Source organism: Peribacillus sp. NPDC097224, assembly GCF_044761985.1.
Classification (GTDB): domain Bacteria; phylum Bacillota; class Bacilli; order Bacillales; family DSM-1321; genus Peribacillus.
Genome location: NZ_JBIWDK010000001.1, coordinates 402,347 through 460,017, shown reverse-complemented (window position 1 = coordinate 460,017; position 57,671 = coordinate 402,347). Strand labels below are relative to the sequence as shown.

General features: G+C 39.7%; 54 protein-coding genes, 1 other RNA gene, 1 riboswitch and 1 other annotated feature (2 of these 57 running past the window's edge). Of the genes, 10 read left to right on the top strand and 45 right to left on the bottom strand.

Translation table 11 applies throughout. The annotated features are described in order from the left end of the window. From ACIQXR_RS02355 to ACIQXR_RS02320, 8 genes are all read right to left on the bottom strand, one after another. Positions 1 to 11, bottom strand: the beginning of a protein-coding gene (locus ACIQXR_RS02355) for a BrxA/BrxB family bacilliredoxin (RefSeq protein WP_402956792.1). Its footprint begins 424 nt before the window's first position; the window shows 11 of its 435 coding nt (coding positions 1-11); the start codon lies at positions 9 to 11; the stop codon falls past the left edge of the window. A 195-nt stretch (positions 12 to 206) separates the two neighbouring features. Beyond that, positions 207 to 1,892, bottom strand: coding sequence for a dihydroxy-acid dehydratase (gene ilvD / locus ACIQXR_RS02350; protein ID WP_402869016.1), 1,686 nt, complete (start codon positions 1,890 to 1,892; stop codon positions 207 to 209). A gap of 289 nt (positions 1,893 to 2,181) precedes the next feature. Continuing rightward, positions 2,182 to 3,306, bottom strand: a complete 1,125-nt coding sequence (locus ACIQXR_RS02345) for a conserved virulence factor C family protein (protein ID WP_402869018.1) — start codon at positions 3,304 to 3,306, stop codon at positions 2,182 to 2,184. Between the two features lie 133 nt (positions 3,307 to 3,439). Continuing rightward, complete coding sequence (locus tag ACIQXR_RS02340; RefSeq protein ID WP_403079414.1) at positions 3,440 to 5,317, bottom strand: ABC-F family ATP-binding cassette domain-containing protein; 1,878 nt, start codon at positions 5,315 to 5,317, stop codon at positions 3,440 to 3,442. Beyond that, on the bottom strand, positions 5,314 to 5,958 hold the full coding sequence (locus ACIQXR_RS02335; protein ID WP_402869022.1) for an HD domain-containing protein: 645 nt from the start codon (positions 5,956 to 5,958) through the stop codon (positions 5,314 to 5,316). The genes ACIQXR_RS02340 and ACIQXR_RS02335 overlap by 4 nt, the downstream gene beginning before the upstream one ends. A gap of 61 nt (positions 5,959 to 6,019) precedes the next feature. Beyond that, positions 6,020 to 6,865 (bottom strand): DegV family protein, encoded by an 846-nt coding sequence (locus tag ACIQXR_RS02330; RefSeq protein WP_403079413.1) that lies wholly within the window; start codon positions 6,863 to 6,865, stop codon positions 6,020 to 6,022. 132 nt (positions 6,866 to 6,997) lie between these two features. Further along, entirely contained in the window at positions 6,998 to 7,477 is a 480-nt protein-coding gene (locus ACIQXR_RS02325) for a glutathione peroxidase (protein ID WP_402869026.1), read from the bottom strand. 78 nt (positions 7,478 to 7,555) lie between these two features. Then, a complete protein-coding gene (locus ACIQXR_RS02320; protein ID WP_402869028.1) occupies positions 7,556 to 8,098 on the bottom strand; it encodes a hypothetical protein in 543 nt (180 codons plus the stop codon). A gap of 182 nt (positions 8,099 to 8,280) precedes the next feature. Between ACIQXR_RS02320 and metA the strand changes: the two genes are divergently transcribed. Further along, positions 8,281 to 9,189 (top strand): homoserine O-acetyltransferase MetA, encoded by a 909-nt coding sequence (metA, locus tag ACIQXR_RS02315; protein ID WP_402869030.1) that lies wholly within the window; start codon positions 8,281 to 8,283, stop codon positions 9,187 to 9,189. A gap of 246 nt (positions 9,190 to 9,435) precedes the next feature. On the opposite strand, the gene ACIQXR_RS02310 is transcribed toward metA, so the two are convergent. From ACIQXR_RS02310 to ACIQXR_RS02285, 6 genes are all read right to left on the bottom strand, one after another. Then, the gene (locus ACIQXR_RS02310; RefSeq protein WP_403079412.1) at positions 9,436 to 10,131 is read right to left on the bottom strand and encodes an AIM24 family protein; all 696 of its coding nucleotides are present in this window, start codon (positions 10,129 to 10,131) and stop codon (positions 9,436 to 9,438) included. Further along, positions 10,131 to 10,826 (bottom strand): class I SAM-dependent methyltransferase, encoded by a 696-nt coding sequence (locus ACIQXR_RS02305; RefSeq protein WP_402869033.1) that lies wholly within the window; start codon positions 10,824 to 10,826, stop codon positions 10,131 to 10,133. The genes ACIQXR_RS02310 and ACIQXR_RS02305 overlap by 1 nt, the downstream gene beginning before the upstream one ends. A gap of 209 nt (positions 10,827 to 11,035) precedes the next feature. After that, on the bottom strand, positions 11,036 to 11,464 hold the full coding sequence (gene mntR / locus ACIQXR_RS02300) for a transcriptional regulator MntR (protein ID WP_402869035.1): 429 nt from the start codon (positions 11,462 to 11,464) through the stop codon (positions 11,036 to 11,038). 94 nt (positions 11,465 to 11,558) lie between these two features. Continuing rightward, on the bottom strand, positions 11,559 to 13,730 hold the full coding sequence (locus ACIQXR_RS02295) for a DNA topoisomerase III (protein ID WP_403079411.1): 2,172 nt from the start codon (positions 13,728 to 13,730) through the stop codon (positions 11,559 to 11,561). A gap of 233 nt (positions 13,731 to 13,963) precedes the next feature. After that, complete coding sequence (locus ACIQXR_RS02290) at positions 13,964 to 14,422, bottom strand: hypothetical protein (RefSeq protein WP_402869038.1); 459 nt, start codon at positions 14,420 to 14,422, stop codon at positions 13,964 to 13,966. After that, a complete protein-coding gene (locus tag ACIQXR_RS02285; RefSeq protein ID WP_402869039.1) occupies positions 14,412 to 14,792 on the bottom strand; it encodes a hypothetical protein in 381 nt (126 codons plus the stop codon). The genes ACIQXR_RS02290 and ACIQXR_RS02285 overlap by 11 nt, the downstream gene beginning before the upstream one ends. A 392-nt stretch (positions 14,793 to 15,184) precedes the next feature. Here ACIQXR_RS02285 and ACIQXR_RS02280 point away from each other — a divergent pair, with 392 nt between their 5' ends. After that, the gene (locus tag ACIQXR_RS02280; protein WP_402869040.1) at positions 15,185 to 15,628 is read left to right on the top strand and encodes a DUF5392 family protein; all 444 of its coding nucleotides are present in this window, start codon (positions 15,185 to 15,187) and stop codon (positions 15,626 to 15,628) included. Between the two features lie 60 nt (positions 15,629 to 15,688). On the opposite strand, the gene ACIQXR_RS02275 is transcribed toward ACIQXR_RS02280, so the two are convergent. After that, positions 15,689 to 17,104 carry an amino acid permease gene (locus ACIQXR_RS02275; RefSeq protein ID WP_402869042.1) on the bottom strand — a complete coding sequence of 472 codons (1,416 nt, stop codon included), beginning with the start codon at positions 17,102 to 17,104 and terminating at the stop codon, positions 15,689 to 15,691. A gap of 105 nt (positions 17,105 to 17,209) precedes the next feature. Beyond that, on the bottom strand, positions 17,210 to 17,842 hold the full coding sequence (locus ACIQXR_RS02270; RefSeq protein WP_402869043.1) for a LysE family transporter: 633 nt from the start codon (positions 17,840 to 17,842) through the stop codon (positions 17,210 to 17,212). Between the two features lie 210 nt (positions 17,843 to 18,052). On the opposite strand from ACIQXR_RS02270, the gene ACIQXR_RS02265 reads away from it, so the two are divergent. After that, positions 18,053 to 18,685 carry a LysE family translocator gene (locus ACIQXR_RS02265; RefSeq protein ID WP_402956776.1) on the top strand — a complete coding sequence of 211 codons (633 nt, stop codon included), beginning with the start codon at positions 18,053 to 18,055 and terminating at the stop codon, positions 18,683 to 18,685. A gap of 211 nt (positions 18,686 to 18,896) precedes the next feature. Here ACIQXR_RS02265 and ACIQXR_RS02260 read toward each other — a convergent pair whose 3' ends face one another. From ACIQXR_RS02260 to hmpA, 4 genes are all read right to left on the bottom strand, one after another. Then, complete coding sequence (locus tag ACIQXR_RS02260; RefSeq protein ID WP_402869047.1) at positions 18,897 to 19,340, bottom strand: general stress protein; 444 nt, start codon at positions 19,338 to 19,340, stop codon at positions 18,897 to 18,899. 81 nt (positions 19,341 to 19,421) lie between these two features. Further along, entirely contained in the window at positions 19,422 to 20,669 is a 1,248-nt protein-coding gene (locus tag ACIQXR_RS02255; RefSeq protein ID WP_402869049.1) for a glutamate-5-semialdehyde dehydrogenase, read from the bottom strand. A 28-nt stretch (positions 20,670 to 20,697) separates the two neighbouring features. Beyond that, a complete protein-coding gene (proB, locus tag ACIQXR_RS02250) occupies positions 20,698 to 21,786 on the bottom strand; it encodes a glutamate 5-kinase (RefSeq protein ID WP_402869051.1) in 1,089 nt (362 codons plus the stop codon). A gap of 57 nt (positions 21,787 to 21,843) precedes the next feature. Further along, positions 21,844 to 22,058 (bottom strand) — a binding site (T-box leader). A 64-nt stretch (positions 22,059 to 22,122) separates the two neighbouring features. Further along, entirely contained in the window at positions 22,123 to 23,331 is a 1,209-nt protein-coding gene (hmpA, locus tag ACIQXR_RS02245) for an NO-inducible flavohemoprotein (protein WP_403079410.1), read from the bottom strand. 170 nt (positions 23,332 to 23,501) lie between these two features. On the opposite strand from hmpA, the gene ACIQXR_RS02240 reads away from it, so the two are divergent. Continuing rightward, complete coding sequence (locus tag ACIQXR_RS02240) at positions 23,502 to 23,963, top strand: RrF2 family transcriptional regulator (RefSeq protein ID WP_402869867.1); 462 nt, start codon at positions 23,502 to 23,504, stop codon at positions 23,961 to 23,963. A gap of 18 nt (positions 23,964 to 23,981) precedes the next feature. On the opposite strand, the gene ACIQXR_RS02235 is transcribed toward ACIQXR_RS02240, so the two are convergent. The 3 genes from ACIQXR_RS02235 to ACIQXR_RS02225 form a co-directional block, all read right to left on the bottom strand. Further along, entirely contained in the window at positions 23,982 to 24,977 is a 996-nt protein-coding gene (locus ACIQXR_RS02235; RefSeq protein WP_402869054.1) for an HD-GYP domain-containing protein, read from the bottom strand. Positions 24,978 to 25,054: 77 nt separating this feature from the next. Beyond that, entirely contained in the window at positions 25,055 to 25,246 is a 192-nt protein-coding gene (locus ACIQXR_RS02230; protein WP_402869055.1) for a zinc-finger domain-containing protein, read from the bottom strand. After that, the gene (locus ACIQXR_RS02225) at positions 25,224 to 25,922 is read right to left on the bottom strand and encodes a ribonuclease H family protein (RefSeq protein ID WP_402869057.1); all 699 of its coding nucleotides are present in this window, start codon (positions 25,920 to 25,922) and stop codon (positions 25,224 to 25,226) included. The genes ACIQXR_RS02230 and ACIQXR_RS02225 overlap by 23 nt, the downstream gene beginning before the upstream one ends. A gap of 256 nt (positions 25,923 to 26,178) precedes the next feature. Here ACIQXR_RS02225 and ACIQXR_RS02220 point away from each other — a divergent pair, with 256 nt between their 5' ends. Then, positions 26,179 to 26,586 carry a reverse transcriptase-like protein gene (locus ACIQXR_RS02220; RefSeq protein WP_402869059.1) on the top strand — a complete coding sequence of 136 codons (408 nt, stop codon included), beginning with the start codon at positions 26,179 to 26,181 and terminating at the stop codon, positions 26,584 to 26,586. After that, positions 26,570 to 27,472, top strand: a complete 903-nt coding sequence (locus ACIQXR_RS02215; RefSeq protein WP_402869061.1) for a DMT family transporter — start codon at positions 26,570 to 26,572, stop codon at positions 27,470 to 27,472. The genes ACIQXR_RS02220 and ACIQXR_RS02215 overlap by 17 nt, the downstream gene beginning before the upstream one ends. A gap of 31 nt (positions 27,473 to 27,503) precedes the next feature. On the opposite strand, the gene ACIQXR_RS02210 is transcribed toward ACIQXR_RS02215, so the two are convergent. The 7 genes from ACIQXR_RS02210 to ACIQXR_RS02180 all read right to left on the bottom strand — a co-directional run bounded on the left by ACIQXR_RS02210 (position 27,504) and on the right by ACIQXR_RS02180 (position 36,317). Then, positions 27,504 to 27,797, bottom strand: a complete 294-nt coding sequence (locus ACIQXR_RS02210) for a DUF6123 family protein (protein ID WP_402869063.1) — start codon at positions 27,795 to 27,797, stop codon at positions 27,504 to 27,506. Between the two features lie 108 nt (positions 27,798 to 27,905). After that, positions 27,906 to 28,751 (bottom strand): 5'-3' exonuclease, encoded by an 846-nt coding sequence (locus ACIQXR_RS02205; RefSeq protein WP_402869869.1) that lies wholly within the window; start codon positions 28,749 to 28,751, stop codon positions 27,906 to 27,908. A 117-nt stretch (positions 28,752 to 28,868) separates the two neighbouring features. Then, positions 28,869 to 29,696: a sulfurtransferase gene (locus ACIQXR_RS02200; RefSeq protein WP_403079409.1), complete on the bottom strand. Its 828-nt coding sequence runs from the start codon at positions 29,694 to 29,696 to the stop codon at positions 28,869 to 28,871. Between the two features lie 4 nt (positions 29,697 to 29,700). After that, a complete protein-coding gene (locus ACIQXR_RS02195; RefSeq protein ID WP_403079407.1) occupies positions 29,701 to 30,468 on the bottom strand; it encodes a DNA polymerase beta superfamily protein in 768 nt (255 codons plus the stop codon). Between the two features lie 26 nt (positions 30,469 to 30,494). Then, complete coding sequence (locus ACIQXR_RS02190) at positions 30,495 to 34,205, bottom strand: dynamin family protein (protein WP_403079405.1); 3,711 nt, start codon at positions 34,203 to 34,205, stop codon at positions 30,495 to 30,497. Between the two features lie 493 nt (positions 34,206 to 34,698). Further along, positions 34,699 to 35,229, bottom strand: a complete 531-nt coding sequence (locus ACIQXR_RS02185; protein WP_402869069.1) for an isoprenylcysteine carboxyl methyltransferase family protein — start codon at positions 35,227 to 35,229, stop codon at positions 34,699 to 34,701. Further along, positions 35,229 to 36,317: a type III polyketide synthase gene (locus ACIQXR_RS02180; protein WP_403079404.1), complete on the bottom strand. Its 1,089-nt coding sequence runs from the start codon at positions 36,315 to 36,317 to the stop codon at positions 35,229 to 35,231. The genes ACIQXR_RS02185 and ACIQXR_RS02180 overlap by 1 nt, the downstream gene beginning before the upstream one ends. Before the next feature lie 174 nt (positions 36,318 to 36,491). Here ACIQXR_RS02180 and ACIQXR_RS02175 point away from each other — a divergent pair, with 174 nt between their 5' ends. Then, positions 36,492 to 36,944, top strand: coding sequence for a chemotaxis protein CheX (locus tag ACIQXR_RS02175; RefSeq protein WP_402869073.1), 453 nt, complete (start codon positions 36,492 to 36,494; stop codon positions 36,942 to 36,944). 362 nt (positions 36,945 to 37,306) lie between these two features. Here the strand turns inward: ACIQXR_RS02175 and ACIQXR_RS02170 are convergent, their stop codons facing one another. After that, a complete protein-coding gene (locus tag ACIQXR_RS02170; RefSeq protein WP_402869074.1) occupies positions 37,307 to 38,623 on the bottom strand; it encodes a nucleobase:cation symporter-2 family protein in 1,317 nt (438 codons plus the stop codon). Next, positions 38,616 to 39,215 (bottom strand): xanthine phosphoribosyltransferase, encoded by a 600-nt coding sequence (locus ACIQXR_RS02165; protein ID WP_402869076.1) that lies wholly within the window; start codon positions 39,213 to 39,215, stop codon positions 38,616 to 38,618. The genes ACIQXR_RS02170 and ACIQXR_RS02165 overlap by 8 nt, the downstream gene beginning before the upstream one ends. Positions 39,216 to 39,375: 160 nt before the next feature. Further along, a riboswitch (purine riboswitch) is annotated at positions 39,376 to 39,477 on the bottom strand. A 529-nt stretch (positions 39,478 to 40,006) separates the two neighbouring features. Between ACIQXR_RS02165 and ACIQXR_RS02160 the strand changes: the two genes are divergently transcribed. Further along, a complete protein-coding gene (locus tag ACIQXR_RS02160) occupies positions 40,007 to 40,486 on the top strand; it encodes a cytochrome c oxidase subunit II (protein WP_402869078.1) in 480 nt (159 codons plus the stop codon). Then, positions 40,483 to 42,135, top strand: coding sequence for a b(o/a)3-type cytochrome-c oxidase subunit 1 (locus tag ACIQXR_RS02155; protein WP_403079402.1), 1,653 nt, complete (start codon positions 40,483 to 40,485; stop codon positions 42,133 to 42,135). The genes ACIQXR_RS02160 and ACIQXR_RS02155 overlap by 4 nt, the downstream gene beginning before the upstream one ends. Positions 42,136 to 42,180: 45 nt before the next feature. Here the strand turns inward: ACIQXR_RS02155 and ACIQXR_RS02150 are convergent, their stop codons facing one another. The 12 genes from ACIQXR_RS02150 to ACIQXR_RS02095 all read right to left on the bottom strand — a co-directional run bounded on the left by ACIQXR_RS02150 (position 42,181) and on the right by ACIQXR_RS02095 (position 56,827). Then, positions 42,181 to 43,701 (bottom strand): carboxypeptidase M32, encoded by a 1,521-nt coding sequence (locus ACIQXR_RS02150; RefSeq protein WP_403079400.1) that lies wholly within the window; start codon positions 43,699 to 43,701, stop codon positions 42,181 to 42,183. A gap of 120 nt (positions 43,702 to 43,821) precedes the next feature. Beyond that, positions 43,822 to 45,735, bottom strand: a complete 1,914-nt coding sequence (locus ACIQXR_RS02145; protein WP_402956753.1) for an ATP-dependent DNA helicase — start codon at positions 45,733 to 45,735, stop codon at positions 43,822 to 43,824. Positions 45,736 to 45,954: 219 nt separating this feature from the next. Next, positions 45,955 to 46,155, bottom strand: a complete 201-nt coding sequence (locus tag ACIQXR_RS02140; protein WP_034307871.1) for a cold-shock protein — start codon at positions 46,153 to 46,155, stop codon at positions 45,955 to 45,957. 193 nt (positions 46,156 to 46,348) lie between these two features. After that, the gene (locus ACIQXR_RS02135; protein WP_402869085.1) at positions 46,349 to 47,497 is read right to left on the bottom strand and encodes a THUMP domain-containing class I SAM-dependent RNA methyltransferase; all 1,149 of its coding nucleotides are present in this window, start codon (positions 47,495 to 47,497) and stop codon (positions 46,349 to 46,351) included. Continuing rightward, positions 47,494 to 49,578 carry a sensor domain-containing protein gene (locus ACIQXR_RS02130; RefSeq protein ID WP_403079398.1) on the bottom strand — a complete coding sequence of 695 codons (2,085 nt, stop codon included), beginning with the start codon at positions 49,576 to 49,578 and terminating at the stop codon, positions 47,494 to 47,496. Before ACIQXR_RS02130 ends, ACIQXR_RS02135 begins: the two co-directional genes overlap by 4 nt. A 181-nt stretch (positions 49,579 to 49,759) precedes the next feature. After that, positions 49,760 to 50,148, bottom strand: an RNA gene (gene rnpB / locus ACIQXR_RS02125) — RNase P RNA component class B. Positions 50,149 to 50,225: 77 nt separating this feature from the next. Continuing rightward, positions 50,226 to 50,537, bottom strand: coding sequence for a cell division regulator GpsB (gpsB, locus tag ACIQXR_RS02120; protein ID WP_402869090.1), 312 nt, complete (start codon positions 50,535 to 50,537; stop codon positions 50,226 to 50,228). A gap of 206 nt (positions 50,538 to 50,743) precedes the next feature. Continuing rightward, positions 50,744 to 51,295, bottom strand: a complete 552-nt coding sequence (locus ACIQXR_RS02115) for an SLOG family protein (protein ID WP_402869092.1) — start codon at positions 51,293 to 51,295, stop codon at positions 50,744 to 50,746. 67 nt (positions 51,296 to 51,362) lie between these two features. Continuing rightward, positions 51,363 to 51,851, bottom strand: a complete 489-nt coding sequence (locus ACIQXR_RS02110; protein ID WP_403079397.1) for a CotD family spore coat protein — start codon at positions 51,849 to 51,851, stop codon at positions 51,363 to 51,365. Between the two features lie 437 nt (positions 51,852 to 52,288). After that, complete coding sequence (locus ACIQXR_RS02105) at positions 52,289 to 53,554, bottom strand: ribonuclease H-like domain-containing protein (protein ID WP_403079395.1); 1,266 nt, start codon at positions 53,552 to 53,554, stop codon at positions 52,289 to 52,291. A 103-nt stretch (positions 53,555 to 53,657) separates the two neighbouring features. Then, a complete protein-coding gene (locus ACIQXR_RS02100) occupies positions 53,658 to 55,904 on the bottom strand; it encodes a DEAD/DEAH box helicase (RefSeq protein WP_403079469.1) in 2,247 nt (748 codons plus the stop codon). 155 nt (positions 55,905 to 56,059) lie between these two features. Continuing rightward, positions 56,060 to 56,827, bottom strand: coding sequence for an alpha/beta fold hydrolase (locus tag ACIQXR_RS02095; RefSeq protein ID WP_403079393.1), 768 nt, complete (start codon positions 56,825 to 56,827; stop codon positions 56,060 to 56,062). A 140-nt stretch (positions 56,828 to 56,967) separates the two neighbouring features. Between ACIQXR_RS02095 and ACIQXR_RS02090 the strand changes: the two genes are divergently transcribed. After that, the gene (locus ACIQXR_RS02090; RefSeq protein WP_402869100.1) at positions 56,968 to 57,432 is read left to right on the top strand and encodes an Hsp20/alpha crystallin family protein; all 465 of its coding nucleotides are present in this window, start codon (positions 56,968 to 56,970) and stop codon (positions 57,430 to 57,432) included. 71 nt (positions 57,433 to 57,503) lie between these two features. Here ACIQXR_RS02090 and ACIQXR_RS02085 read toward each other — a convergent pair whose 3' ends face one another. Beyond that, positions 57,504 to 57,671, bottom strand: partial view of a YppG family protein gene (locus ACIQXR_RS02085; protein WP_402869102.1) — the 3' portion only. 477 nt of this gene lie beyond the right edge of the window; the window shows 168 of its 645 coding nt (coding positions 478-645); its start codon lies off the right edge, out of view — the gene reads right to left on this strand; its stop codon occupies positions 57,504 to 57,506.

The following is a 57,671-nucleotide window of genomic DNA, read 5'->3' as shown; positions in this document are numbered from 1 at the left end:
GCCATAGACATAATAATTCCCCCTTGAAATAACTAGATGACTATAAGGATACTATAATTTATGTTCATAATGCAAAGTTGACGCTTAAACCTTCTACGAAAGGCGAACCTTAACCTTGAATCCACACAATTTAGGTTTACCAACATCCAAGCCCTGCATAGAAAATAGGCAGCAGAATTATCTGCTGCCACCCTTTCATTTGTGAATTAAATCTTCATGACGCCGCCAGTGCTTGCATTGGTGACAAGCTTGGAATAACGACCCAGATACCCTCTTGTTACCTTTGGTTCGAAGCCTTTCCAATTCGCTTTGCGTTTTTCAAATTCTTCGTCAGAAATTTCCAATTGGATGATACGGTTATTCAAATCCAGCTCAATGATATCTCCATTTTCTACAAAGGCTATTGGTCCTCCTTCGGCTGCTTCAGGAGATATATGACCGATACTGATCCCTCTAGAAGCACCTGAGAAACGCCCATCGGTAATTAAACCTACCTTGGCCCCAAGACCCCTGCCGACGATTTGCGAAGTTGGTGCCAGCATTTCCGGCATACCCGGTCCGCCTTTAGGTCCTTCATATCGAATGACCACGACATCCCCTTCTTTTACTTTACCAGTAATAATTCCTGACAACGCATCTTCTTGGGAATCAAAGCAGATTGCGGGACCTCGGTGATACCCGCCGACAGACTCGTCTACGGCACCAACTTTAATGATCGATCCTAGAGGAGCCAGATTCCCGAATAATACCGCAAGTCCTCCACGTTCGGAATGTGGGTTATCTAGGGTATGGATGACATCCGTATTCAAGATTTCGCAGCCTTCCACATTTTCACGTAGCGTTTTACCGGATACAGACAGACAATCACCATTGAAAGCTCCTGGCTTTTTCAGTAACTCATGAATAATAGCACTGACCCCACCCGCATTATGGACATCTTCAATATGATAATCCGATGCCGGTGCAATCTTTGCAAGATGTGGTACCCTTCCGGCTATTTCATTGATTCTCTCCATTGGATACTCAAAACCTGCTTCATGGGCCAAAGCAAGGGTATGAAGGACGGTATTGGTCGATCCACCCATGGCCATATCCAAAGCAAATGCATTATCAATCGCTTCCATCGTAACGATATCGCGCGGTTTACGATCCATTTTGATTAGTTCCATCAGTTGTTTAGCTGATTTCTTTACGAATTCCTTTCGTTCTTCAGCTACGGCTAGAATAGTACCATTACCTGGAAGGGCAAGACCTAATCCTTCAGCTAAACAGTTCATCGAATTGGCAGTAAACATCCCTGAACAAGAACCGCACGTAGGACATGCCACTTGTTCGATTTCTTCTAAGTCTTCTGCTTCAATATTACCTGCTTGATAGGCTCCAACACCCTCAAAGACAGATGTTAAGGATAGAGACTTACCATTCTTATCTTTTCCAGCCTTCATAGGTCCTCCGCTGACGAACATCGTCGGGATATTGACACGAAGTGCCCCCATCATCATCCCTGGTGTAATCTTGTCACAGTTTGGAATGCAAACCATCCCATCAAACCAATGTGCAGAAACAACCGTTTCTACGGAGTCAGCAATGATTTCACGACTTGGTAAAGAATAACGCATACCAATATGTCCCATGGCGATTCCATCGTCTACTCCGATCGTATTGAATTCAAATGGAACCCCGCCAGCTTCCCTGATTGCTTCCTTCACGATCTTACCGAATTCCTGAAGATGGACGTGCCCAGGAACGATATCAATATATGAATTACAAACCGCAATGAACGGTTTGCCGAAATCTTCTTCTTTAACACCCGCTGCACGCAATAGACTTCTATGTGGAGCACGGTCAACCCCTTTTGTAATCATGTCGCTTCTCATTTTTGCTGTAGACATTTATGTAGCCCCCTCATTTTAGCAAATCAACATTGAATATATTAACTTTTTATAATACTCTAAAAATTCTAACATAAATGTGGTCAAATGTAACCATTCTAGCTCAAAGTTTTCTACATAAACATTTTTCTAAAATAGTAGAAAAGGGATTTATTCATATAAACGGATGATTTTATCCATTTTTCACCTAATCTTTCATCCCTTTTTTATAAAAAAAGAGGATGACCAACAAACACGTCCTTACACGGTCTGTGATTATCCTCTTTCGGTCTTTAAACTTACTTATTTTTTACTTTCTTGATTCCGTCATTTGTTTCCATACAGAACCTTTCGCTTCTTCCCCATTCTCGATTCTATCAAGGGCCATTTTCACTTGGAGTGCGACTTCAAATTCGGGGTCTTGTTCAGCTTTCTTTAAAAAAGGTAGGATGGATTCATCACCAACTTCGTATAAAAACATGGCTGCCCTCCATCTCACTAGTTTATTTTTATCCGATAGAGATAATGCCATTTCACCCATTGCTTCCTCAAACCCAAGATCAGATAAACAGTCCCCGGCCGTCCTTCTTACAGCGGCACTTGAATCCCTCAATGCTTTATATAAGCTAGGAAGGACTTTTGGGTCTTCAATCATCCCTAAATATACAGCAGCAAGTCGACGAATGGAAACTTTGCTATCGGCAAGGGCTTTTTCCAGTACCGGAATATCTTCAACCGTCGGATCGCTCATCTGATCCAATAATTGATATCTCTTTTCCCAACTTTCATCGTCTAACATGTCAACGGTCAATTTTATTTTGGGGCGATTGATGACCGGTTCTTTTTTATCCACGGTTTCTTGGGCGGCATCAACTAATTTATTAATTCTTTCCTCCGGATAAGCTGCAACCAATTCTGCCGCTACTTCCTTGACGATGTCTTCCATTTCTCCGTAGCGAATGCCGTAATCCTTCCATTTACGAAGTAGGACGACATTATCATCTTCTTTTTGCGAAGCTGATATGCCCTTAATGAAATACTCCGGTAACGCAAAACGTTTTTCGTGTGTGCTATCATTTGCTTTAATCTGCATGGGAATACCTTTAAATTGTTGGATGGAAACGGAAACTTCTCCATAATGCTCATTTATTTGCGCTTGTTGATTTTGTTTTCCAGTATCCTCACCGAAAACTTGGCGAACTTGGACCAAAATATCTTTCCAATCAAATTTCGCATTACGTTCGACTGCTAAAAAGTCAGCCACATGGTATACACCCTTGACACCGTCAATTTGTAACATGTCTTTTATCATTTGCGGCGCAAGTTCCGCTTGATCTTTTTTATAATTATTGCTCTTGCCTGCTGGCAATTCTTCCGTAAGATTAATTTTCATTGTATTTGGACTTGGCGTAGGTTCTATCGATTTAATATTCAATGCTTTTCTCTCCTTTATCAATACGTATCCTCGTGTCCTAGATTTTATCACACTGGCAAGAGATTCTCATGCAATTGAGATTCACCGAAAAAAAGACCGGGCCAAGCTAACGCATCCTGGCCCAGTCTTCAGCTTATTCCCCTTCAAGTTTTTCAGCGAGATATGTCCATCTCTCCATTGTATACTCTAACTTTTCGTTAAGCTCTTTTTCTTCTTCTAGAAGCAGGCGGACCTTTTCAAAATCACTGCCGGCTGCTGACATTTCGGCTGTGATATCCTTCAGGCGACCTTCGACTTGCTCCATTTTCCCTTCGATTTCTTCCCATTCCTTACTTTCCGCATAAGTAAGCTTTTTCTTCTTCTTTTCCGTCCGATTAGGCTGTGGCTCGATAGTTTTTTGAGGAACCGTTTCTTCTGTCTTTTCCTCTAAAAACTCAGAGTAGTTTCCGTAATAAAAATCTATTTTACCTTTATCTTTGAAGACGAGTAGTTGGTGACAAGTTTTATCAAGAAAGTACCGATCATGCGAAACGGTGATGACGACTCCCGAAAACGTTTCTAAATAGTCTTCAAGGACTGTCAAGGTTTGTGTATCCAGGTCATTTGTCGGTTCATCCAATAAAAGGACATTGGGTGAACCCATCAAGATGTTCAATAAATAAAGTCGTCTTTTTTCTCCTCCTGAAAGTTTCCGTATCGGAGTGCCATGCGAACCCATGGGGAACAAGAACCTCTCAAGCATTTGTGCAGCGGATATGAAGCTACCATCTTTAAGAGCAATTGAATCAGCCGTTTGCCGGATATATTCGATCATTCGGAGATTTTCATCCATATCGATGCTTTCTTGTGTATAGTAGCCGATTTTGACGGTTTGCCCGATTTCAAGATTCCCACCATCCAACGGTTCGCGTCCGGCCAAGATATTCAATAGTGTGGATTTTCCACTTCCGTTATTACCGACAATCCCAATACGATCGCCTGGCTTGAAAAGGAAAGATAAATCTTTGATAATTGTCTGATTACCGAATGATTTGGAGATGCCTTGCAGTTCCAACACTTTTTTCCCTAGACGGGCGCCGCTTAATTCCATTTCAAGGCTTTCGTTTTTCTGCTTATCCTTAACACCGGTTTCTAACGTTTCAAAACGCTGAATCCTAGCCTTTTGCTTCGTTGAGCGCGCCTTGGCCCCTTTGCGGATCCAGGCCAATTCTTTTTTGAAGAGACTCTCTTTTTTTGAACGTTCAGTTGATTCATTTTCTTCCCTTATGGCTTTTGATTCAAGGTAGTCTGCATAATTCCCCTTGTATTCAAAAAGCTGAGCTTGAGCTATTTCCCATATTTTATTGGACACACGATCAAGAAAATATCGATCATGGGTCACAAATAAGACGGATTTCTGATACTTTGATAAGTATTCTTCCAACCAGGTGATACTTTCAAAATCCAGATGGTTGGTTGGCTCATCCAAAATGAGCAAATCAGGAGTTTCTATCAATGTCTTTGCCAATGCTGCCCGTTTCTTTTGTCCACCTGAAAGCTCACCCAATTTCCGAGAATGATCAGGAAGGCCTAGCTTAGTCAAGATTGTCCGGGCATTGGCGCTAGTATCCCAGGCATTAAGAGCATCCATAGATTGTTGTTGCTTCAATAATCGATTTTGCACTTCACTATTTTGGGGATCGATTTGCAATTGCACCAATGTTTTTTCATATTCTTTTATCAAGGAGAATACGGGTGTCGAACTTTCATACATATACTCCATAATGGTCAATTGTTCATCAAAGTCAGGATCTTGTGATAAATAAGAAATTGTATAGTCATTCGGATGATCCTTCGTACCCAGGTCACTTTCTTCCAATCCAGCTATAATATTCAACAGCGTGGATTTACCGGTCCCATTTATACCGACGATCCCGATCTTTTCACCTTCACTGATGGATAAAGAAACATCTTTAAAAAGAAGCTTCTCTCCTTGGGTTTTCATTACATGTTCCATGCTAAAAACTTTCATAAACGTACATCCCATTCCTTATAGAATTCTTCTAGAAAACGAACCATGTATTCATGGCGTTCACTCGCGATATTCTTCGCTGTATCTGTGTTAAGCAAGTCTTGTAAACGTAATAATTTTTCATAAAAATGGTGGACGGAAGAGCTTTTACCCATTCGATATTCCTGCTTGGTCATCTCTTCACGGACCGAGAGAGATGGATCATACATAGGTTGTCCCTTTTTACCCCCATACGCAAATGTTCTTGCAATTCCAATCGCCCCGAGAGCATCCAAACGATCGGCATCCTGAACAATTTCAGCTTCGACGGACGTCAGATTCACTTCTCCAGCACTGTAGGAAATGGTAGAAATAATCTCCTTTATCTCCTTAACCGTATTCAGGTCCACCCCGGTCATCTTCAACCAATCATCGAGCTTATTCCAACCTGCTTCCATATCATCATTCAATTTATCATCTGGAATATCATGAAGGAGGGCTGCCATCTCAATTATGAATTCATTACCCTTTTTTTCTTCACGTGCAATATGTAAGGCCAGCTTCCGAACCCGATTGATATGATACCAATCATGGCCACTGACATCAGATTTTAATTGTTCGTAGACAAATGATTCCGTTTGTTCAATTATTGTTTTTTGCATTTCACCACTCCATGTCCTTTCTATTTTACCATGGTTCTAATTTTTAGAAAGGGAAATTGCCCTAAACTTCCTTGAACCAACTGATCCCGATTGTCTGTTCACCTGTATGCACCCCTATTGCACTACCTAGTGGTGATATATGTATTTTCACTTCTGGAAACTCTTCTGTAATCCTCTTTTCCCATGGTTCGGCCTGAACGGGTGAACCTCCGTACAAGATACTGCATTCTTTTACCTTACCCAATGAAATGGATTTGCGTAATTCATGGAATATTTGATTTTCCGCTTTCTTAAGATTTCGAGTTTTCGTTTTGGTTTGCAGCAACCCATTCTCTATGGTTATGATCGGTTTTAAGCTCAATAGACTTCCAAGGTAATACTGAGTCCCCGTTAACCGCCCACTCCGGTGTAGTTGGTCTAATGAGCCAATCAAGACATATGTCTCATGGCTATCTGCATACTTCCTTGTAAGGGTGAAAGCTTCTTCCATTGAGAATCCGCTGTTTATATAGTACATGAGCCTTTTTAATAACAGAATCATCGGATACGATATAAGCAAGGTGTCAAAAACATCCACAGGTATCGTGACAAGTTGTGCTGCCTGACGGCTTGAGGAGACCGTCCCACTCAATTTACTTGAGAGATGGATGGAAACCACCCGATCATAGTCTTTTTCAAGTTTCCTATACAACTCGTAAAAGGTGCCCACGGATGGCTGGGAGGTGGTCGGGACCTTATTTTCCTCCTTCATTTTGCGATATAGTTCTTCAGGTAGTAGGTCGACACCATCTTCGTATTCCTCACCATCCATGATGACAATCATAGGAACGACATATACATGTTCATTTTGAGATAGTTCCTCGTCCAATAAAGCCGTACTGTCCGTAACCCATGCAATCCGTTCCATTGTTTCCCTCCTGGGTAAAATAGTTGTTACCTATTATATTCCACTTCATCCCCATTTTTCCCCCTTTAAATTACGGACCCTTTTATTCCTTAAATAAAAAGCCCACCGATAAGAACACGGTGGGCCATTGAATCATGATAGCAATTTTTTTATATCTTCTTCCATTTCAAGCGGTTTTGTTTTGGGAGCATAGCGGTTCACAATATTCCCTTCACGGTCGATCAAGAATTTGGTGAAGTTCCATTTTATTGACTTCGATCCCATCATTCCTGGTGCATTCTCCGTTATATAGCTAAATAGCGGGTGAGCATCCTTTCCATTCACATTCACTTTCGCAAACATTGGAAAGGTTACACCGTGATTGAGCTTACAATAGGAATCGATTTCAAGCTCGTCGCCAGGCTCTTGGTTGAGGAACTGATTGCAAGGAAACCCTAGAACTTCCAGACCGTCCTCTTTGTATTGCACATATAGGCTCTGCAGGTCATCATACTGTGGTGAAAATCCACATTTACTAGCCGTGTTAACTATAATCAATACTTTTCCCTTGTATTCCTCAAGCGAAATGACATCACCATTGATCTTTTTCACTTCAAATTCATAAATGGACATATATGATCTCTCCCTTTAGCCCTGATGAGGTCATTTTACCTTAAGTGAAGGAAACTTTTCCAGTTTGAGTGTTCTTGATTAGTTATTTAAAGAACCTTCAACAATTTGTATGGATTGTATCAGATACTCTACCATATCTTCTAAATCTTCCATTTGCTCTTCCTTTATAAGTCTTCCGAAAGAAATACCAAATGTTGAATGGCATGATGAGGATGGTTCTTTTTCACTAACCGTTTCAGAAGTAGTCAATTTAATGATTCTCTCACTCCCCCAAAGGGTCTCGAGTTCAATTAATATATTTCTAACTTCCAAGCTGTTGAGCTTTCTCGGTATGGAAATGAATAAATTCACGGCACAACCGGAATGCGTATCATTCAGGTTCGACTGCAGCAGCTCGGAACTTAAATTCTCCAGTGAAGCGTATACCTCAAAGCCGCCGGTCACAGAATCAGTATGCTCTGATTCTTTCATTTCTAACTCAATTTTATATTTCCTTGCAAGTGTTGAGAGATTGACGATATCATCACGACCAATAACCAATATATCCCCAATGAGGTCGCGATCATATACCGCTCCTTCCAATACCACTTTCATATTCTCATATGCTGTAGGATCAAACAATATCCATATACCCCTCTTCTAGATTCTTAACTGTCATAAACAAGTTTTATATAACTCATCATCATTTTACCATTCTACAAAATTCTTATGAGGATCTAAAAAAATAAAAAAATCGCTTTTCTATTTTTAAATTTTCTATATAATTGAAATATTATGATTTCACAAAGGAGGCAAAGCTAACTATGCCAATCAAAATACCAAGACACCTGCCAGCTAAAGAGATTTTAGAAGAAGAGAACATCTTTGTAATGGATGAGGAACGGGCAATCAGCCAGGAAATCCGGCCATTAAATATATTGATTTTAAACCTTATGCCTGAAAAAGAAAAAACAGAGGCACAGTTACTGCGTTTTCTTGGCAACACGCCTATTCAAGTAAATATATCATTTCTGGGTTTGAGTACCCATGAATCCAAAAACACAAGTAAATTTCATTTAAATCAATTTTATAATTCTTTTGAAGACATTCGTTCAAAAAAATATGATGGGATGATCATCACGGGAGCACCTGTCGAAAAGATGGACTTTCAAGAAGTTAATTATTGGGAAGAATTAAAAGATATCATGAACTGGTCAAGCAAAAATGTCACATCCACCCTACATATTTGTTGGGGGGCTCAAGCAGCTCTATACCACCATTATGGTATAGGTAAATATGAGCTTCCGGAAAAATGCTTTGGCATCTATAAACATGAGGTTCTTGAACCGAATGAAGACCTCGTCCGTGGCTTCGACGATTATTTCTTGGCTCCTCATTCTCGCTATACTGACATAGATTATCAAAAGTTAGTGAATCATCCCGAACTGAAAATCTTAGCACAATCAGATCAAGCCGGTGTGTTAATAGCCGCTTCCACCGATTCAAAGAGAATTATGGTGACTGGTCATTTCGAGTATGATGCGGGAACGCTCGGTGACGAATATAAACGCGATATTGAACGCGGAATCGAAACCCAGCTCCCCGAAAACTACTTTCCGGATAATGACCCATCTAAAACTCCGTTGCATCGTTGGAAAAGTCACTGTAGCCTCATGTTTTCCAACTGGCTCAATTATTACGTCTATCAATCCACGCCATATGATTGGGATTGAAAGCGAAAGAAAAAAAGGGTCTTTGTCCGTTGATTGCCCTTTTTGGGGGAACCTGCCACACATCTGTCTAATGAAAAATCCTGATGAGAAACTCAGGATTTTTTTATTTCGCACTAGAATGAAATGATATTGAATACCTATGTCTGTTAAATGCAAACGTGTATCTACTCATCCTTTTTCTTCATTCTCAAATCATTCATTTACTACTCTTCTATTATCATAAAAAAAGGAATCCAATTTTACTTTTTAAGACTCTTTATCGCCAAAATATACTTCTTCATAGGGCTGGACAACAATAAACCCCTGTCCTTCGAATTTCATCTGAACTGACTCTCCGCTTCCTCTCCCAAAAAATGATTTCAAGGATACATCCGTTACGAAGTCTGGCTGTAAGTTCCCTGACCAGGCGACGGTCGCATTTGGATCTGTATAGACTGGCTTTCCCTTTTCAACAAGTAAAGTGAGGGGTTCGTTGTGTGATGTGAACGCAACCATCCCATTTCCTTCAAGCCTGACATTGAACAATCCACCAGCCAACAATCCGGCAATGCGTCTCATCATTTTAATGTCCCATTTCACACTTGATTCAAAGGCAAGTAAATCATTGCCGTTTATACAAATGGCCTCTCCATTCAATTGTATAATCGAAATCTTCTTTCCTTGGTCGGCCACATATAGCTTCCCTTTCCCTGTCGCTTTCATTAAAGAGGTACCTTCACCAGTAAAGGCTTTCTTAAATAATTTTCCAATCCCATGCTCCAGCATGCCTTCTCGTTCGAACTTAATACTGCCCCGGTATGAAATCATCGTCCCCATTTTGGCCCAGATTTGTTGTTCGAGATTGATTTCAAGAATTCGTTCCGTCTCCAGTTCAAATAATCCCTGGCCCTTATCCTGCTGTTTCGTTTTTTCGACAAATTGATTGATATGATATTTTTCCATCATTGAATACCTTCTTTTTGAAAGAGGAAGAGCCACATAAATGAAACGGATTGTTTCAATTCTTTTGAAAAGTGACCTAGCTTGGAGTAGTCCACCCCTCTTTTTTCAACACCAGTCTCAGCGACTAGCTTCCAACCAGTAGATAGTGCAAGCTTTTCAAACTCCCAGGCCTGCATCGTATTCATGATCACATCTTCACCAAATAACCGTTGGTAACTAAATTTTTTACGAGGCTCCGCCGTAGGTCCTAGTATTCCAAAACATACATATCCCCCGGGCTTTATAATTCGATGTATTTCCTTCATCACCGTCAGTGGCTCACCAGTATATTCAAGTGAATTGATCACCAAAGCGGCATCCATTTCATCATCCTTAAATGGGAGACTGTAAAAATCTCCTTGAGTAAAAGAAAGGCCGGGTTGTTGGTCGGCATTTTCCTTAGCCAATTCAACCATGACGTTTGAAAGGTCCACACCTGTAACAATGTAACCGGCTTGGGCGAGTTTTGAAGAACCGACCCCGTCTCCGCAACCTATATCCACAACCTTCGATGCCGCCTCCACATACTCAGAAAAGAAAGGAATGATCTTTTTACGACTACCGGTCTCCCACATTTCCTGTGAATTCTTCGCCCATCTAGGGGCAAAAACATCCCATTTCTTTTCTGCTTCTTTATGCCAAGTTTTTAAATTCAAATGTTATTCCCCCATTTCACATAGTTTTTCAGATTTACTGATCGCACTTTTTCATGATTTAAATGGATATATTTTATGGTATTTCAAAATATCCCCTTTATAATAGCTATTCTGTTTTAAGACTAAAAATCCTCTTTTCCCCGTCATGTGGTTACTTATTTAAGAAACGAATGATGGTTTTAGAGCAAAAAAAAACTGCCCATGGCAGCTTATTTTGCATTTTCTTCATTTTTCTTTTGTATATTTCTTAAATCCTCAACCCGGCTAGGTGATTCCTCAAAGAATTCTACAAGGTCACCAATTCGGTCTATCGCATTCCAGCTCAGGTGATGCTCGATTCCTTCAACATCATGGTAGATATTTTCTTCCTTGACCCCTATCAATCGTAGCATCTGCTCCAATAATTCATGACGGTAAACAAGTCGTTTACCCACTTTTTTACCATTTGCTGTCAAAACCAAACCACGATACTTCTCATAGATTAAATACTTTTCGTGGTCTAACTTTTGTACCATCTTCGTCACTGAAGAAGGATGTACAGAAAGGTTTTCAGCAATATCCGAAACCCTTGCATATCCTTTTTCTTCTATAAGTAAATATATCTGTTCTATGTAATCCTCCATGCTCGGTGTAGGCATCAGGAATCCTCCCATTCAAACGCATATCTAAAAATCTTACTATAAAAACGACCCTGAAACAAGATTATATCGTCTCAGGGCATGGTAGAAACGCTTAATTTTGCTTAACTGGTTGATCCGATATAAATTTAAAAATTACCTTCTTCTCGGTATCAGACCAAATTAAAGCAGCATCAAACGTCTTGTCCCCTTTTTTGAAACCACTGATCACATCGGTTTCTCCATGGGATAAAAGCTTTTTAACATTGACCTGACTGATTTTTTTATTAAGGATTTTTTTTGAGACGGTAAAGTTACATTTGGTTTTCTGATAACTTGCACATCCATAGAATTCCCCTTTATCGACAACTTTAGCACCACATTTCTTGCAACTTCCTACTGATGTCACACTTTTTTTCTTAAAACCCGGTCTTTGAATCGAATCGATATCTAAACCTTGAAAGTCCCAGGTTTCACAAGACTCAACGGCATCGCTAATAATCTTTGTGGACATCTTTTTAACGGCTTCCATGAAAGCACCCGCGGAAGCCTTACCTTCCCCGATTTCCCTTAGGCGCTGCTCCCATTTAGCCGTCATTTCTGGAGAAGCAAGGATTTTCTCGCCAATTGCTGTAATGAGAACCTTCCCTTTATCGGTTGCAAATACCTGGTTTTTCTTAACATCAATATATTTTCGATCTTTCAGCATGGTAATGATCCCCGCACGTGTCGCTTCGGTTCCTAAGCCTTCTGTTTTCATCAGGACCTTTTCAAGCTCTTCATTTTCCAGATGCTTTCCCGCCGTTTTCATCAAGGTTATTAGCTGACCCTCTGTATAACGCTTCGGTGGCTGGGTTTTTCCTTCTTTCACTTTTACCTTGGACACTAGCCCAGAATCGCCTTGTTTAAGGAGGGGTAAAAGAACATCATCATCTTTCTCATCTTGAAAAATGACCTTACGCCACCCTTCTTGAATCTGTTGTTTACCCTTTGAAATGAACTCGGCCCTCTTCTCGACCTTTGTCTTGATCGTCGTGTAATCAAAAATGGCTTTTTCATAATGTGCCGCAATCAGTCTTCGTACCACTAAATCATATATATTACGTTCCTCACCGGAAAGTCGTTTTGGATCTACAACCTGTTCTGTCGGAATGATGGCATAGTGATCCGTAACTTTTTTTTCGTTAACAAATCGTTTATTGTCGCTGATACTGGAGATAGGTAACGGGAAAAAGGGTTGATATTCTGAAAATCCACTTAATTTTTGCATAATGTCCGGAAATGTTTCAGCTTCGCCTTTAGTGACATAGTTGGAATCCGACCGTGGATAGGATACAATTCCTTTTTGGTATAAACTTTGAACGATATCCAGGGTTTTTTTAGGTGAGTACTTATAGAGCTTATTCACAGTTGCTTGCAATGACGACAGATTAAATAAGAGCGGAGGCTGAAACTCTTTTCTTTCCGTTGTCATATCGGCAATTTCAGCTTCTTTTCCCTTACAAAATGCAGCTATTTTCTCTGCCATCTCTTTAGTCTGGATTCTCGAATCATTATTTTGTTGCCATTTTCCCTGATACTTCTTTCCATCCATCTTGAAGTCTGCAAATACTTCCCAAAACGGTTCTGATTTGAACCGTTCGATTTCCAATTCCCTTTTGACTATCAAAGCAAGGGTTGGGGTCTGAACGCGACCTGCTGAAAATACATCCGATACACCCTTTTTTTTCAAGAGAATGCTATATACCCTTGATGCATTCATGCCTACTACCCAATCCGCACAAGCACGCGTATACGCTTCATGATAAAGTGGCCTGGTTTTCTCTTCACTGATTAGATTTTGAAACCCTTCATATATGGCCTTTGGAGTCAGTGAGGAAATCCACAAACGTTTCATCGGCTTTTTGACATGACATAGTGAAATGATATTACGTACAATCAATTCCCCTTCGCGACCAGCATCCCCAGCATGAATGATTTCATCAACATTCGGTTTACTCAGCAAAGTCTTGACCACATTGAACTGTTTGGCCTTTTGGCGGGTCACTTCGTATTGAAATTTTTCCGGTATCATCGGCAGGGTATCAATCGACCATTTTTTCCAGTTAGAATGATAGGTTTCCGGTGATACTAGTTGACATAAATGACCGACTGCCCACGTTACATAAGCGCCATCGGGGAAAAGCTCGTTTGGCATGATTTCTATATATCCTTGCTGTTTCTTCGATTTAAATTGAGCTGCCAATGTTGAACCTTGATCAGGTTTCTCGGCAATGATCAGCTTCATATTCTCTTCACCTAATCCGTTACAAAATACTTTCACACTTATATTATACCTTAATTATGAAAATCGGAAAGATAGGGGGTCGCTTTTGTCCCAGGTCCCCATTTGAAAACATTGAACTATCCTGCTGCAGTCAGGTAGTCAGTTCGAAAATGATATGGCGTTTGTAGACGACATAAAAGGCCGACTATCCATTTGATAGTCGGCTTTTCATATGAGTTGCTTCATTAATATGCTTACTTAAAGATAATAGAGATTATTTCCTCAGTCTCCATTTCACTATCTATCACATAAGAACCCGGACGTAAATTGTTCGCCTTGCCCTTCTTTTCGACTTCATTAAAGAAATCTTGGGCATTCAGGATGATTTTCGACCGTTTAAGATGTTTACCAACATCAATGCTGGTCATGCCTTTGGTAACTTTCAGGACCGTCCGATAAATAATCTTTTCGCTCGTCCCTTTTTCAGCTACCTCCTGGTTGGCTTTCAATTCATCAAGTTGCTCTTGATATTCTTTTTCGGTATGAATGACATACCCTTCAGAAGTTAACTTGTTTTTCATCTCATCATCAGATAATTTTTCTACTGTTTTTGTGCTAGCCGTTTCTTCAGAATCGAAGAAATATACTGCTCCGCATATACCTGCTGCAACAAGAATGCCACCGGCAAAGCTGCGCATCGATTTAGATGTCATTGACAACTTTTCTCCTTTCGTTCTTTGCTTTTATGTAAGGAGCAAGTAGGTTTTCTATGTCTTCAATAGATCGTTCTTTTTTTGCTGCTATGCTATCGATTGAATATCCACGTTTATATAAATCTAGTACATCGTGCAACAAAATCCACTTCTCAGGGGGTCCAGACAGTAAACCTGCTTCTTGTGCCATTATTTCAGCATCTATCTCAAGACTTCTTATTTGCATTTGTAATTGGCTTACTTCGTCTCCAAAGGTACTTGTAACCTGTTCAATTTGCTGTTCTACTTTCATCGAATCCGTCTTTATAAACGAAAAAATGAAGAGTAAAACTGCCACACCAAACAAAATGGCTAACGTCCATGACATCATTCTATTTCCTCCTTAACCTTATAAATCCTTCTAGCTTACTCATTATAGCTGGATTTAGTCGAAAACTCGATTTTAATTAGCCGAACCTTGATAAAACAGAACAAAAGTCATGTATTTATGACAAAAAAATACGTGATTACTAAATTATTAAAGATTTTCATGTATAATCCCCCATTTTCCAATCCCTAAGATTCTTCTACTCTTTCTCACTCTTACTAGCCATTTCTCGTGTCCCCCCTTTAACGTATAATAAATGACAAATAATTTTTTACACGTTAGAATGTATGTAATCACGAATTACTATGAAAGATTTTTTAAAATGATTATATTAATGGATGATCTTTTTATATAGAAGGAAAAACTAGCAGCAGCGATTACTAAAGGAGGATACGATGAATATAAAGGTCAAGAATATTCCACACTCTATGCAAAGTGAATTGAAGAAAATCCAAATGAAATTAAATCCCTTATTGAAGAAAAATATGAAGTATGGTTTCTTCTCCACCGTAATGATAGGATTTTCCGTCATAAACCTTTTTTTCCTCTTGTTTATGAATGATTCTTATCCTATTTCTAAAATAGCACTATGTATTTATGCACTAATAGGTGCAATAGGATTTGCTTTAATGAAAGAAAATAAACACAACCAAAAAGAAATAGTGAAAATGAGCCAAAAGTTTGTCCTTGAGAGAATGAAAAAAAGTACCTATCTAACGGATGCAAGGAAAAATAATTATTATCAAAAAGTGAATGAGCACCCTTTTTTAGCGATGAATGTTTTCATTGAGTTTCTGGCCGAAGAAGAACAAAGAAAGAACAACTCCTCCCATAGTTAAATCCGTTAACAAAATCTAAACAAAAAATGGAACCCGACACGATAAGTCGGGTTCCATTTTTTAATCTAGTTCCGATCTTTTGGCCCTCGCCGTCATCGCCTTGTCCTTATTCCAAACCTTTAACTTCATATAAATGGTAGCAAGCCCGATGATTATGATGAATAATAAACTGATGAAGAATCCAGGACGTATCTCCTTTTCAAGAAGGGTTCCACTAACTGTTATAAGTATTAAAACAATCCCGAAAATAGCAATGACTTTACTCCACAATTTATGTTCGAGAATTTTAAGCGAAGAAAGTATGATGAAACCCCAATTATACAAAAGTAAGATACCAGCTGATGTTGTAATGTATTCATAAATCTTTCCTGGCAGTAGTAAAGCTGTAATAATGGACCCCAGGAGCCCTATGGCTGCCAGAACGAGAGAAGGTAACGGAAGGTCTTTAAACTTCTTTATCTTCTTCATGAAAAATGAAGGGGCATTTCCATCATCCGCAAGTGTCACCAACAAATTGGTTACCCCAAATAATGAAGCGGTCATCGTTGAAAAGCCCGCTATGATGATGGCTCCATTAAAAACATGTGGAAAGAATGTAAGATGATAACTATCAATGGCTGTTACAAAGGGACTTTCCTTTTCACTGAATGCTTCCATCGAAACCATTGTCACGGCTAATCCTAAAGATATTACATAGATGATGGTCAGAACTAAAAGCATGATGGTTCCTGCCTTTTGCGCATCTTCTTTCTTTTTCAATTGCATTGCCATCAGCCCTATCACTTCAATGCCGCCAAATGCATAAAAAGCATAAATGAGCGATGTCCAAAAACCTTTCATCCTTTTTGGAAATAATTCATGGTACGTATTCGGAAATGAAGGCGGCTTTCCACCATCTAATCCAAACCAACCAACTACCGCACATATGGCAATGATGATAAACATGAAGATAGCCGCTGTCTTGATAACTGCAAGGATGTTTTCAACTCTGTCAAAACCCTTTGTTCCCAGCAAAACGACCACTATTGAAACAAGCGCGAATCCAGAGGCAAATAGCCATAATGGCACCTTTGGAAACCAAAATTGAGAGAGGAGAGAAAGTGCTGTTAGCTGGCTACCCATTATCAAAATATTAGAGGACCAATAATTCCAGCCACTGCTAAAGCCAGCCCATCTTCCGAATGCTTTATTAGCATAATAACAAAATGAACCCTTTTGAGGGTCTGCAGCTGTCATTTTAGCAAGTAGATTATATACGATATATGTACCTAACGCAGCCAATACAAAGGAAAACACAATGGATGGCCCAGTTGTTTTAATTCCTATTGTCGAACCTAGAAAATACCCTGTCCCAATCGTGCATCCGACACCGACTAAGGATAGCTGCCACCATTTCATGTCACCTTGTTGTTCACTTGAAACAGAGTTTTTAGCGGCATTCCCTTTTGCTGAGCTGCAATTGGCTTCTGTTTTCATAAGAATTTCCCCTTCCATCATCCATAGTATGAATAAACCTACAATGAATTATGTTAGAAAGAAGTTCCATAATGAAATAGAAACGCGGTAAAGAGATTTAGAACCTTATGAAACGATGGCTTTAATGCCTTGATAAGCAAAATAACCACCAAAGCCTAAAAGTGATGCACCCGAAGTGATGGATATGACCCTTAAGCTTCTTTCTGTTAAAAATCTCCTAAACCCATTCGTCAATAAGGCTACAAAAAAATCCCAGCAAGTGAGGCCCAGAAATATCATCCCGCTATAAATGAATACCTGCGACGTACCATAACTGGATGCGGTTTTAGCTAAAATCGACCCGTATATCCCTAACCAAAACAAAATAGATAATGGACTGGTCACCGACATAATGAACCCGGTTAAAAAACAGGAAAATAAGGAATCCCTATTTCTATATTGATTTAAGGTTATTTTGTTGGACTGTACAACGCTTTCGACCCCCGTATAAATGAGAATGAATCCACCAAAGAGCCAAAGGAAAATTTGAACGACTGGTATCTCTAAGAACCTTACCATGCCAATATAAACTAAAATCATGAAAATGGCATCTGCTATCATGGATCCTGCCCCAACAATCCACGCATGCCAAAATCCATTCTTGATTCCTTTATCTATTCGAGCGGAATTTACCGGGCCAATTGGGGCAGCAAGGGTTATTCCTAAAAAGAAGTAACTTAAAAGTAAATGTACACTCAAAAGCATCCCTCCATTCGTTTAGGTAATAACTTGTACATTCTATGAGAAAATCCCCAACCTATTACCTTTACCTGGAATATATTGCTCACATGGATCCAAAGGTTTTCCATCCCTTCTGACCAAGCTTTTTAGGATTATAAAAAAGTTGGTTTGAGAGTCCGCTCGTTTGAATACATTCAAATTAAGAGATATCAATGAAGGGGTGATACTTTGGATTTAGTTGTTTTTTTAAGCTACGTATTCTTAGGCTTGTCAATAGCGGTTCCTATCGGTCCTATTAATGCTGCTCAATTGGACATTGGAATTAAGAAAGGGTTTTTCCATGCCTGGATTTTCGGCTGGGGCGCCATTTTAGCGGATACTGTCTTTATAGCCCTTGTCTTTTTTGGTTTTATCCATTTTATGGACAACTCCTTCCTGAAGACGTTTTTATGGATTTTTGGATTTTTCGTTCTGACTTATACAGGGATTGAAAGCCTCCTAAGCGCTGGAAAGATTGAAGTGAATAATCAAAAGTCCAATGACCGACTTGCTTCTTCATTCTTATCTGGGTTCATTATGTCGCTTTCGAACCCTTTATCCATTTTGTTTTGGTTAGGTATTTATGGTTCGGTACTTGCAAACTCCGTTTCAAAATATGATATGTCTCATTTACTCATTTATAGCTTGGGAATTCTTCTTGGACTTTTATTATGGGATTTCACGATGGCTATCGTCTCCAGTTCCCTTAGACGATTTTTATCGAAACCTATACTCACAGGCATTTCGATAATATCGGGAGTTTCTTTAATAGGAATCGGTATATACTTTTCCATTCAAGCAGCAAAGCTTTTATTTACATAAGAGTCATTACCTTTCGTAAACAATGATAATAAGAGTGCCTCTTCTTCCATGTCAGGTGTAGGTATAGCCTGACATTTTGTTTCACTCAAGTGCCCGAAACAACCTGTACGCACAAAAAAAAGAGAATGCCTAAGCATCCTCTAAGTACTAACATTCCTAACATAGAAACAGAAACGTTCTGGTATGTATTTCTCAATAGTTAATCTATCTGTCATTTATCTAAATGAGTATCTGCAACGACCAAGATTTTCCCAGCCTTGATATCCTCTACATACTGTTTTGCTTCAGCCTTATCCAATCCAAAATCCATTAATGGTTTTTCCAATCCACCTGCACCTGATGCTGCACCTGCAGCAGCTCCACCAAATGTGGCAAATAACGGGCCTGCGGCCAAAATTGGTCCGATGCCAGGTACTGCAAGTGCACTCATTCCAATAAGTAGACCAGTTAAACCAACTGCCCCTCCCGCCGTTGCACCCGCTATAAATCCATCCGTTTTAGTAGGACTCACTTCTTCAATTTCATTAGACAAATTCTTACTATCTTTTGCCACAACTGAAATCTGATCGGATGTATATCCTTCTTTCTTTAACTGTTCAACTGCTACCATTGCTTCATTTTCATTATTAAAAATTTCTATAAATCTCTTGTCCATGGTATCTGCTCCTTTAAAAAGTAATGTACTATACCATTACCCGTTAAAATGCTTTACTAATCATCATGAACTAGAATGCTTCTACTCTCTTATTTGACCTTGACCATATATAAAATACTTGCTTGAGGTCAAGGCAGGTAACCCCATAGGTCCACGAGCATGAAGTTTTTGCGTGGAAATGCCAATTTCGGCACCGTATCCGAATTCGAAACCGTCTGTAAAGCGTGTCGAAGCATTATGATAAACAGCGGCTGCATCTACCTTTTTCAAGAAGGTCGCCGCATTTGAATCGTCGTTGGTAAGGATCGCTTCGGAATGCTTCGTACCATAACGATTAATATGTTCGATGGCATCAGATACATCCTTGATAATTTTCACACTGATTTTCAGTGCTAAATATTCAGCGGACCAATCTTCTTCCGTCGCCATTTTGGCTGGTGAAAAAGCGGCACAGACCGTATCATCCCCAAATATCTCTATACCTCTTTCATCCAAGGCTTCTAATAAACGATGTCCATGGCTTTCAAACCAATTTTCATGAACTAGCAAACTTTCAATGGCATTGCACACGGAAGGGCGCTGAGTTTTTCCGTTCAAGACTACCTTCTCCGCCATAGCCGGATCAGCCGTTTCATCAATGAAAATATGACAATTGCCTGCCCCGGTTTCAAGAACCGGAACACTTGACTCTTTCATGACGGTTTCAATTAAATTCTTTCCTCCCCGAGGAATCAAGACATCTAAATAATCGTTAAGATGGAATAGCTCTTTAGCCGTTTCACGACTGGTGTCTTCAATTAGTTGAACGGCATCCACGGGGATGGCTGTACCCTCTAATGCCTTGTGGATAGACGAAACCAAGGCCTTATTAGAAGATTTGGCAGATGAACTACCACGTAAGATGACTGCATTACCCGTTTTCAAAGATAAAGTCGCAGCATCTATGGTCACATTCGGCCTTGCTTCATAAATCATGCCAATGACCCCAATCGGAACTCGTAGCTTTTTAATCAATAAGCCATTATCCTTTTCAATCGTTTCTAGTTCTTCGCCAACTGGATCTTTTAAGTCAACTAAAAGGCGAATGGCCGCCGCCATATCTTCAATCCGTTTTCCATTCAGCATGATGCGGTCCAATACCGATTCATTCATTCCTTTTTGGCGGCCCATATCTAGATCCTTTTTGTTTTCGGCCAAAATGTATTCCTTATCTAAGACCAGGCGTTGAGCTACTTTTTCAAGTGCCTCATTTTTCACTTCAGTAGACAGGCCGATCAGCTGATAACTTGCGCTCTTGGCCGCTTTTCCTTTTGCTAACACTTCACTCATATCCATAAACCCCCTTGAATTTTTTTGATTAAGCTTTCACCCATTTATCACGATGGATGACTTCTATCGAAGAAAGGACAAGCTCAGTCGTGCGCTTTCCCATCGCCTGCTTCAATTCGGAGGATGAGTATAGAACCTCTCCACGTCCCAAAACACCGCTGGCACCGAACACTTCGACGACATCCCCCTTAGTGAAGTTCCCTTTGATCTCATATATCCCTGCAGGTAATAAGCTGCACCCTTTCGAAACTAAAGCCTTTTCAGCACCTTCATCGATGTAAATCGCCCCTGACACTTTTGAATGAAGGGAAATCCACTGCTTATTTTTGGTAACAGTCGTTAGGACCTCATTGCCGATATATGTGCCATCACCGTTTCCTTCTAGGATGGTAAGGAGTTTCTCTCTCCCCTCTCCGGATCCAATAAACACCTTAACTCCCAGGGAAAGGGCTGTCTGAGCTGCAATCAGCTTAGATTTCATACCACCCGTACCCACACTTGACCCCGCACCTTCAGCCATTTGCAGCAATTCTTCGGTAATTTCAGAAAGCTGGCCGAATCTGCTAGCCATGGGATTAGTCTGCGGATTAGAATCATAAAGCCCGTTTATATCGGTTAGGATGATTAACTGGTTCGCATGGACAAGGCCGCTAACAAGGGCAGATAACATATCATTATCCCCGAATGTCAGTTCCGCAATGGATACGGTATCATTTTCATTAATTATCGGAAGAATCCCCCGCTCAAGCAATTCCATCAATGTAGCATAGGCATTTTGATAGCGTTCTTTATTCGAAAAATCATTTCTTGTTAACAAAATTTGCGCCGGGACGATCCCGAATTGGCCCAGTTGCTCCATATAGGACTGAATCAATAGACTTTGACCGACCGCGGCTGCCGCTTGTTTTCCTTTTAATGTAACAGGCCTTGTCGGATAACCTAATTTACGAAAGCCAGTTGCTACCGCTCCGGATGAAACTAAAACCACTTCATGCCCAGCTGAACGTAAGGCCGCTACTGCGTGAATATGATCGGAAAATTTCTTTTGGTCGATTTCACCTTGGTTGTTTGTTAAAGAACTACTTCCTATCTTTACAACGATGCGCTTCTTTTCCATCGATTTTTTCCTCCAATAAATATCTTAAAAATGAAAAAAAGCCCTTTTCATCCTCGAAATAAGGACGAAAAGAGCTCTCTCCGTGGTACCACCTTCATTGGATGCACATGTATACATCCCACTTTACCTAATAACGCCAGGGTTCGCGCCTATGTTTTGCATAGGACTCAAGAAGCAGGTTCTGCGCTTTTCTGTCGCGGGTCTTCCAGCTATAAACTCCGCTCTCTGTCACAGTAATATTTCGCATACTAATCTTCTCTCAACGTTCATTGTTTTAATATAGTATGCAAAATTATCGTCGTGATGTCAACAACATTCCAGGTGCCTTACTAAATCTTAAAGGGGCATTGCCGGACCGAAAAACTCATAATGAATTTTTTCGGAATCGACCCCTAGCTCCTTCAAGTGAGTGATGATCGTTTTCATAAATGGTACAGGACCACATACATAATAATCTGCATCCGCTTTAATATGATTGCTTAAAAGCTCAACATCCATGTATCCTTGTTTTTCATAGTTTGGAAGATCTTGATCTTCTTTACTAGGGTTCATGAAAACATACGATAATTGATAGTTTACTAGCTTTTGTGAAAGTCCTGCCAATTCTTCTCTAAACGGCTGAACTGCCCCATTCTCACAAGCATGGACCAATTGTACATCACGTTCAGACTGTAGGTCAGCAAGGGAATGCATCATACTCATGAAAGGCGTGATTCCAACACCTCCGCTAAGAAAGACAATTGGTGATTGTTTTTTTAAGTCCAGGGTAAAGTCTCCTGCAGGAACCGTCGCCTCAATACTATCCCCAACTTGAATGGCATCGTGCAGGTGGTTCGAGACCCTTCCATCAGGAGAGACTTGTGTTTTTTCTTTTTTGACGGAGATACGGAAATATTCTTTTCCTGGTGCATCCGATAAACTATATTGACGGTTGAATAAATACTGTTCACCCTGGATTTCGATGCGTACTGTTAAATATTGCCCAGGTAAATATGATGGGACAGCTTCTCCATCGGCAGATTTTAAATAGAAAGAAGTTATGACTTCACTTTCCCGTACCTTCTTAATAACAGTAAACGGTTTGAAATCAGTCCATCCCCCATTCTGGTTAGATGCCTGGTCATACATTTCCTTCTCCATGTTAATGAAAACATCAGCTATGACACCGTATGCATCTCCCCATGCTTGAAGGATCTCCTCGGTAGCTGCATCACCCAACACTTCCTTGATAGCAGCCAATAAGTATTCTCCGACAATAGGATAATGCTCAGGTTTCACAATAAGGCTTCTATGTTTTTGAGCAATTTGTTTAACTGCCGGTAAAATCGTTTCAAGCTGGTCGATATATTTAGCGGCAGCTAGCACCGTGTTCGCTAATGCGTTTTGTTGACGCCCCTTTTTCTGGTTAGTGTGATTAAAAATATTCAATAGCTCTGGATGGGCTTCAAAAAGATTTTTATAAAAAACAGTTGTAATGGTAGTACCATGCACTTCTAATACAGGCACGGTGGATTTTATGATATCAATGGTTTTTTGAGATAACATGTTTAGGCTCCTCTTTTGAATAAACAAGTATTTTAAATACATGTTTATCTTAAAACCAAATATCGATAAAAGCAATATCTAGAATACTTCTTTTTAGCACTTTAGCATTGATGTTAAAAAATGTTCACATTTATGATATAGTCAAAGGGATAGAATGTGAGGCGAAAAACATGAGGCTAACGAGTTATTCAGATTATTCACTAAGAGTTTTGATTTACCTAGCTTCCCAGGAACAAAGCACGTTGACAAATATAAAAGAGATTTCTGAAGTCTATCATATATCTAAAAACCACCTGATGAAAATTGTCTATAACCTTGGTAAATTGGGCTATATTGAGACAGTACGCGGACGAAATGGTGGGTTACGGCTGGCAAAAAAACCTGATGAGATAAATGTTGGAGAATTGGTCCGTAAAACGGAGGAAGATTTTTACTTAGTAGAATGCTTCAAAGATGATGATAACTGTGTGATTTCTCCCGTATGTTCTTTAAAATTTGTACTTAATAATGCCTTAGACGCTTTTCTTAAGGTTCTTGATCAATATACAATTGCCGATTTCGTTGAAAATAGAGTAATGCTAAAAGCCTATTTCGATTCGGTAAAGCCAAAGGACAAAGAGCCCGATATTTAAATCCGGCTCTTTTTCTCATTAACTTATGATCCGCTCAATTTGTAATTCCTTTTCCATTCTTAAATCCACGAAACCTGCATCGGTTTTCATCAGTACTTTAAGAGGGTCATATGGGTTTATCATGATAATCGTCCCAATCTGCTGATTCGTCAGCACGACTTCTTTTCCCACTAGCGTTTCCATCAAGGAATTAATGAATACCAACAAAATTTCAGGATTGAATTTTCCGAACACATCTCGGTTCATTTGTTCGATGACCATATAAAATGGCATGGCCTGATGATAAACCCGATTTGAGGACATGGCATGAAACACATCAGCTATTGCTACGATTTTGGAAAGATAGTAAATATTATTCCCGTTCAGGTTTAATGGATATCCATGCCCATCCTCACGCTCATGGTGCTGAAGTGCCGTCAATGCTATAGAAGGATGGAGCCCTGGTATGTTCTTAAGTAGCTCGTATCCATAAATCGTATGCCGTTTCATTTCTTCATATTCTGCAAAGGTTAGTTTCCCCGGCTTGTCTAATAAACTCTCAGGTATCCTAGTTTTACCCACATCATGAAGGGTTGCCGCTAATGTAAGATTGGAGAGACTTTCACTCGACAATCCGAGCTTCTTCCCTAAATAGGTCGCTATGATCCCGACCCCTATATTATGCTTATACGTATATTCGTTTTTGGACTGCATTTCTTCGAATAAGTAGTAAATATCCGGAATCCTGGCTGCCTCTTGAATGACTGGGACAATTTCCGCTTGAATTCCGTCAATTGTCCTGCGTTGAATTTTCTCTTCTTTGCGTATGTCATCAAATATATTCTTTATTTGTACCGTAATATCGTTTATTTGGTGGTGTAGGTGATCCCCCATTTTTTGTTTATCATGAAGGTCACTAACTGACTCTTGGTTTTCTTTTGTCTTTTTATTCAGTTCTTCCAACAAAGAATCGATTTCGGGAATGGTAAGCGGTACTTTCCACTCTTTATTTAACTTTCCTTTTCTTTTATTCATAGCTCCACACTTTTCCTTCTTTTTCCCTATAATACCATATTATTCTATGTTATTGTGAAAAAAGTAGGACCCACTTCTTATACCTGTGTATCATCAACCAGTTTGTTTCCCAGCTCTCTTAATTTTTCTCCCACAGTACACTGTGATATACAGAACTTATGAGCATATGAACGACCTTTATCTTTTCGGAATTGTTTTTGCAGAAAGCAATCCTGGCAGTAAGATACAATCACCTCTTCTACTTCTTCATATATTTTTTTCCGATTCATCGCTATTACGACTCCTTTGATCAATAATTTCCAAATTACTAAAAATGGATTCACCTTGAAGAGCGAGTGTTGCCAAACGATCCGCTTCCTGATTCTCCTTCCGCGAAATTGGCTTATAGACCGGAATGATTTTCATCTTTTCCAGTTTCGCTTCTATGCGATCCAACCATTTATTTAGGGTCTCTTCCATGCATGGCCAATCTCCCGACAATTGATTCAATACAACAAGGGAATCTCCTTTAAAGGAACAGCTTTGATGATGCACACCCAAGTCTTCCATCCGATTCAACGCCTCATAAAATGCAGCATACTCCGCTTCATTGTTGGATTCCAATTGTTCAAGCTTTACATTCGAGCGATTGCGGAAGTGTTTTTTTCCCTGCCGATAATAAATGGCTACGCCTATTCCAGCAGTTTTTTGATCTTTTTGGTAGCCCCCATCAAAAAAGACCGTCACATCCTGCGGCTCCTCTTCAACCACTGTCAAAAGTTTCTTTAATTCTTTCTTCGTCCATGTTGTATCGAAATCATCCTTGAATTCTACGTCCTTCAGTCGGCCCGTTTTTTCAAGGTCGTCAGCTATGATTAAAGCACTTCCGGCATCAAGCCAATCTGAAGTGAAATCCGCTGAAGGTTTCCTGGAGGTTTTATATTTCCAATGCATGATTACTTTCAATGATTTTCAGCTCCTTAAAATCGCTCTATTTTATACGATTAGGTTCGACAATTTTCATACCTATTTTCCGTAATACCATCTATAATATAAAATATACTATTAAATATTCTTATAATATTCCTTTATAGTAGTTCCCTAAACAACACGAATTTCTCACTTTGGAAATGAAAATATTTTTCGTTTCCAAAGTGAGAATGATATAGGAAACAAGTTTTAATCATATCATATTAATATTGTGTACTCGAGGAGGAACATCATGATTGAAGTGTATATAGATGGTGCAAGTGCCGGAAACCCTGGACCAAGTGGCGCAGGCATTTTCATAAATAATAACGGTGTGGTAGAGCGTCATTCAATTCCACTTGGCTGTATGGAAAACCACGAGGCGGAATACCATGCATTAATTAAGGCTTTAGAGATTTGTGTTGCCAGTAATTATCAAGTCGTCTCATTCCGAACGGATTCCCAGGCAATTAACCAGGCTATTGAAAAGAAGTTTGCTAAAAAGAAATACGGGCCCTTGCTTTATGAAGCACTTAAACTAACCGACCAACTAGAGTTGTTTTTCGTGAAATGGATACCAAGTATAGAGAATAAATCGGCGGATGAGTTAGCTCGACGGGCCATACGTCTGAATAAGGATCAACATGAAAAAGACTGCTGATGCAACTTTACTATTCGTGGTATTTATTTGGGGTGTCACATTTGTAATGGTTCAAAATGCCATCTCTTTTCTCGAACCCTTTAGCTTTAATGCTGTCCGCTTTCTCATTGCCTTTCTGTTTTTGCTTGTACCATATTTTTTGACTTTACATAAAAAAGGGAATAGATACCATAAAGAAACAATGTTGGCAGGACTTCATATCGGGGTTTGGCTTTTCTTGGGTTATGCCTTTCAAACAAAAGGGCTAGAGTTAACGACTCCTGCAAAGACAGGCTTCATTACTGGATTAAGTGTGGTGATGGTCCCCGTTTTTTCTTTGGTGCTCCTAAAATTGAAGCTGTCACGCAATACGGTTTTGGGAGTCGTTGTTGCAACTTTTGGGCTTTACTTAATGGCATTCGTTGACCATTCATCTGTGAATGTCGGGGATTTCTTAGTGTTTCTGTGTGCCATCAGCTTTGCCATGCAAATCATCACGACCGCAAAATATGCAAAAACCCTTCCGGCGCTTCCATTGACGCTAATACAAATAGGAACGGTATCCCTTTTATCCTTTCTCTCCGCCTTGCTTTTTGGTGAGAATTATTCAGTAGTCTTCAAGGCTGAGGTCATGCTACAGCCAGAGGTTTGGACGGCCCTATTAGTAACTTCAGTCTTGGCCACCTCATTTGCTTTTTTTGCACAAACCTATTTTCAGGCGTATACGACGCCCACTAGGGTTGCCTTGATTTTTTCTATGGAACCTGTATTTGCTGCAATGACCTCATACATATGGATTGATGAAAAATTGACAATCGCTTCTTTAACCGGTTGTGGATTCATTTTTGCCGGCATGATTCTTGCTGAACTGCCACAAAGAAAATCTATACCGAGGGAAGTAACGTAAATAGGCTGGACTTCTACTTACGAAGTCCAGCCTATTTAAGTAAACCTTGTTCTTTAGCAAACGCTACCGCTGCAAAGCGCGTTTCAATGCCATTTTGCTTTAGGTTTTCAAGGAAAGAGATATAAAAACTGCCATCAAACTTTTTTTGGATTTTCAAGGTCAATTCGATTGCCGTATTGACTAAAGTATCACTCGCTTCCGTGTACCGTTTGCCAAAATAAATAAAGCCTATGGCATCATCTCCGAAAGAGAAACCTTTTCCTTCAAGAAATCTCACATATTCTTCAGTTGATTGCCCCACTACTGCATCCACTCCATCATTCATACTTTTTACATCTTACCGTAAATTAGGGGTTTTGCCTATCCATTTTTCGACAAAAACCCCTATTTAAATAAAAAACGAATTCCCCATTAAGGAATTCGCTCATTCATTTTATAGCATCCGCAATAGTGTTTTATATTCATGATCCCTGGCAAGATTTTGGACTTTTTCACGATCGAATTGATAGATCGCCTGATCTAAGGTACATGATATCGGAACATCACATTTGATTTCCGCCAGCTGCCTTGATAAATGAAGCATATCAAGGGCTGATTCAATCTTTGTCCGCTGTCCCTTCGTCAATGAAGCAACATTTTCCAGGATACCCTCAATATTTTGATATTGTATCAATAACTTCAACGCTGTTTTTTCCCCAATCCCTTTTACACCTGGATAATTGTCCGCAGTATCACCCATCAATGCTTTAAGGTCGATCATCTGTCTAGGGGTAATCCCTTTCCATTCAAAGAAACTAGTGGGATTATGCACTTCATAATTGCCGTAACCCTTTTTTAGTAAGAGGACGGAAATGTTATCTTCAATCAGCTGAAGCATGTCTTGGTCACCCGTTAGGATTCCGACGCGACTATGATTGGCTGAAGCTTTTGCAATGGTACCGATACAGTCATCCGCCTCATACCCCGGAAGTCCTATATTAGGAATATCAAAAGCCTCGACCGCTTGTTTCGCTAATTCGAATTGTGGAATCATTTCAACTGGGGCAGACGTTCTGTTAGCCTTATACCCATCAAATAATTCATTACGGAAAGTTTTACTACCCATATCCCAGCAAACTGCAATATGACTAGGGGAGAAATGATTTACCGCTGTGAGCATATGCTTTAAGAAACCCTGTACAGCATTTGTGGGGGCCCCTTTAGAATTAATCATAAACTGGCCTGTGACAGCCGTTGCATAAAAGGCTCTAAATAAAAGTGCCATTCCATCGACAAGCATAAAGGAAGGCTGCTGTTCTTTTTCATTCGTTAACACTTTATCACCTCTATCATGATGTATATCTATTTTACCATAGCTGTACACCTTTTTGAGGATTGTTAATTGGAAATAACTTAATCATCCTATAGGATTATCCGGGTAGGAAATCCAGTCACTGAAGCTTCCTACATATACCTTGACATTAGTGAAACCGGCTTCCTTCAGTGCAATATAATTGGGAGAAGCCGTCACACCTGAACCACAATAAACGATGATTTCCTTATCACCGCTAATACCCTCGAATGTTTTCTTCAGTTCATCCCTTTTCAAGAAATATCCCCCGTCAAGAACATTCGTCCATACCTTATTGATTGCCCCCGGTATGTGCCCTGCCTTTTTATCGATAGGCTCTACAATTCCTAAGAACCGTTTAGTTTCCCTTGAGTCTATCAACACCACGTCATCCGGTCTCTTTTCGCTAAACTCCTTCACCTTTTCGTAAGAAGCCAAAATGGGTTCATGTATGTGTAGTCGATATTCTGCCTGTTTATATTCTGGTATACTGGAATCCGAAGGGTACCCTCCATCCTTCCATGCCTGATATCCACCATTCAGGATGTAGACATTCTGGTGCCCAATATAGGAAAGCAGCCAAACGAATCTTGAAGCGAAGCTACCCTCCCCACCATCATAGGCAACTAAAATTGTATCGTTGGTTATTCCATATGATTCTAGCTTATTTTTAAACTGAACCAAATTCGGAAGCGGATGTCTCCCTCCATGTTCTTCAACCTGTCCAGATAAGTCTTTTTCTAAATCAAAATATACGGCACCTGTAATATGTTCTTTTTCGTATTCTTTACCGCCCACTTCTGGTGACCCAAGCTTATATCGGCAATCACAAATTCTGACATCCTCTAATTTGCTCATGGATATTAACTCTTCTACCTCTATTATATATCCCATTTTACTATCTCTCCCCCTTTAGAATGGACCAATTTATATGATTGAGTTCCTTCTCCATGTCCCTTCCCACCGGAAGCTTTGTTACATTCTCTTCCAAGAAGGGGAATGTTCCTTTCAAGACCTTAAGATTTTCTTCACTTGCAAGTTTCGGAAAATCTTCGCTTTGTTTAGCCATGAATATTGTAGTCATCCTCTTTTTCATATCTTCTTCAAGCACCACGGACTCCAGCAATTCCCACACATCTATGGGTGGTAGCGATTTTTTTTGGATTAGATAGTGTAACGTCAAATACGATCGATAAACTTGTACCCAAGTTTTTAACGTTTTAATTTCCGTATCCTTTTCTTCAGCCAATCGTTGAATATTGCTCTTAATCATGCGGAGGTAATGATGCCCTAAAACCTTTTTGGAATAAGCTACATTCATTAAACTTAGCATATTTCTGCGATAGGTTGGCTCGTCGATAAGTTGAATGGGAGACGTAACTGACTCATAAACAGAAGGGTTACTCTTTAACATGAGCCGGGAGGCCTTGAACAAATCCCATCCTACGAGGTCTAAAGAGCCCTCAACCAACTGGATGGAGTCGACAGGCTTGCTTATCGATAAATATGTTTTGACTTCATTTTGGACATAAATAAATCTGACATCGAAATCCGAACTTGATGATGATAGACCAAAAGAATGGCTGCCTGTTACAGCAGCCATCATGATTGTAATATGTTCACGCTTTTCAAGTTCGGACAAAAGTGAAATAAGGTTTTCTTTCATAAAGTAACCACGTTTCCATTATTATTCTAAGAATTCATTTTTACCAATTTTTCTACAGCAGCCTCATAGTAAGGTAAATCTACCTTTTCCTCTAAAGCAGCACGTAACCCAGCAAACACATCGGCTATTTCCGCTTGGAATTTCTTTTGAATCGATAGCAATTCCTGATCCAGAATCGTTGTATATAATTCAAAAAGACGGGCACCCTGTTCTTTCACGTAAATTGAGGCAGGCTCATCCAAGCGCAATTGGATATCCTCACTCATTTTTACCTTTTCATTTTTTTCGAAGAAGCTTTTTGGATTCTTGAACTGAGCTAACTCTTTTTTGAATTCACCCGCATCCATTTGGTTAAAAGCACTTGTGAACTCAAGGGACTCTTTCTCACTTGGTTCATATGGTTGTAACGAAATTGTTTTTCGGACATTCTGGATCTGTTGGAGCAAACCGACTTGTTTTTCATTCAACAATTTATTGACGAACATCTCAGTCCTCAATGCTGTGGCACGCATTTCCTGTGATAGGTCGAATCCTAATGATTCGAGTAGGTCCTTTAAGGCTAACTTAAGGACCTGTTTCAAGTCCTGTCCGTCGTCCTTTATGACAGCAGGGTTGAATGATTCCTTGAAAAAGTCATTGAACCGGAAAAACACCCGTTGTTTACTATAGAAAGTCAATTCATCAATCTCTTTTTTCAACCGTAGTTTTTCGGCATCCCCTTTAATGACTTCCAAAATTCCTGTTATGGTCTGAGCCTCTTGCGCCAATGTCTCAAGGGCCTTTTGCTTGGCTTTCTCATCTTGCTTAGAGGCCGTAATAACATCACGCATTAATTCTTCGGTCCTTCGTACAGCCGCCTGCGCCGATTCGATTGCAAGCCCCGTTAAGTCATGTTCGATGAACGAATCGAATTGCAATTGAAATTCCGTTATTCCACTATCCTGAAGGAAAGAGTGCTTGAATGAACCAGGAAGTTTCTTTTCTTCCAAAGCACCTTTACTAGTAAGCGGGAATAGCTTTGGAAAACGGATACCGAAGCCATTCAATTGATCCGTAACATACTCCATCACTTCTTCCAACTCGTCGGTATTCTGGGCAAGATCGACTGCATTGACGATAAAGAACATTTTATCCATTGCAAAAGAATCCTTAACGCGACCAAGTTGGATCAGGAATTCTCGGTCAGCCTTTGAAAAGGGATGGTTGTAATAGGTCACGAAGAGAATCGCATCCGAGTTTTTAATATACTCGAAGGCAGCTCCAGTATGCCTGGCATTAATGGAATCCGCTCCAGGGGTATCGACAAGCACCATGCCCTGCTTTGTCATTTCACAGTCGTAACGTAATTCAATCAAATCCACGAGACATGACTTCGATTCCTCTGCTGCAAAACTCTTGAATCCTTCCAAATCCACCGTTATGACTGACCCTAAATCTTTTTGGTATGGCGGCATTCCTTGATGGAACGCACGAAGGAAGGATAGATGAGTTTTCCCTTTATCCACTTCACCCGCTTTTTCGATAATCTCCAAAGCTAGTTGATGTGCCTCACTCAGTGACTTGGCAGTTTGACCAAACGCACTTAAAGCCAATTTCACATCCTCTAGGAGCATTTCTTCGGTTTTTAATTTAACAGTCGCTGTACCATGTGGATGTTCACTGTCCGAAGCCAAGATTTTATTGATTGCGGCAGTGGTAGGGTTCGGTGATACCGGTAAAACGGTTTCCCCCATCAATGCATTGGCGAAAGATGACTTGCCGGCACTGAAAGCACCGAATAATGCAACAGTGAATGTCTGCTTTTCGAGTCTACTCGCCTTCTCTGTTAATTCTTTATAGAGCGATTGGAAACCTTTCAAAGGTTGAATCAGTTTGGCTGCACTTTGTAAGTTTCTTGCCGTATCCATCAATTTTTCCTTACCACGTAAGTCCCCTTTACTCATAGAAGGGGTGACCGATTCGATTTGCACCTTTTTTTCTTCCATGGACGTTTGGGATGGCTTCTGTTTCTTTTCCTGATTTACCGCTTCGGTTTCACTCGTATTCATTATTTTAACCTTGATATTTTTATCTTCTTCATCCCATTGAGTCAGAAGTGCCTCGATATCACTTTCCTTGGCTGACTGTACAGTCTGATTGGCAATGGCATCCAACTGTTCCTTATGAGCGGCTATTTCACCGTTCATTGCTGCTGTAACCTTAAGGGCTTCTGCAAAATCAGCAAAACCTTCCAGCTCTTTATCAATGGATTCTGATTGTAAACCAATTCTTTCTTCCAGGGTGACAATCACTTTATTGAAAAATACATCCGCTTCATCACGGGACTTCTTTTTAATCGTGGAAGCTAGGTCATTGGTATAGTTCAATACATATTCCCCTGTAACATTGACCTGTGGTTTCAGAGATTTCCGGATATACTCTTCTGTAATCTCGATATGTAATGTCTGGGCATCACTTTCTAGCGTTGCATCATGTACTTCTGCCTCAGTAAGAGTCTTTACCGCCAACTCTTTAAGGTGCCATTCAAGTTGAGTCTTAACCTTTTCTTGCAAATCAGCTAAGAAGGATTGAAGGCGCTCCGCACGTTCAGCTTCCGTTTTTTTCTTTGCAAATAATAATCCCATTTTAAAATCGGGCTGGACGGATTCCAAGAATGATTTTCCCAAATCGCGAGTAGTTGCCGGCATGATATACGCGCTTTTCAAAATGACTTCCAAATCCTCGGCAAACTGGGCTTTTATCTTCTCCAAGCGATCCGTTAAAGATCCCTTTTCCTTGATTAGTTTATCCACTTGGTCTGTCAACTTTATCCGCTCTTCATTAGGAAGCTCCGACAGTACTTCAAATTCACTGGCATGTTCTTCTTCATACTGCTCTTTTAACCAGATAAGATGTCTTTCAACAAGAGCATTCGCAGATTGCATGATGGCGTCCTTGCCATTCGACAAACCATTTTCCGCCATTTCATACAGAAAATTCCGCACAGTTTCAATTTCATTCTCGCTATTGTCCAAATCTCTAACAGACGTAAAAAAGATTCCATCAGGATATACATTCCAATTCGCAAAAGCTTCTGAAACCGATAATTTAAAATTCTGGAAGCTCAGCTCATTTTCATCATGCTTATCAATCATATTGATAATTAAGTACGTCGGTTTTTCCGCTTCTACTAATTCTTTCGTGAAAAGGAAATTCACTTCAGATTGGACATGGTTATAATCCATAACATAAAAAACGACATCCGCTAGATGCAAGGCTGATTCAGTCGATACCCTGTGAGCATCATCGGTCGAGTCAATTCCCGGCGTATCCATGATTGCACAAGAATCTGGCAATTGAAACTGATTGGAGCTAATGGTAATGGCCGATACGGAATCGCCGTCCTTGGCGAATTTCTTTACCTCTTTAAAATCATATGGTGCAGGAAATACTACCGGTGGCTGATGATGATAAAAGACCTTGGCATAGTCATCTCCTTTTTGAACTTTAACTGTATTGGCACTCGTAGGAATCGGACTAGAAGGCAATACTTGATCACCCAAAAAGTAATTGATCATGCTTGATTTCCCTGCGGAAAAATGACCACAAAAAGCAATGATAAATTCTTCTTTATTCACTTTCATGATTAACTGTTTCAGTTTATCGGCATTACCCGTATCACCTGCCAATTGGAATTTTTCATACATGGCAGTCAAAATCCCCAATTTAGACTGTTGCTTGGTTACTTCAGAAATCATCTTTCCATACCCCTTATTCTATCGTCATTTTGATACTCCTATTGTAAACGATTTCGTTTGTTATTCATACCGTTTGCTTGATGTTTTACTAGTAAAAGACGCCGTAATGCATTGGAAAACTCAAAAAAGCCCACAATTTTGTGGGCTTTCATAAGGCTTATTGCTTTACTGAATGCAGATTCTTACCGAGGTGAGGGTGTTGGGTGGTAACTAGTTTGATTTTCGTTATTTGACTGGGTTAAAGAACGATTCACCTTAGCCGGTTTTTGGATATTATTCAACACATGTTTCATCACAAATGTATATGTAGCGACTGTCAATAAAATGAATAACCAAATCATTACAAAACACCATCCTCTTTTATATTCGTACATTTTTAGTTTTAATTGTAATAGTTTTTCTTTTCAATACAACCATTGAGAATAATTTTCATCTTCATTTAGAATCTTATCACGAACGATAATCATTTTCAATAAGAAAACCAAACTTTTTATTATTTTTGCTTAAAAGCTGTAGAATATTCCGTATGTTCTTTTAAAGCCCTTTCTTCTAGTGGTATCCTCACTGACATCATCCAGACATTTAAAAGGCTGAATATCATTGCTGTATAATAAGCATTGAATAACAGTGAAATAACGATTATTTCAGTGGCCACGATGAGGTAATTCGGATGTTTAACATACCTATAGGGGCCTTTGATGATTACTTCCGCGTCAGGAACGACTATGATTTTTGTATTCCAATGCTTACCAAGAGACATGATCACCCAAACCCGGCCTACTTGGGCCAATAAAAACAACGATAACCAAATCGGCCAAAGGGGAGAAAAAGCTCTAGTAAATCCAACTACCTCAAATATGAGTGCTAAAAAGAAACTCAAGTGCAAGAGGACCATCCACCGATAATGGTCCACTCCATACTCGACTCCCCCAATTCTCTTCATCTGCTTTTCATTTTGCTTGGCGATGTATAATTCAGCAAGGCGCTGTAAGGCAATCAAGCCTATAAAAATCCCAAATAGCATCAGTTCCACCTCATTAATACTAATTCAGATGAAAATCCTGGCCCCAATGCAGCGGCAAGACCATATTGACCAGTTTGACCACTACGCTTCATGAATCTCTCCAGTACATACAAAATCGTAGCCGATGACATATTACCAAACTCTCTTAAAACCGCCATTGATTCCGCCGTCATCCCTTCGTTGAAACCTAACGATTCATGATAGGCATCAATAACCTTCTTTCCGCCAGGGTGGGCTATAAAATCCTTAATATCCCCAAGTCTAAGTCCTTCCTCCTTTAAAAAGTCTTCCACGTTCGGTTTAAGCCATTCCTTGATGATAGTAGGTATGTCTTTTGAGAAGATGACATGGAGGCCCTGGTCTTTCAAATCCCACCCCATCACATCCAATGAATTGGGCATAAGGGTGGATTGTGAATTCAAGAAATGCAGATGGTGGTCTTTATTTGATTTTCCTTCAACCTTAGCATCATCACCGCAGATCAAGACACAGCTAATTCCATCGGAAAATAAAGAGGTCCCAATTAAATTACTTTTGGAAATATCATTTTTCTGAAAGGTTAAGCTACACAGTTCTACACACAATACGATAACCTTTGCTTTCGGAAACGCTTTACAATATTCAAATGCGCGTGATAGGCCACTTGCCCCCCCGGCACAACCCAGCCCCCATATCGGTATCCTTTTCATATGAGAATTAAAAGGAAGTTCATTCATGATCCTCGCATCTATGGTTGGGGTGGCTATTCCAGTACTTGAAATATAAAAAAAGGCGTCAATTTCATTAGGATGAATCCCATTTTTCAAGAAATCAGTATTAACCAAACACTTTTCTACGGCCTCTTTTCCGAATTCGACAGCCTGTTTAACATATACTTCATTTTTTTCTTGAAAAGTATGATCTTCCCTAAACCAATCCAGGTCATTGGAAAAATACCTATTTTCAACTTGGCCGTTTTTGAACGCCTGCAATAATCGTTCTATATTCTTAAAAGATGCACCGAAAATTTCGCGGGAAAACTCCATGATTTTTTCCTGTGAAAGTTGATAAGGGAGTTTTATGTGGGAAGCAGATAAAAGATATGACATGAATTCACTCCTTATTAATCAATATATGGTTAAGCTTCCCAATCCCTTTGAATTTAATTCTAAAAAACCACGTAGTCTTAAATACATATTTTTCATTATTTTTTTCAATAAAATAGGTATTTCACCCTATAAATTTGATATTATAGGATTAACCATACAATCGGAGGAATTTAAATGGAAATCAGCGCTAGCATTACGAAAGTTTTAAACGGTACGATTTCAGCAGTGAAGTCCGTCCTTCCTTTTTCTTCGGATGTCCAGAAGCCTTCCCTCATTATGCAACCTTTTGAACAGGAATCCATCTCTGTACTTATTGGAATGACGGGAGCCGTTCGGGGTAGATTAATTATCGAAGGAACAAGTGACTGTGTAAGTAAAATAGGCGAAGTCATGTTTGGAATGCCTCTAGAAGGCGAAATGCTAGAGTCGTTCGCCGCAGAGCTTGGTAATATGCTTGCAGGTAATCTCGCAACTTCCTTAGCAAATGATGATACCTTAATGGATATAACACCACCAACCGTCCTTGTCGGTCAAACGAAAATGTATGGCTTCAATCAAGCCATCAATTTGCCTGTAGTCCTCGAAGGGGCTGGAACCCTTCATATTATTCTGATGATTGAAAGCTAGTATCAACATGAAAGAACCCCCTTACCTTCATACTTGGTAAGGGGGTTCTTTCATTCTTCTTTCTCCACGGAAGATTGATTTTGTACTTGGATGATGATGTTCTGAAATTCCTCTTTCCCACAGACAAAACATCTACATTCCTGATTCAAAATGGTCCGACAATGCATACAATATTTTTTTTCCATTCCTATCACTTTCTTTCTTAAACAGATACTAATAATATATTCAGAAAGTGAAGAGAGTTTCCTTTTTATTTTTTAAACCAACCATTTTAATTCAGTTGCCTAGGGGACAAATAAAAACTGCCTCCCCACCGAATCGGATAAGGAAGACAGACTCATTTTTTGATCATGTGAAAATAATCAGGCTACTTTTTGTCCTTCGATACGCACTTTCTTTACTCTCCCTTTTGTCGGGATAACATTGAAAATGATATTCAAGAAGATCGCAGTTAAACTTCCAGCAACGATACCATTTTCGGTTAGAATCTGGATGCCGCCAGGAATATTTGCGAACACCTCGGGAACAACCGTCACCCCTATTCCCATACCTACTGAACAGGCAATGATCAACAAATTTTCCTGGGAGGAAAAATCCACCCTGCTCAGCATTTTAATTCCCGCTGCAATCACCATCCCGAACATGGCTACCATCGCGCCTCCTAAAACGGATGGAGGAATGATCGTTGTGAACGCACCTATTTTAGGTACGAAACCAATTAATATGAGCATGCTCGCAGCTACATAAATGACATTTCTTGTTTTGATGCCCGATAATTGAATCAGGCCCACATTTTGCGAAAAAGCCGTATATGGAAATGCATTAAACAGACCACCGATTATACTGGCCAATCCTTCCGAACGATACCCCCGCGCCAAGTCATCTTCAGAAATTTCTTTATCTGTGATTTCCCCCAAAGCATAGTAAACACCTGTTGATTCCACTAAACTTACTACAGCAACCAGGGTCATGGTTATGATGGCCGTGATATTAAACTCAGGAAAACCGAAATAGAAAAAATGTGGCATATGAAGCCATGAAGCGCCCTCTACGGCACTGAATTCTACTTTACCCATGAAGAAAGCCACAAATGTCCCAAAGAATAATCCAAGTAAAATAGCAATGGACCTGGCAAAGCCCGTTGAGAACTTATACATCAAAATGATGAATAGCAACGTTCCAAAACCAAGGGCTACATTATTCAAGGAACCAAAATCAACCGCACCTTGTCCGCCCCCCAGATTATTAATGGCCACTGGAATGAGCGTAATTCCAATGATTGTAACTACCGATCCTGTTACAACAGGCGGGAAGAACCTCGATAGCTTCCCAAAAAACTTACTGATCAAAACCACAATCAAACCTGAAACCAGAATGGCCCCATAAATGCTATTCATCCCATACTGAGTACCAATTGCAATCATCGGACTTACTGCGGTGAAAGTACAACCAAGTACTACAGGAAGGCCAATCCCAAAATATTTCATTTTTACGACTTGCAATAAAGTCGCAATACCACACATTAAAATGTCGATTGAAACTAAATAGGTCAACTGTGTCGAGTTCAATCCCATAGCACCACCAACAATAAGGGGGATAACAATGGCACCAGCATACATTGCAAGAACGTGTTGTAACCCTAACGATGCAACTTTCAATGGGGATTGATTTTCAGACATGAACGATAGCTCCTTCCCGCTCCTCAATGAATGTTATTTGGCCTACGTTCAACTCCTTGATCCTTGCTAAGGATTCAACTTGGAAACCTTGATCCCTAAGATCTTTGCCACCACTTTGGAAAGCTTTCTCTATAACGATTCCTATACCGACCACTTCAGCGCCTACCTGTTTACAAATATCCGCCAACCCCCGGGCAGCCTGTCCAACAGCTAAAAAGTCATCGATTATTAAGACTTTATCACCGGCTTTAATATACTTATCCGATACGGAAATAGTATTGGTTTCTTTTTTAGTAAAGGAATGAACCGATGCCGTCACTAGCCCCTCAGTCAATGTAAGGGATTTACGTTTACGAGCAAAAATTAATGGAACATCCAATTCCAAAGCTGCCATAAGACCTGGTCCAATCCCCGAAGATTCAATCGTAAGCACCTTTGTTATCTCTTTATGTGCAAATCGTTTTACAAATTCTTTACCGATTTCTTTCATTAGCACAGGATCCATTTGGTGGTTCAAGAATGAATCCACTTTTAAAATGTCTTTAGATAACGCTTGCCCCTCTGACAAGATTTTTTCTTTTAATAGTTGCATGAAGATTCCTCCCAATCTAAGATGATTGATTATTTTAAGTCATGTCATTGTTTCCTGGTAAATGAAAAATGCCCAAGAAACATTGCATCACATAGTAGAGTGAAGCAATATTTCTTGGGCATTCATGAAAAAGGATATATAAAGTCCCTTCAAGTCGCGACAAGATCTATTACTCACTCATAGTCAGATTATTTACGGTAATCCGGTAGAAACTTGCAGGCCATATTCCTGCGATTATACGAGTGAAAAAAATTTATTTTTAATAATACAAGAATTATAACAATGCCTTCACAATTTGAAAAGAAAAACTTGATAAAAAAACGAACTTTAAATTAAAATGATAGTTTATCATTCGTGTTATTTGAAAATTCAAAAAATATATTTTGGAGATATCCTTTCGTATGGAATATAAATGGCAAGTTCATAAACTTCACAATACTTTCACAATACGCCTTCCTTTCAAACCAACACTTTCCTTAACGTTCAATATTCCCCTATTTCCAACTTGTTAAGACAATGATTGAACAATTTGTGAAATGAGAAAAAACAGCTACTATTCATCTGGTACTTTTGTATGATTAAGTAGCTTAGTTACTCTATTTTTTTCTAATGGGAAAGGTGTGAAAAAATGTCCGAACCTACTGGCAAGAACAAAACACAAATAAAACAAGATTCTGATTTGAAAGGCACACTCGCTTCGGTTTTACTACTTGGAATTTTTCTAATAGTGATTTGGGTCAGCATTTATTTTTTATTTACGGGTCGTTTAGGTTAAGTGAGGAGGATAAATGATGCATATGCATAAGTTTGAAAAGATTTGGCTCATTTTAGGAACGGTCGCCCTACTCATTTTCTTAACAGTTCTAGGGGTAAGTGCTTTCTATTTAGGGAACCAGCCACCAAGCTGTTTAGTAACCATCGACCCTGAAAAGGTTGATACCACTGCCCCCTTCAATGATCCCGGATTACATAAAGTAGACGGAAAGGATTGGGATTATGAATTAGTATTTGTGGCTTCGGCTTTTTCGTACAGCCCAGCAAAGGTGGAGATTCCAAAGGGGGCGACTGTCAAAATCATTGCGACAACCAAGGATGTCATCCACGGATTTGAAGTAGCCGGGACAAATGTCAATATGATGCTTGAACCTGGTTATGTCAGTGAATATACCGCTACTTTCAATAAAGTGGGGGAAAACCTAATTATATGCAATGAATACTGCGGAGTTGGTCACCATATGATGAGCTCTCAAATTGAGGTGGTTTCAAAATGACAAAAGCTATTGATAACGAAAAAATTCACCCACTTGATGCGAAGCTTTCCATGGCACATTTCTATGTTGCCATCATTGCCTTGGGACTAGGGGGCTTTGCGGGACTCCTTCAAACACTTGTACGTTCAGGCAAAGTCGAATTGCCTGCAGGAATAACCTATTATCAACTACTTACTGTCCATGGCGTTTTACTCGCACTAATTCTTACGACCTTCTTCATTTTGGGGTTTCATCTTTCAGCAATCAGTAAAACCATAGGACCTTTAACCAAATGGGCAAGATTCTCAGGCTGGGTTGGTTTTTGGACAATGACAGTTGGAACGGCAATGGCGGCTCTTATGGTGTTATTAAACGAAGCTTCCGTCCTTTATACTTTTTATGCCCCACTTCAAGCCCATCCTATTTTCTATGGGGGATTGACACTTGTCATCGTTGGCAGTTGGTTTAGCGGTGGCTCCCTATTGGTGACATACCATAAATGGCGGAAAAATAACAAGGGAAAATCCAGCCCCTTATTAAGTTTCATGGCTGTGGTCAATACTTTATTATGGTTCGTAGCCACGTTAGGGGTCGCTATCACCGTCTTGTTCCAGCTTCTTCCTTGGTCTTTAGGATGGGTTGATTCGATTAACATTTTAGCAAGCAGGACTTTGTTCTGGTATTTTGGTCATCCACTTGTTTATTTCTGGTTGCTACCAGCCTATATGTGCTGGTATGTAGTGATTCCTAAGATCATTGGCGGTAAAATATTTTCGGATTCATTAGCGAGGATGTCTTTTATTTTATTTCTGTTGTTCTCCATTCCTGTCGGGCTTCATCATCAATTGCTTGAGCCAGGAATAGATCCTGTTTGGAAATATATACAAGTTGCATTAACTTTCTTGGTCGTAATCCCTTCTTTAATGACTGCTTTTTCTTTATTCGGCACTTTTGAAAAATACGGACGTTCACAAAATGCTACAGGTTTATTCGGATGGTTCCTAAAACTCCCTTGGGGCGATGCCCGTTTTACCGTTCCTTTTATCGGGATGGTGGCTTTCGTCCCAGCTGGAGCCGGGGGACTTGTCAATGCATCGAACCAATTGAACCAGGTTGTTCATAATACCATATGGGTAACGGGACATTTTCATTTAACATTGGCCACTTCAGTAATTCTAACTTTTTTCGGCATTTCTTATTGGCTGGTTCCTCATTTGACTGGACGGATATTGACTAAAAAACTTAATAAATTAGCCATCATTCAAGGTATCTTTTGGGCAATCGGAATGTCCATCATGTCTGGGGCTATGCATATTGCCGGACTACTGGGTGCACCTCGTCGCTCATCTTTTTCTACTTATGGGGAGTCAGCACAGGCACTTGAGTGGATTCCTTATCAAATCGCCCAGGCAATCGGTGGAACCATACTATTTATTGGAATCGTTTTATATATTATTATTTTCATCCAATTGGCCTTCTTTGCTCCAAAGGGAAATGAAGAATTCCCAGTAGGTGAATCAAATGAGGATGCAACGATTTCTCTCGTTTTTGAAAACTGGAAATTATGGCTTGGAATAACCGCAGCACTTATTCTTTTCGCCTATACCATTCCATTTATTGATATCATTCAAAATGCCCCACCAGGTTCAAAGGGTTTTAAATTATGGTGATTAAAGAAAGCCTTGGCAAGTTGCCAAGGCTTCACTTTATCCATGTTATTTAACTTTATAAACCGCTTTATACTTTTCTTCTAGATACTCGATTAAATATTGCACATTCAAACCTTCCCCCGTTGTTTCTTTCAAAATCTCTAAGGGTTTTTTCAACTTACCGAATTTATGGACCTTTTCGTTAAGCCAATTCCTGATAAGTTCAATGTTACCCGCTTCCAAAAGTTCATTAAATTGTGGTAAATCCTGCAGCATCGCATGTTTAAATTGAGCGGCATACATATAGCCAAGTGCATAGGATGGAAAATACCCAAAACTTCCGTCAGACCAATGGACGTCTTGCAAAACACCCACTGCATCATCTTCAGGTATGATACCCAGATACTCCTCGTATTTTTTGTTCCATGCACTTGGTAAGTCCTTCACTTCAAGCTCACCATTAAAGAGAGCCTTTTCCAATTCATAGCGAATCATGATATGTAGTGGGTATGTTAACTCATCGGCTTCAATACGGATAAAAGAAGGCTTCGATTCATTAATTCCACGATAGAAATCTTCAAGTGCAACATCCGCGAACTGCTCGGGAGCAAACTCCTTTAAAAGCGAATATTGGTTTTTCCAGAAACTTAAGCTTCGGCCAATGAAGTTTTCAAAAAATAAAGATTGAGATTCATGGATTCCCATCGAAGTCCCACTATCGAGAAGTGTACCCGTTAACTCCTCAGCAATATTCTGCTCGTAAATAGCGTGGCCACACTCATGGATGGTGCCAAAAATTGCGCCTCTAAAATCACGTTCGTCATACCGGGTCGTAACACGAACGTCGCCTCTATTGATTCCAGTTGCAAATGGATGGACGGTTTCATCAAGCCTACCAGCCTTAAAATCGTACCCGATTTGTTTTAAAACTTCGTGGTTGAATTGCTGTTGTTTTTCCTTAGGAAATTCCTTATAAAGGAAATCTGTCCCAGGTTGATGCTTACTATCGGCAATTTGCTTGACCAAGGGAACGATGCTCGCCTGAAGCTCACCAAATACTCGATCTAGGATCTCAACGGTCATACCCGGTTCATACATATCTAACAAAGTATCGTATGGCTGGTCCTTGTATCCCCAATATTCAACAAATTTACGAGTATAGGCGACAACTCTTTCAAGGTAAGGTTCAAATATAGAAAAGTCCGCTTTTTCCCTTGCTTCTTCCCACGCACTTTCCGAACGGGATTGTAATATCACGAATTCCTTATATTCATCTGCTGGAATCTTATTATTTCTCTCAAAGGTTTTCTTACATTCCTGTACCATTTTCATCGTTACTTCACTAAGTTTTCGTTCTGCTTTCTCTGTTGTGAGCTCATCAATAAACCGCTTCATTTCGGAACTTGTGGTCATATTGAAAACTTCAGAGGAGAGCACCCCAATCACTTCAGATCGTTGCTCCACACCCTTTTTGGGAGCTCCCGTACGCAAGTCCCAGAATATGAGTGCAAGCGCCTCGTTATATGCCGATATTTTCTTGACGTATTCTTTAAATTCTCTTTCTACTTGCTCCACGCTACCTGTCAAATAAAACATCCCCTTTCACATTACACTTTACCATATTATACAAGGGAAAATCACATCAGAACGAATTGAATTCATAAAAGGTCCAAGGGGATTTCCCTTGGACCTTAACATGTTTTTTTATTAAAGAGATACCGGAAGGACAGAAATGATTTTTTCTTTAACTTGATTTGATAAATCATTGTCAATCAGTATTTGTACAGTTCCAGAGTCGTTGCTGGTCCGGATTAAACGTCCAATACCCTGACGTAAACGAAGAAGCATATACGGGAGGTCAACGGCTTCAAATGGATCGGTGACCGAGTTCCTCTTAGCTTCGAATACAGGATCATGTGGCGGGAATGGGAGGGAGTGTATCACTACATTCTGCAATGAATCTCCCGGTACATCCAGGCCTTCCCATAAATGATAGGAGAACAGAACGGAATGCTCTTCTTCCTGAAACTTTTTAACAAGGTCGCTAATCTCCGATTCACCTTCAAAATAGAAAGGATAATCACCCTTCCTGCAGTTCTCCTTGAACCAAAGCAACTCTTCTTTTGATTGAAACAATACGAGTGTCCGTCCTTTGTTCTCCTCGATTGTTCCCATTGTATAATTGAGTTTAGCTAACCGATCTCCTTTTTCAAAGGTCGGCATGTTCATCTTCATCACTTCTTCATAATCAAATGGAGATTCAACCGAGAAGCTATCGAACTTTTTAATCCCCAAGCTATCCGCAATATATTGGAATGATTTATTATCGGATAAGGTCGCTGATGAAAAAATGTATGGAATTTTTTTCGAGAATACTTGTTCAGATAAAATATCCTGGACAAGTCTAGGCATGATGACCAACGTTTTAGTCATTTCATTTTCTTCAAACCACGAAACGGCTTGTTCATCTTTCACGAAGAGAGAAAGTGAGTATCCCAACTGTTCTAAATACTCTTCAGTGACTTTCAAATCATAGTCGTTAATCGTATACATTTCCGATTCAAAAACAAGGCTTTCTTCTAGTTCTTCCACCTTTTCATGAAGTCTTTTAGCAAAATTGGTGATTTCTTTCGACATCGGTATTTCATATCGGTTTGAACCACTTACATGAATTGCCTTTTCGTCGAGCAAATCAAAAAACTCTTCGTTTATATCAATTAAATCTTCTATGATGTACAGCGTTTCCTCACGCACTTGATTAGCTGTTAACAACTCCAAAACTGAAGCGAGGGTTTGTTCACCCACTTTATATGTTAGAGCCTTTTGTGCAGAGAATTCGAGTAAATGACCTTCGTCGAAGATTACACAACTATGTTCTGGCAATAACGGTAGTTGTCCTTCACGCTTGCGCTTATCTTTCGTCCAAACATGTTCCATGAAGAAATCATGTGAACAAATGATTAAGTCACTTGATTTCCGGTAATGATCACGGGAAAGTGTTTGTCCACAACGCTGACGTTTATCACAGGTAAAGCAATTTTGTAACTGGTCCCAGCCTACTTTAGACCAATCTTCATCATTAAGGTATGGATATTGTTTACGATCCCCATAAGGCGTATAAGCATTCATAGATGAATTGTTATGCACAAATTTAGGGAGTTCATCAAATAGCTGATCGATGCCCTCAGAATCCTCATGATTCACAGCATGATCCAGCTTCTTTAGGCATACATATTGATCGTGGTATTTCGCAAGCCTAACATCCACTTCAATACCTAAGGCGCTCTTTATTTTTTGTATGTCGCCTTCTTCTTTAACGAGTTGTTCAATCAAAGTCTCATCAGCGCAGGAAATGATTGCCGGTTTATTGGTGTATCTGGCATAACAGATTGCATATAACAGATAAACCAATGTTTTACCCGTCCCTACACCAGCTTCTGCGAAACTTATATTTTTTTCCTTAAAGGCCTTTTCTAGTTGAAAAGCCATGAATATTTGTTCGTCGCGTAGCTCGAATCCTTTTTCGGGAAGAATATCGTAAAAAACATCACCCATCCATTCTGAAAGCTTATCATAAAAAGAATCTTCCTTTGTTACCGAAAAAGGCAGTGTTTTTAGCATCCTGGTCTCCCCTTTTATCTATCTTAAGTATATGAATTCAGGTTTTAAAATATATCTAGGCAAAAGTATATTATCCTTCAATTCCTTCACATAGTCAAGGTATTTTGTCATGGCTATTAAAAAGTTTTATGTACTATGGTGTTTATATTGCTAGGGATTGCGAAAAAACAAAAAGACAGACTCCCTAGAGAGCCTGTCTGTAAATACTATAAGGTTGAATTAAGCTTTGTTTACGTTTGATGCTTGCGGTCCGCGTTGACCTTGTTCTACATCAAATGTAACATCTTGGCCTTCTTCAAGTGTTTTGAAACCTTCTCCTTGGATAGCTGAGAAATGTACGAATACATCGTCTCCACCTTCGCGTTCGATGAATCCAAAACCTTTTTCTGCGTTAAACCATTTTACTTTACCTTGTTCCATTTTTGTTGCCTCCTAGTGTGTTTGCCACACATTATATTACTATCCTTGCTCACTGATTAATAAGGTATTCCTTAAATCTGAACAAAAATAATTCACTATCAGAATAACAGAAATGGAAGGGATAATCAAGAATAGAACCCACTTTAGATAAAATGTCCTGACTTTTCAAAATCTTATATTATATTATACCTACTTATTCGCCTCTAGGTTGTCTTGCCGGCCTTTTTCCCCAATATTGATAAAAGTCCGTCCTAATGAATCCATTGAACAGCTTCCTTTTTTTCGTAGCTGGTTTCCCATAAAACTGTTCAAAGTCCGGGTTTGAGGTAATCATGTAAATAGACCATGTATCAAGCTTTTTAAATGCCTCTCCCATCTCTTTATACATCTGCTCAACGGCTTTCTTTTCACCAAGACGTTCCCCATATGGTGGGTTCCCCACAATGACGCCATATTCCTTCCTCGTCGAGATATCCCTCACCTGCATTTGCTTGAAATCAATCAAATCTCCAAGACCTGCTTCGAAACTATTGGCTTTTGAGATTTCGACCATGCGGTGATCAATATCACATCCTGAAATATCCAAATACTGATCGTAATCAGCCAAATCCTCAGCTTCGGTTCTCGCTTCATCCCAAACCTTGCTATCCATCCAAGACCAGGTTTCGGAAATGAAGTCACGGTTAAATCCAGGAGCAATATTCTGTCCAATCAATGCCGCTTCAATAGGAATCGTCCCGGAACCACAGAATGGGTCGATGAATGGTTTATCTGGTTTCCAGTTCGTGAGCATTACCAACGCTGCCGCCAAGGTTTCTTTAAGAGGTGCTTCACCTTGCCCAGTGCGGTAGCCACGTTTATGTAATCCAGCTCCTGATGTATCTATCGTAAGTGTTACTAAATCTTTTAAAATCGATACTTCAATTTTAAATAATGGGCCTGTCTCTTCAAACCAGGAAACTTGCTTATACTTACTTTTCAATCGATCGACAATCGCTTTTTTCACGATGGCCTGACAATCAGGAACACTATACAACTGGGATTTAACTGATTTACCGCTGACTGGAAACTCAACATCTACAGATAGGTAATCTTCCCAATTCAAGGCTTTGGTTTTTTCAAACAGCTCATCAAAGGAATACGCCTTGAATTCAGCGACCTTAATTTTCACACGATCGGCACTACGTAACCATAAATTAGAGCGGGCTATGGCCATTTGGTCCCCTTTGTACATAATTTTTCCGTTTTCAACTTCACAGTCGTAACCCAAGTCACGGACTTCCTTTGCAACAATAGATTCCAATCCCATTGCTGATGTTGCAATAATATCGAATTGTTTCATTCGTCATGCACCTTCTTTCCTATAATCAAAATCGGTTTCCACATTTCCAAAAAGTCATGCAATTCAGTAACGGGTAACGGTTTTGACAAGTAAAACCCTTGAATGATATCACACTTTTGCGTTTTCAAAAAGTCTACTTGCTTTTTAAGTTCCACGCCTTCTGCTATGATTTCCAGATTAAGCGTCTTAGCCATAGTAATAATCGCTATCACTATTGCCGAGTCATCTTTGTCATTATCTACGTTTTTAATAAAACTTTGATCGATTTTAAGAGTATCAATAGGGAATTTTCGCAAGTAACTCAATGATGAATAACCAGTCCCAAAATCATCAATGGACAATTTAAATCCCTGTTGCTTGAGTGCGACTAATTTTTTTATCGAATTCTGGGCATTAGGCATGATTATGCTTTCGGTCAATTCCAACTCCACACGATGGGGATTGATGTTAGTGTCTTGTATGAGGCCAATGACTTCTTTCGCAAAGTTTTCCTGGGTGAAATGCAATCCTGATATATTGATACTTACCTTTAAATCAGGATACCCAGAAATATGGAATTTTCTAATTTCCTCACATGCCTGTTTAATGACCCAATGGCTGATTGGGATGATCAGTCCCGTTTCTTCCGCAATAGGAATGAACTCGGCAGGAGAAACCTGTCCTAATTCAGGAACACTCCAACGCAGGAGTGCTTCCACACCCACCACTTTCCCTGTTTCAAGATGGACCTGCGGATGATAGTGAACCTGAAGCTCGTTGTTTTCGATTGCTGTATGTAGCCTATTTTCTATTGTTCTTCTCCGGGTATCATTCCCCGTTTGTAAATCTTCATGATATAATTCAAAGCTATTAACCCCATTGGCCTTCGCTTTTTGTAACGATTTTTCAGCATTTATTAATAATGTTTCAACCTGTGAGCCATCAAAGGGATATAAACTAATTCCTACACTAACTGATGTATATACCTCTTCGTCATATAAATAAAAAGGCTGTTTGAGTGTTGAAATGACATCCTCAGAGACGTGGACAGCTTCTTTTACATGCTTTAAATGGGGCAAGACAATGATAAACTCGTCGCCGCCAATTCGTGCAATCACATTTTCGTTTTTCAACATTCTCTTTATTCTTGCTGCAACTTTTTTCAGCAATAAATCCCCATATCCATGACCTAGTGTTTCATTAATCGCTTTAAATCGTGCAAGGTCTAAGTGTAACACAGCGAGTGTTTGATTGTATTTTTCAGACATTTCGATTAAGCGGCACAGCTCTTCATTCAATAAAGAACGGTTAGCCATTCCTGTCAAAGCATCATACCGAATCAGTTTTTGCAGTTGATTTTCCTGATGCTTCCTATCGGTGATATCAGAAAACAACGCAACATAGTGTGTGACTTCTCCAGATTCATTCGTAATGGCAAGAATCGTTAACCACTCAAGGAAAACCTCACCATTTTTTCGTCTATTCCAGATTTCTCCGCTCCATCTTCCACATTCCCCTATCTCTTTCCACATGGCATCATAAAAATCTTTTTTATGATATCCGGATTGAAGAATATTTGGCTTTTTTCCAACTGCCTCTTCTTCTGTATATCCTGTCACGATTTGAAAGGCTGGGTTCACGGATAGAATGACACCATGCTTGTCCGTATATAAGACACTCTCTTCAATATTCATGAAAATTTTTTCAGCAAGGATCCTTTCTGTTTCTTCCCTTACCCGAAAATCATGATGATCAAAAATAACAGAGTAAAACATTTGTCCCTTTAATGAGATTCCACTAATTTTCATTTTACTTTTAAATCGCTCTCCATTTTTACGGATCATAATTGGAGAGCCAGTATAGGATTGACTACTTCGTAATTCCTTACTCATCATTTCAACCTCATGCTCACTGGCAAATAAAGAAGGAAATAAATGGCCACATTGTTTAAAATCAGAGTATCCGATAATTTTCTCCGCCGCCTTATTCCATTGGATAATTAATCCTTCTTCAGTATAGACCAAAGCCCCCTCCTGCATTTGCTGCAGCATGGTATCAGCCAATGAAAACACTTCCGGAAAACCAACCTGCATATCCCTCATGTTGAAAACCTCCGATAGTACACTAGTTTATACTTCCATGATAAAGTATTTTACACACGTAGTGTTAAGAAGGGGAAATCCGACATTGTTTTGACATATTTAGATTAGATAAAATTTCATAAACAAAACAAAAACTCTCCTTTCACAAGGAGAGTTGTTCTTTAATTGTTATATGGTAACGTTCTGTAAGCCATGTTTTGTTCCTCAGTACTGCAAGCGACTTGCGTCTCGTACTTCGGCGGTAATCATCTATCTACAGAAGCAATGCTTCTGTCCTTCTCCTCGTTCAATTCCAAGGAAGAAAGCGCCCCTACCATTAATTTGGGTTTCTCGCTCGTGGGGTTTACCTCGTTCCACCCTTTGCATTTCTGCAAAGGCTCCGTCACTGTGGCACTTTTATAGGTATTCATGCCATATCCAAAAGGACTTAGGCATTTTCCCGGCCGTCAACAGTCAAAGACTGCTGCCCAAGCTTATTTTTTCGCCAGGCACGAACACTACGGGCATCTCAGCCCGTGCGAGCATGGACTTTCCTCAACTGCATAAATGCAGCAGCAATTACCCAAACGTTAACATAACATTAATGATTATAACCCATAAACAAATAAAACACAATACAATTTCAAAAAAGAAATAAAACCAAGCAATTAATCGAACAGTTTATTTCCAAAGACATGCTTTTCTAAGTTGGATAACCGTTTTAAAATATCAAAGTTTGTAGTACCAGGAGTTGCTCCTGGAGCAGGTTGACTCGGACGTTTCGGATTCTCTTCGGTTTGTTTTTTCAATTTAAGATTTTCTTGTTTAAGATCTTCAATTTCCTGATGAAACACTTCATAATCCTTGATGATAAGATCTAGAAACTGGTCTACATCTTCAGGTTTATAACCTCGCATAGCCGTTTTAAAATCTTTTTCAAGAATATCTTTAGCCGTTAATTTTATCTTATCGGATAGCATAAGACTTCACCTCAATACTTTCGCCAATACAATCGACTTTTTATTATTTTTTCAAATCTGCTTGGATTTGTCAAACAAACACATTTTTATTTAAAATAAGGACAAATTTTTTACGACTTGCAGGACTACCTTTTGTTTCTAATTTTCATCATAATATGATTATGCTCTGGAAACAACATTTAGTCCATGATTTATTGCTTTATGGTTTAATCGTTAGCCCAGTTATCCTCTTCCGCTACTTGCTGCAAATCGTCAAAGCTAATCTGGTAAATGGGATAGGCTAGGGATTCCGCTTTTTTCATGGCTTCATAATATGGATATTTTGCAGATCCTTCCTTTTCAGGATCGAAAACAATCAACATGGCATCACTTTTCTTGACCATGTAACGATTTTTAACTTTCAACTGCTGTGGTCCTTCATAAGGCTTCTTGAAAATTGATTCGACAAAGTCGGCACGTGTCAAAATGGAACGGTAGAAATCCTGATTCGTCTCATTCCATGACTCTTCCTGATTCAAAAAAGGAGTAAGCACACCCAATTTTAAGGAAGGGTACTCCTCTTTCACCTCGAATACCACCTCAGCCCCCCATAGCTCCGATCCTAACTGGCCGGAAATGATCACCCATTCAAGTCCATCCTCGACTAAGGGAATGAGCCGTTGCCTAATCGCTTTTTTTATGTATTGTACGCCTTCATGATCATTTTTAAATATCCCTAATTCGAATGCTTTATAACCAGTTAGATACAAAACCTTCATCTAAAGACCACTCCCCCTTTCAGACATTATGTAAGAAAAATAAGGGCTTATTAGGCCCTTAATTTTTTCAGTATCCAAATTGCCTAGGTGGGCAGCAAGGATTGACTGGCGGCATACCACAAATCAAGTTTTGAGTGTAACACTCGTTCACTACAGATTGAGTATGCGGGAAATAGTGTTTATATGTGTTGCAATGTTTATTAACCGTTGTTGTATGAGATGGGTGAATAACAGGAATCACTGTATTAGATACATTTGTGTTTACGTATTGCTGAGTAGGAGATACTTGTGCCGGTGCCGTTTGCGTAGGAAGAGCCTGGGTTTGACCATGTACTGGAGAAACAGCAGTCGGATAGTGTTGCGCTCCCATCACATTGGATTGTGCCCCCATTACATTGGATTTTGCTCCCATCACATTGGATTGTGCCCCCATTACATTGGAGTGTGCTCCCATTACATTGGATTGTGCCCCCATTACATTGGAGTGTGCTCCCATTACATTTGAGTGTGCTCCCATTACATTTGAGTGATATCCCCCACAATTACGAAAATACATATATAATTCGTCCCCTTTCATCAAGATAAGTTTTGCCTTACCATTACAGACTATGAAAAAAAGGGTAGACGTGTACTGATGAAATAACCTATTTATATCAATTAATCCAATAATCAAGGAAAATTCAAACTACCTTTCATCTTATGTGGGCAGCTTTACCTCGTGCTTTTTATAAAAAAGAATAAAAACTATCTTTTAATGATGTAAATAAAACAATCGTCAAACATAGGACAACAAAAAATAGAAATAATGTGGTTTTATACATTTCTTCGCTCCGCTTTCACTATTAAATTTATTGAACGGATGGATGTTTCTACATTCATCCTCGACGACTATCATTTTACACATTATGACTTGAGGCTACAATACTTGTTTACTACATTTTTATCACAAGAAGAATTTGGCAATTGGTAGTTACTTATTAATCATTAGAGCTTTTATTGTAGGAGTCTATTTTTTCTTTCAAGCCGCAACATCCTTTTTTCTAATTCCAAAAGTTTTTTCTCCAAGTTCAGCCTATTCCCATTGCCCATTTCCAGCATTTCTTGATATGCCTTCTTGGTGCAAGTAAGGGCAGCAGCGGGATTCTTGGATTGGTGCTCCAAAATTTTTGCGCATTCAATCTGAGCCTGAATCCTCAACCGAGGTATCCCATTTAACGCTACTTCCTTCCAGATTGTAAGTGCCTCGTCAAATTTCCCTTGTTTCTTTTTCTGAAAAGCTATTGCATGACCTGCCGAGATCCGGTCTTCCTCATTTCCGACTTCCCTTATTTTTTCATACGCCTCCACAGAGTCTTCCTTTTTCCCTAAGTAGGCGAACCAACGGGCAATCTCCAATGATTCTTCCGTATATCCGTCCATTTGTAGGATTTTTCGGGACAAGTGAATATACAAGGTGATTAGCGATAAAATATCCAATTCATTATGTTTCATGATCCCAAAAAGAATGTCCGGATTCTTCCGTTCAACAAAATCGAAATAAATCATTGGTGCCAAGTACCCTGGGATATCATCTTCGCGTTCAAACCCTAAAATGTCCGTTTCCACTGCAGATAATTTCACTCGTTCTAATTTATCTTTCCAGAGCCGTCTTGAAGCATGATATAAATCAAAGTGACCGAATTCCGGAAGCTTCGGGACATGTTCCTTTATCAAGGTATGCCTTGTTTTTAACTGTGGCCAGTCAAATGCCTTTCCATTATACGTAACAAGTGTTTCATAATTGATGTTCTCAAGAAAGCTTTGGTAAAGCGGGACCTCACTACCAGGCTGGGGCAGGATATGCTGTTTGACGACGACTTCATCCCCTTCAAAATAAGCGTAACCCAGTAAAAAGATGGTGTTGCCTGCCCCACCACCTAGTCCTGTCGTTTCCGTATCAAAGAAAAAGAGATCTTCGCCCTTAATCCCTTTAGCAGACAAGGGGTGCTCTACAGAAGATTGATTCCATGCCTTTACTATCCCCTTCAACTCCAGGAACGAATACAAACCATGTTTATGTTCCAAGGGATAACGAACTTCACGGACGAAGCAATAATCTCCATCAAAATGGTAGGCACTCGTGTCATTTCCAAGCCACTTTTCAAGAAATGGAATGTCAGTTTTCACCATGTCGTCGCATTCCTTTATCAGTGGTTGTCTATCTTGTGTTTCATGGTTCATATGGGTCTTCAGGCGATTCAGTTTATTTTTCAATGACAAAAAGCTACACCTCTATTCATGTAATCCGGCCATTGAATGGTTTTACCGAAAATACAGGTTCAACATCCGGAGAGCTTTAAAATTAACTCGTTCTTTCTTTCAACTAAAATTGGTCTAGCAACTCCACACTTCTCTTTTTGGCACGTACCCCTTCTATTTCAGTCCCTATACATGAAGGGCACCCATCTTTGCATGGGCATTTTCTTATAAGATTCTTCGCTGCCTCTTTCACCTGGTCAAAACGCTTATAAACATCTTCAGCTAGCCCTATTCCACCTGGATAATGATCGTACATAAATATAGTGGGTAGCTGGGTATGTGCCGCTTTTATTTGGGCAACGACATGGATATCATTCCTATCGCACATAACAAGAATGGGAACTACGTGTCCCAAAACATTAGCAACCCCTTGTAGGAGCTGCTCCAGTGTTTTTTCGCCAAGTGTGGAATCAACTTCTTTTATTTCCAACCAAGTTGCGCTAGTATGCAGTTCTTCCTCTGGTAAGTAAATGGGACCTGAACCTATGTTTTCAAATGTCGTTAGTTTTATCTTTTTAAAGATGCTTGGTAAGATATTGATGGTAACATCGCCATAATTGATTGACGATTTCCTCGTATTGACTGTTTTATCTATTTCCAGTACTTTTAGCTGTACGGCTAAGTTTGCATCTGTGTAATATTCCACGTCCACTTCCCGCACATATGCCTTTTTATGTTCCCAATCTAGTTTTTCAACTTGATATTGGACTCCTTCATGTAAATAAATTGCCTCATCATGTAGGAGTGTCATAGCGCTAAACCTATCCATTTCCCCGATTATTTTTACATTTGCCGTTTCTGATTGATCGACTATAACGACATTTTCTTGGGACGCAGACCGTAAACTGATATTTCCAGCCGGGAAAGATTGATTGGCCCAGTAGAATGTATCACCATTTTGGTGAATAACCCTTTCTTCCACTAGATACTCCAAAATTTCTTTCACATCCAAGGGACCAAATTCTTCATTTTCCTTAAAAGGGAGTTCGTAAGCGGCACACTTTAAATGGTCAACCAGAATAATTAAGTTTTCCGGATTAATCCGGGCCGACTCAGGAGAACGGTCAAAAAAGTATTCTGGATTTTGTACAATGTACTGTTCTATGGGGGTAGAACTTGCCACCATCAGTATCAAAGCTTCCCCATGCCTTCTCCCTGCTCTCCCAGCCTGTTGCCATGTACTCGCCACACTTCCCGGGTATCCTGTCATGACACATACCTGTAACTGCCCTATATCCACTCCCAATTCTAAAGCGTTCGTACTGACAACACCTAGAATATTGCCTTCCCTTAAGCCCCGTTCTATTTCCCTTCTTTGTTTTGGGAGATATCCTCCGCGATAGCCCCTAATGGATTTCGACCCGATTTGACCTTTCACGAGGTCCTGCAAATGACTTAATATGATTTCCACTCTAACTCGGCTACGAGCAAAAACGATGGTCTGGATTTTATTCTTCAAGAATTCCTTTGCTAGGTTGTTAACCTCTACAGTTGCACTTTTCCTGATGTTCAAGGGCTTATTAACAATTGGCGGATTATAAAAAACGAAGTGTTTTCTACCGCTAGGCGCTCCGTTATCATCTATTAAGCGCATGGGATTACCAGTTAGCTGCTCCGCCAATTCCTTCGGGTTGGCGATTGTAGCGGATGTACATATAAAGATCGGATTACTTCCATAAAATTTACAGATTCGTTTCAACCTTCTAATGACATTGGCAACATGGCTTCCAAACACGCCCCTATATGTATGGAGTTCATCAATGACGACATACTTGAGATTTTCAAAGAGACTCACCCACTTTGTATGATGCGGTAAAATGGCCGAATGCAACATATCCGGGTTTGTAATCACGATATGACCAGCCTTTCTCACCACCTGGCGAATGGCAGGCGAAGTATCCCCATCGTAGGTGTAGCTTTTGATGTCTATCCCCATTTCACTGATTATCTCGTTCAGTTCGCTTTTCTGATCTTGGGCTAGAGCTTTAGTCGGGAAAATATACAACGCACGGTTTTCCCCATTTTCTGCAATGGATTGTAACACTGGAAGGTTATAACATAGTGTTTTTCCCGAAGCCGTAGGGGTTACGGCTACAATATTTTCTCCTTTCCTCAATGTTTCATATGCTGTGTATTGATGGCTATACAGGTCACCAATCCCTCTTTTTTGCAAAGCATTTTTAATTCTATCGTCAACGCTGGAAGGCAACGGTCTCGTCTTCGCTTCCCGCGGTTCAATTTCATGCCAATTAATGATATTTTCATTTTCCCTTAATTCTTTTATTAATTCCGAAAGTGATTTCTTTCCAATCATACTAGTCACCTCTTTGTACATAATAGTTTACCGAATAAACGTTTGGTTGACCAGTTGGGATATACTGCCAAACAAAAAAAGACCTAAAACTGCTTAGGTCCATAGTTAGTGTAATTTTAGCTTTCACCAATTGATAAAATTTTCACCTTCTACTATTTGACTTCTTCAATGAAATGTTCAAATTCACTCGCAAGCCTTTCAGGGTCTTCAAGCATTCCCATATGGCCGCATCCTTCTAGGACTACCTCTTTTATATTCTTACCCTTTATGGAAAAGGTCTTTTCCGGGGCGATGACTTTATCCTTTTCACCTGCGACCAAAAGGACTGGTAGCTTGGTATCCTGTAAGACGTAATTTTTATCTTTTCTATTTCTCATAGCATGTAACGATCCAATTGCCGCTGTTTCCCTCGTTTGATATCCAATCCTCTTAACCTGCTCGATTTGAGGGTCATTGGAATCCGCAAATAACTTAGGGATGAGTCCATCAATGAAAGGCGGCATACCATCAGCCTCAATTTTTTCAACTGCCTTCATGCGCCCTTCCTTCCCTCCCTCATCATCCGGAAAAGCAGTAGAATGAATAAGTGAGAATCCGTTCAATTTTTCCGGGAACTTCTCAGCAAAGGCCAAAGTTATATAGCCTCCTAGAGAATGCCCGAATAAATATACCTGCTCGATATCCTGGTCTTCTAAAAAGAGTGCAATATCCTCAGCCATATCTTCAATAGAAAAAGATGTTACATTCGATTCGCTTGCTCCATGGCCACGCAGGTCGACCGCAATGACTCTATACTTTTTCTGCAAGTTTGGAATTAGCTTCTGCCAATATTCATGGCTCCCGCAAAATCCATGAATAAACAATAGTGTATCTTTTCCTTCGCCTCGATCTATGTATGATAAATTACTGCTTCCAGTCATCTTCAATCCCCCATCCCCAAGATTATGTTTAATATTGTTATTCCCCGTGGGTCTATATCTAAACCACTTATGTCCATTCACACATCTTTAGCCTCTACATAGCCTATAGGCAAAGGAGTTTTTTAGATAGGAGGACCGTGATGACCCCTTTTGAAAAGAATGATCAACCCCAAGAAAGAAAAGAACCTTTTACCCACTTCATTAACAAAATGGATCGTTTGTTCTCTGAAAGGCCCGCCAGAGGCATGCTACAGTCCCTGGACGGATTCTTTGGCTCAGCTAAAGAACAAACTTTCCCCATCTATCTTGATGAAACAAATTCGGAATATATCCTTACCGCAAGCTTGCCCGGTATTCCCAGGAGCCAAATTTCCATCGATTTATTGCCACAATCCGTGACCATCTCCACGAAGTCCAAAGTAGGGGAAAAGTTTCGCCAACCCCCAGGCTTCATTCAAAATACGCAATCATCTAGTCAGTTAACAAAAACCATTTCCTTTTTAAAACCAATCGATGAACAAAATGTAAGGGCTAGGCATCGCGATGGCATCCTAACGCTTAATCTGCCTAAAGTGAAAGGGAATCGAATTGAGATCAACGATTGAATTAGGGCAAACTTAAGTAGACGTAAAAAGTGGCTGGGTCACTTTTACGTCTACTTTTTTATTTTACCCATCTAAACTTTGAAGAACCCCCCTACTCCCTTGACCATCGAAGAAACTTGAGAGACCGTATTCATCATTTGTCCAGCTGTATTCATCATTTTTGTAATATCCATCGATCCGTCCTGTGTTTTAAATTGGTTCATGACAGACTTAATTCCCGAAGGCTGCTGCTTTTGCAT

Coding starts and splice junctions, on each gene's coding strand:
- ilvD (WP_402869016.1), bottom strand. CDS start 1,892: ATGTCTACAGCAAAAATGAGAAGCGACATGATTACAAAAGGGGTTGAC.
- ACIQXR_RS02340 (WP_403079414.1), bottom strand. CDS start 5,317: ATGAAAGTTTTTAGCATGGAACATGTAATGAAAACCCAAGGAGAGAAG.
- ACIQXR_RS02335 (WP_402869022.1), bottom strand. CDS start 5,958: ATGCAAAAAACAATAATTGAACAAACGGAATCATTTGTCTACGAACAA.
- ACIQXR_RS02330 (WP_403079413.1), bottom strand. CDS start 6,865: ATGGAACGGATTGCATGGGTTACGGACAGTACGGCTTTATTGGACGAG.
- ACIQXR_RS02325 (WP_402869026.1), bottom strand. CDS start 7,477: ATGTCCATTTATGAATTTGAAGTGAAAAAGATCAATGGTGATGTCATT.
- metA (WP_402869030.1), top strand. CDS start 8,281: ATGCCAATCAAAATACCAAGACACCTGCCAGCTAAAGAGATTTTAGAA.
- ACIQXR_RS02310 (WP_403079412.1), bottom strand. CDS start 10,131: ATGGAAAAATATCATATCAATCAATTTGTCGAAAAAACGAAACAGCAG.
- mntR (WP_402869035.1), bottom strand. CDS start 11,464: ATGCCTACACCGAGCATGGAGGATTACATAGAACAGATATATTTACTT.
- ACIQXR_RS02295 (WP_403079411.1), bottom strand. CDS start 13,730: ATGAAGCTGATCATTGCCGAGAAACCTGATCAAGGTTCAACATTGGCA.
- ACIQXR_RS02290 (WP_402869038.1), bottom strand. CDS start 14,422: ATGACATCTAAATCGATGCGCAGCTTTGCCGGTGGCATTCTTGTTGCA.
- ACIQXR_RS02285 (WP_402869039.1), bottom strand. CDS start 14,792: ATGATGTCATGGACGTTAGCCATTTTGTTTGGTGTGGCAGTTTTACTC.
- ACIQXR_RS02280 (WP_402869040.1), top strand. CDS start 15,185: ATGAATATAAAGGTCAAGAATATTCCACACTCTATGCAAAGTGAATTG.
- ACIQXR_RS02275 (WP_402869042.1), bottom strand. CDS start 17,104: ATGAAAACAGAAGCCAATTGCAGCTCAGCAAAAGGGAATGCCGCTAAA.
- ACIQXR_RS02260 (WP_402869047.1), bottom strand. CDS start 19,340: ATGGACAAGAGATTTATAGAAATTTTTAATAATGAAAATGAAGCAATG.
- ACIQXR_RS02255 (WP_402869049.1), bottom strand. CDS start 20,669: ATGAGTGAAGTGTTAGCAAAAGGAAAAGCGGCCAAGAGCGCAAGTTAT.
- proB (WP_402869051.1), bottom strand. CDS start 21,786: ATGGAAAAGAAGCGCATCGTTGTAAAGATAGGAAGTAGTTCTTTAACA.
- hmpA (WP_403079410.1), bottom strand. CDS start 23,331: ATGTTATCTCAAAAAACCATTGATATCATAAAATCCACCGTGCCTGTA.
- ACIQXR_RS02240 (WP_402869867.1), top strand. CDS start 23,502: ATGAGGCTAACGAGTTATTCAGATTATTCACTAAGAGTTTTGATTTAC.
- ACIQXR_RS02235 (WP_402869054.1), bottom strand. CDS start 24,977: ATGAATAAAAGAAAAGGAAAGTTAAATAAAGAGTGGAAAGTACCGCTT.
- ACIQXR_RS02230 (WP_402869055.1), bottom strand. CDS start 25,246: ATGAATCGGAAAAAAATATATGAAGAAGTAGAAGAGGTGATTGTATCT.
- ACIQXR_RS02220 (WP_402869059.1), top strand. CDS start 26,179: ATGATTGAAGTGTATATAGATGGTGCAAGTGCCGGAAACCCTGGACCA.
- ACIQXR_RS02215 (WP_402869061.1), top strand. CDS start 26,570: ATGAAAAAGACTGCTGATGCAACTTTACTATTCGTGGTATTTATTTGG.
- ACIQXR_RS02210 (WP_402869063.1), bottom strand. CDS start 27,797: ATGAATGATGGAGTGGATGCAGTAGTGGGGCAATCAACTGAAGAATAT.
- ACIQXR_RS02205 (WP_402869869.1), bottom strand. CDS start 28,751: ATGCTTGTCGATGGAATGGCACTTTTATTTAGAGCCTTTTATGCAACG.
- ACIQXR_RS02200 (WP_403079409.1), bottom strand. CDS start 29,696: ATGGGATATATAATAGAGGTAGAAGAGTTAATATCCATGAGCAAATTA.
- ACIQXR_RS02195 (WP_403079407.1), bottom strand. CDS start 30,468: ATGAAAGAAAACCTTATTTCACTTTTGTCCGAACTTGAAAAGCGTGAA.
- ACIQXR_RS02190 (WP_403079405.1), bottom strand. CDS start 34,205: ATGATTTCTGAAGTAACCAAGCAACAGTCTAAATTGGGGATTTTGACT.
- ACIQXR_RS02185 (WP_402869069.1), bottom strand. CDS start 35,229: ATGCTATTTGGGATTTTTATAGGCTTGATTGCCTTACAGCGCCTTGCT.
- ACIQXR_RS02180 (WP_403079404.1), bottom strand. CDS start 36,317: ATGTCATATCTTTTATCTGCTTCCCACATAAAACTCCCTTATCAACTT.
- ACIQXR_RS02175 (WP_402869073.1), top strand. CDS start 36,492: ATGGAAATCAGCGCTAGCATTACGAAAGTTTTAAACGGTACGATTTCA.
- ACIQXR_RS02170 (WP_402869074.1), bottom strand. CDS start 38,623: ATGTCTGAAAATCAATCCCCATTGAAAGTTGCATCGTTAGGGTTACAA.
- ACIQXR_RS02165 (WP_402869076.1), bottom strand. CDS start 39,215: ATGCAACTATTAAAAGAAAAAATCTTGTCAGAGGGGCAAGCGTTATCT.
- ACIQXR_RS02160 (WP_402869078.1), top strand. CDS start 40,007: ATGCATATGCATAAGTTTGAAAAGATTTGGCTCATTTTAGGAACGGTC.
- ACIQXR_RS02155 (WP_403079402.1), top strand. CDS start 40,483: ATGACAAAAGCTATTGATAACGAAAAAATTCACCCACTTGATGCGAAG.
- ACIQXR_RS02145 (WP_402956753.1), bottom strand. CDS start 45,735: ATGCTAAAAACACTGCCTTTTTCGGTAACAAAGGAAGATTCTTTTTAT.
- ACIQXR_RS02140 (WP_034307871.1), bottom strand. CDS start 46,155: ATGGAACAAGGTAAAGTAAAATGGTTTAACGCAGAAAAAGGTTTTGGA.
- ACIQXR_RS02135 (WP_402869085.1), bottom strand. CDS start 47,497: ATGAAACAATTCGATATTATTGCAACATCAGCAATGGGATTGGAATCT.
- ACIQXR_RS02130 (WP_403079398.1), bottom strand. CDS start 49,578: ATGAGGGATATGCAGGTTGGTTTTCCGGAAGTGTTTTCATTGGCTGAT.
- gpsB (WP_402869090.1), bottom strand. CDS start 50,537: ATGCTATCCGATAAGATAAAATTAACGGCTAAAGATATTCTTGAAAAA.
- ACIQXR_RS02115 (WP_402869092.1), bottom strand. CDS start 51,295: ATGAAGGTTTTGTATCTAACTGGTTATAAAGCATTCGAATTAGGGATA.
- ACIQXR_RS02110 (WP_403079397.1), bottom strand. CDS start 51,851: ATGTATTTTCGTAATTGTGGGGGATATCACTCAAATGTAATGGGAGCA.
- ACIQXR_RS02095 (WP_403079393.1), bottom strand. CDS start 56,827: ATGACTGGAAGCAGTAATTTATCATACATAGATCGAGGCGAAGGAAAA.
- ACIQXR_RS02090 (WP_402869100.1), top strand. CDS start 56,968: ATGACCCCTTTTGAAAAGAATGATCAACCCCAAGAAAGAAAAGAACCT.